Origin of the sequence: Pseudomonas sp. P129 (assembly GCF_020312195.1) — a bacterium.
Classification (GTDB): Bacteria; Pseudomonadota; Gammaproteobacteria; order Pseudomonadales; family Pseudomonadaceae; genus Aquipseudomonas; species Aquipseudomonas fragariae.
This window is the reverse complement of the sequence record NZ_JAGPYS010000006.1, coordinates 228,462-286,132: the sequence shown is the minus strand read 5'-3', so window position 1 is coordinate 286,132 and position 57,671 is coordinate 228,462. Positions and strand designations below refer to the sequence as shown.

Sequence of the window (57,671 nt, the reverse complement as noted above, 5' to 3'; positions counted from 1 at the left end):
CGTGCGTGTATTGCGGTGTGTCGGGACAGGATATTGCCGCGCAAGTCAATCAAGGTCCGGTGCTCAGGGCTGGGAGGATTGTCAAGGATCCACCCGGGCAGTTCCGTCAGGTTGTTGTGAGCCACCGACAGCTCACGAATGTTGTTCGGAATGATGTCGGTCAGCCAGGACGGCCAGCGGTTCATGCCAACCCGCTCCAGCACCAGCCGATCAAGGTGCAGCCAGCTCAGGTCCATGGGCAGCACACTGACCAGTCGATTGCCACTGAGGTTCAGCATCCTGAGGCCCGGCATGCTGCGCAGGTGGTCCATCTGCGCCTGATCCAGAAAAATCTCCTGGTTGATCAGCGCCAGTTCGGTCAGTTGGGGCAGCACACGGGACACTTGCTGAGGCAGGTTGAGAAAGACCGAGGTCTCGGGGGCCAGTCCGGCGGCTGGCTCACTGATCAGGTTCAGTGCGCGGGTATGCGGGAAACGTTGCAGGAAGGCTCCAAGTTCGGCGCTGTTGGTCGACTGCCGGGGCAGGTTTATGCCGGCAGGCGTCAGGTCAATTGCACCGGGGCGTGCTCTGGGCTCGACCGATATGTTTTCCAGGTGCAGCGCGGTAACGCGATTGAAGACGAAGTCCGGCAGATGGTGCGGAAAGTCACTCAGCGAGACATGTTGCAGGCTTAGCGGCTCAAGCGTCCGTCCTATCTCGGGCAGGTTGTTGAGGCGCCAGTGGCTCCAGATCGCTTCGTTGATGCGCACGCGACTGTCCATATGAGCCTGAGTCATGGGCGGCATTGACACGGATTCATAGGTCCAGGCGTCGAGACTTGCGCGCAACAGCATTTGCTCGTGCAGCAGGTCGTTGAGTCGCGCATCGATGGTTCTGTTGTCCCAGCCAGTGTGGCGCAGGCGGCCGAGGATCTCTTCGGGAAACGCGTCCTCCAGCTCAAGCATGCGGATCTTGTCCAGCAGGCTCTCGTCGGTCATGTGCCAGTCGACCCTGCCGCTACCGCTCAGGGGGTAGCCAAGGCGACCGTCAGCCAGGCGCATGGGGGATCTGCTGCCTGGCTTGATCGCCTGCATGTTCAGCAATGGCGCGAGGTGCTGGCGGGGCAGGGGGTTGTCCTGGATCAGCGTTGCCAGCGCCTGACCCTGCCCGGTGTGGGCAAAGCCCAACTGGTTGCGTTCGGCATCGGGCAGGGCGTGCAGCACGGACGAGTACAGATCGTCCAGCCCGTGCAGGTGCTGGTCGTCAGCATCACGGGTCTCGTAACGATTGCCGTCCTTGATCAGTACTTTGCGTACAGGCGCATCCTCGGGACCGATGCTGTCGATCAGCCGGCCACCGAAATACCGGTCATGGACCTCCAGCCTGACCTGTGCAGGCCATTGCGGCAGGGCTTCAAGGCTGTGCAACGCAAGACAGTCGGTATCGGCGCTGGAGACCGAGGTCAGATAAAGCCCTTCATAGGCCCGCGCCAGTCTCACCTGCTGTAAATAGGCGCTGGCCTCTTCGGCAACGGGCAGCGGCACCCGGCGCTCCGTCGTCAGTTGCAGCCGCTCTGCCGGCAAGGCGTGGCTGGCCAGTTCCTCGGCAACCAACGGTGGCAGGCCGGGAAATGCCTTCTGCAGGGTCTGCACGCCGTCAGCCTCGGCGACGCTCAATGCGCGGTAACGGGATTCGAACAGCCAGCCTCGGGTGGCTCGGGCGCGTGCCGCCAATTGCGCCCGTAGTGTGATCAGTCGCGGTGACATGCCGAGCTGACCCGCGCCGAACTCTTCGTTGAGCAGGGTGCGTATTTCGTTGTTGCCGAGCTGTTCCAGCACCTGGCGCAGGGCATCCGGCTGGTCGGCACGCACCGTGATGTCGAGGCTGTCAGCCGCCACCGGATGAGAGGCCGGAGCGAATGTCTGAAGCGTATGGCCCTCGGCATCCACCAGGACCAGCGCGCGATTGCCCGGCCAGCCACGGTCCTGGCTCAACAGCTCCAGTTGAAGCGGTGCCGCCGCGTTTATATCGTTGGCTTCCAGTTGCTCGATGAACCGCTCGATCTCCTGGTCCAGCCTGAACCGGCGCGCCGTGTCCTCAAGCAATGCCGGAGGGCGACGCTGATCGGCCAGTGCCTCGCGCATTACCGATTCAGGCGTGTTGCTGACGTTGACGATGCGCCTGGCGGTGCTGTCGGAAAACGTATCGCTGGAATAGCCCAGCCGTCGAAACAAGGTCAGGCCTTCCATCTCCAGCGGCTGATCGAGCTCATGCAGCCATGCTCCGGCGCCGTTGTGTCGCAAGGCGGGCCGATAGCTGTCGGCGCGGGTCGGGTGCTCGATCAGGTAGCCGTCGCCGTTGGCGGCAGGGCTGACCGAATAGGTGCGTCCTTCAAGTGGCAGCCATTGTTTGCCCTGCCATGTGTACAGCCCTGTAGCATCGGGCTGCAGCCCCTTGGGCAGGACGATGTCATGGGCAAAGGGCGTCAGATCAGGCTTCCACAGGCGCGTCGTGCCGCCTGGTAAATCCACGGGCTTGAGGCGGTGGACGAACTCGGGCGCCTGTACTGCAGGGATGCCCGCTGCGCCCGTCGACGCAGCACCAAGGGCCGATATCAGCGCAACGTTCTCGATCACATCGAACAGGTAGGCGAACGCCTGTCGTTTCTCGTCCCTGGCCCAGCTCTCCATGCCCTCATACACTTCGTGAACCAGCTGAATGGCGGTGACGGCCATCATCACTTCGCCCAATACCGGAACCACGAAGCCTGCGATATTCAAGACGTCGAAGGCGGTGTCCATGAAGTACTGCACCCGCTCATCGAAGGTCTTCTGGTCCTGTGCCGCAGTCGGCACACCATGAAACAGTGCGTCGTCGCGCAACGCCGCGCATTTGCGCTCATGCAGGTTGTCCAGCAGCGGGCCTTGCAGCACGGTTTCTCTCAGGTCGAGCCGGGCGTTTCGGTCCGCTTCACGCTCCAGCCACTGACGTTCGAAAATGCCGCCTTTCTTGACTTTGGGGTACAGGCGTTCGGACAACTTTTCAAATACGGTACTTCGATGGCGTGCAGGTACGAAACGCATGAAGAAGTTCAGGTAGCCGTTGATGAACATCCGCTCACGCAACGCATTTATGAAGACTTCGACCGAGTCGTATTCCTTCAGCGGCGCAACGGGGTCATCCGGGATATACACCACAATCCTTTCTGCCTGAGTGGCAATATCCCGGTCTTTGCCAATCACCAGAAGACCGGTTAGTTCGATATCGCCCAGGCACAGTACGCTGCAGTTGACCGGCCTGTTATCAAGTCGGACATGTTGCTTGCCGTCGAGAAACTCCAGTAATGCGCTTTGCAAATCCGGGCCGATCTGCTGTTGCAGGGAGGCCATCTGCAACTGCAGCCGGATCGACGATGCCTCCAGTTGCATGAAGCTCTGGCGCAGTCTGGATGCCGCAGCGTCTGCAGTTTCGTCGGGGCTCGAAGGCCTGCTGAAGACGGCCTGGATATGCGCCTGATATTGGCCGCCCAGGTCCAGCTCACGGCACAGCGCCGCAAAGCCGGTCGGGGAGAGCGGCAGGGACTTTCCGCTGATCTGTGGGCCGATGATTTCAAACGAAGAAAACACCTGGGCCTTGAGGCCGGTGCTGGAATCCATTGCGCCCGGAACTGTTTCCCAGGCTTCGAAGTTCTGCAACGCGGCCTTGAGCAGGCTCTGGGTCGCGGCCTTCAGGGCAATGTTTGCCTGCGTTAGCGGGTCTCTGGATGCCGTATTGAATGATTGGTCGACCCGCGCACGACTGGCATGGAACAGCCAGGTGTCGGCGACGTCCACCTGCAGTCCGAAGCGATCCTTGATGGCGGCTGTCAGCAGGGGCCTTGCGAAGTCCTCCAGCGTCGACAGGCGATCCAGCGTCGGACGAACCTGTTGCTCGTACTCGCGGTGCTCGGCGTACAGGCGCTGCAGCTCGGCGAGCTGATCAGGGTTGGACTTGCGTGCGCTCGCCAGCCATTGCACGGGGCGCCGCGAAGCCTTGCGCAAGGCTGCATGGGTCGCCGGCTCGGCCTGAAGCAGCCACTCGGGGGATTTGTCTTTTATCAGTTGCAGATGCGGGAGTGCAGGAGCCTTGCCCGACGGAGATAGATCCAGCATTTAAGTGCCTTGTCGTGAATGAACAGGCGACAAAGCTTACGGCCGCGACTTGCCGTGCAAGTGCTAACTATCTATGTACTCCCGCTGTTTCTGAAGACCGTTGCTCAAGTAGTGGTGGCGATGGCCGACAAGACATGAAGCGGGACGAAAGAGTGGCGATCGATAGCGGCCGTGACTTCGTTCTGTATTACCCATGTAACGTTTTACGGCTGGGCTATACTCACGCCGTTTGGGCCGTCCGTCGGTCCGCTTCTTGAACACGGCCCGACGCCGTCGTTGAACTCTTGAGGGCTGACTGTGAAGAACTGGACCTTGCGCCAACGGATTCTGGCGAGTTTCGCCGTCATCATCGCAATCATGCTACTGATGGTCGTTGTATCTTATTCACGGTTGTTGTCCATCGAGTCCAGCGAGGAAGATGTGCGTCTCGATGCGTTGCCCGGCGTCTACTACAGCACCCTGGTGCGCAGTGCCTGGGGCGAGAGTTACATCCGCACGCTGGAGCTGATTGCCGAAGGGCAGGGGCGGCCGCTGACCAAGCAGGAAAAGGATCAGTTCAAGGGGTTTGAAGACGCCCTTCAGTCGCAGATGGACGGCTACAAGAAATCCATCTTCGATGACACGGACAGGGCCAGCTTCGCGGTGTTCGAAAAGCGCCGCGAGGTCTATTCGCGCATGCTTGCCGACGTTCACGCCAAGTACGAACGCGGTGATTATGCGGGCGCTCGCGATGAGTTTTACAACGAGCTCAATCCGGTCTGGAGCGAGGGCCGTCTGCAGCTCAGAGACCTGATCGTTGCCAACAAGCAACTGGCTGACCAGTCCACCACCAATATCGTCAACGCTGTGCTGGGTGCCAAGATCAGCATGGTGCTCTCTCTGCTGATCGCGGTCATGGCGGCGGCGGCCTGCGGGCTGCTGCTGATGCGCTCGATCACCTCTCCGATGCAGATGATCGTGAGTATTCTGGACGTCATGCGCAAGGGCGATCTGAGTACCCGGCTGAACCTGTCGCGCAAGGACGAGTTCAATGCGGTCGAGACCGGCTTCAACGACATGGTCTCCGAGCTCACCGCGCTGGTAGCGCAGGCGCAGCGCTCTTCGGTACAGGTCACGACCTCGGTCACCGAGATCGCTGCAACGTCCCGCCAGCAGCAGGCTACCGCCACCGAGACCGCGGCAACCACCACCGAGATCGGCGCGACGTCGCGGGAAATCGCCGCCACTTCGCGGGACCTGGTGCGGACCATGACCGAAGTCACTTCGGCGGCAGACCAGGCTTCGGTGCTCGCCGGTTCCGGCCAGCAGGGCCTGGCACGCATGGAAGACACCATGCATCAGGTGATGGGCGCTGCCAATCTGGTCAACGCCAAGCTGGCGATCCTCAACGAGAAGGCCGGCAACATCAATCAGGTCGTCGTCACCATCGTCAAGGTCGCCGACCAGACCAACCTGCTGTCGCTCAATGCCGCCATCGAGGCCGAAAAGGCCGGTGAATACGGTCGCGGGTTTGCAGTGGTGGCCACCGAGGTGCGTCGCCTGGCCGACCAGACTGCCGTCGCCACGTATGACATCGAGCAGATGGTGCGGGAAATCCAGTCGGCGGTGTCTGCTGGCGTGATGGGTATGGACAAGTTTTCCGAAGAGGTGCGCCGCGGCATGTTCGAGGTCACTCAGGTCGGCGAGCAATTGTCGCAGATCATCCATCAGGTTCAGGCGTTGGCACCCCGTGTGCTGATGGTCAACGAAGGCATGCAGGCTCAGGCCACCGGCGCCGAACAGATCAACCAGGCGCTGGTGCAACTGGCGGATGCCAGCAGCCAGACCGTCGAATCACTGCGTCAAGCCAGTTTCGCCATCGACGAGTTGAGTCAGGTCGCGGTCGGGCTGCGCAGTGGCGTTTCGCGTTTCAAGGTCTGAACGATCAATGAGCGATCACTCGCCGAGGCGCAATGGCCCGCCACTGACCGCCAGCAAACTCTTTCTGCTGTTTTGCATCGGCGAAGACCGCTATGCGCTGGACGCGACCGAGATCGCCGAAATCCTGCCGCTTGTGAAGCTCAAGACTATTGCCCGGGCACCTCACTGGGTGGCGGGAATCTTCGCCCATCGTGGCGAGATCGTTCCGGTGATCGACATCAGTGCGCTGAATTCCGGGCAGCCGGCGCGCTCGCGTACCAGTACGCGCATGGTGCTGGTGCATTATCGCTACGACGACGCGCACCCGGCGCAGTTGCTCGGACTGATTCTGGAACAGGCGACCGAGACGCTGCGCTGCCCTGTTGCGCAGTTCAAGGCCTATGGGCTGGACAATCGCCTGTCGCCTTATCTGGGGCCGGTGCGTGAGGATGAGCAGGGCCTGTTGCAGTGGATTCATGTTCACGAGCTGTTGAGCGAGCCGGTGCGCGAGTTGTTGTACCCGGTGCCGCCGATTGACCTCGAACTGCTCGAGGACGCGCAATGAAGGTGGATGATTCGCGCTTCTTCAGCTTTCTCAAGGAGCGTATCGGCCTGGATGTGACGTCCGTCGGCGAAGCGATCATCGAGCGCGCCTTGCGTCAGCGCGCAACGGCCGCCCACTGCGCTGACAGCGATGCCTACTGGCATCTTCTGGTCTCGTCGGCGCAGGAGCAGCAGGCGCTGATCGAAGCGGTGATCGTTCCCGAGACCTGGTTCTTTCGTTATCCCGAATCGTTTGTCACCCTGGGCATGCTGGCCCGTGAGCGTATCGCCAGCCTTGCCGGTGCGCGCCCCTTGCGCATACTCAGCCTGCCGTGCTCGACCGGTGAGGAGCCATATTCCATCGCCATGGCGCTATTCGACGCCGGGGTCGATGCCAGGCAATTCAAGGTCGATGCCATCGATATCAGCCCTGTTTCGATTGCCAAGGCCGAGCACGGTATTTACGGCAAAAACTCGTTTCGTGGCAGCGACATCAGTTATCGCGAGCGGTATTTCAATCCGATCGCTGACGGCTTTGAAATCGCTGACAGTGTTCGCGCCTGTGTGAGTTTTCAGCCGGGCAACCTGCTCGACCCCAAACTCGTTTCGCAAGCGGCCTATGACATCGTCTTCTGCCGCAATCTGGTGATCTATTTCGATCGGCAGACCCAGCAACATGTGTTCAAGGTGCTCAAACAACTGACCCGTGAAGACGGCCTGCTGTTTATCGGCCCGGCGGAGGGCAACCTGCTGGCCGCTATCGGCATGCGCTCGACGGGGATCGCCCAGTCGTTCGCCTTCCGGCACGCACCTGTCGATGCGGCGGTGCCAGCTCCGACGCCTCGGCAGGTCCCTGCACCCGTTGCGTCCCGTCCGGTCGTCGATGCCCCTGCCAGAGTTGTCGCGCCACGGCCTGCGCCGCGCCCCTCTGCGACATTCGCGCCCATTGCAAAACCCGTCGCTGCGGCGGGTAACACCGAGGTATCGGCAGTGCTCGACAGGATTGCGGGGCTGGCCAACGAAGGCAAAAGTGCCGAGGCGCGGGCTGAATGCGAGCGTTACCTGCAGCAGCATGAGCCGGTCGCGCAAGTGTTTTACTGGCTGGGTCTGCTCAGCGAAGTGGAGGGCCGTGTGCCACAGGCGCAGGGCTTCTATCGCAAGGCGCTGTATCTGCAACCGCAGCACTCAGAATCGCTGGCCCAACTGGCGGCATTGCTGGCTGCGCAGGGTGACACTGCCGGCGCGCGCCGCTTGCAGGACCGCGCTGCGCGTGGCGCGAATAAACAAGGAAACCACTGATGGCGGGCGTGTCCGGTTTTTCCAGTCTGACCCATGATCAGGCCCTGGATATCGATGATTGCTGGAACCGCATCGGCATTCATGGCGATCGCTCCTGCCCGTTGCTTGCAGAGCACATCCACTGCCGCAACTGCGCGGTTTATTCGGCCGCCGCCACCCGTCTGCTGGACCGCTATTCGCTGGCCCAGGAGTCGCCCGAGCATTTTCAGGGCTCGGTGTTGCTGCGCGACCTCGAGACCCGCTCGATTCTGGTATTTCGTCTTGGCGAAGAGTGGCTGGGGCTGGCGTCGCGCTGCCTCTCGGAAGTCGCCCCCAGCCAGACCATCCATTCACTGCCACACCAGCGCTCGCGTGCGTTGCTGGGTGTCGCCAATGTACGCGGCGCTCTTGTAGCGTGCATCTCACTGGTCGAGCTGCTCGGGTTGGACAGTACCGCGGTGAGTAACCCGTCGACGCGGGTGGTACCGCGCATGCTGATCGTGAGTGTCGAAGGCGGCCCGGTGGTGGTGCCGGTCGACGAGGTGGACGGCATTCATGCCATCGACGAGCGGGAGCTGGAAGCCGCTTCGGCATCCGGCACGCACGCCAATGCCCGTTTCACCCGTGGCGTCCTGCAATGGAAGGGCCGCAGCCTGCGCTGGCTGGATGAAGATGAGTTGTTGTCGGCGGTGTATCGGAGCCTCACATGACGCCAGATCAAATGCGTGACGCCTCGCTGTTCGAACTGTTCACGCTGGAAGCCGACGCGCAGACCCAGGTATTGAGTGCCGGCCTGCTGGCACTCGAACGTAACCCGACCCAGGCGGATCAGCTGGAAGCCTGCATGCGTGCCGCTCATTCGCTCAAGGGCGCAGCGCGGATTGTCGGCGTCGATTTCGGTGTGAGCGTCGCGCATGTGATGGAAGATTGTCTGGTCAGCGCGCAGGAAGGGCGTCTGCTGCTTCAGGCCGAGCATATCGATGCGCTGCTGTCGGGGACCGACCTGTTGATGCGTATCGCCACGCCTGGCGGCGACAGCGTTGGTCAGCCTGATATCGACAGTTATGTCGAAAGGCTCAATACGTTGCTGGCTTCCGGTGCTGGCGCGGCGCGAACGGTCAGTACGCCACTGCCGGACCCGGCCTCGGACGCTTTACTCGCCAGCGCGATGCTGCAGTTCGAGACGCCCAGCGCGGCAGTTGTGCCGGAGTCTGTGCCCGAGCCCGAGCCCGAGCCCGAGCCCTTGGCCGCAGACTTGCCTGCGTCGGCCAATCCAGCCGCCATGCCGGCTGCGGAACCTGAAGCACCGTTCACGCCATTGCGTGAACGGCGTGTGGCCGAAGGTGGCGAGCGCGTGTTGCGAGTCACCGCCGAGCGCCTCAACGGGCTGCTGGACATGTCCAGCAAATCGCTGGTCGAGACTCAGCGACTCAAGCCGCTGCTGGCCGGTATGCAGCGGCTCAAGCGTCTGCAAAGCAGCAGTGATCGTGCGCTTGAAGTGCTGGGCGCCAGCTTCGGCGAGGAAGGTCCTTCGGCTGATGTGCAAAAAGCCCTGGAAGACGCGCGTAGCCTCTTGTCCCAGGCGCAGCAGGTGTTGGTCCGGCACACTGCCGAGCTGGATGAATTCGGCTGGCAGTCGGCGCAACGTGCGCAGCTGTTATACGACACGGCACTGGCCTGCCGGATGCGACCTTTCGCCGACGTGCTGAACGGCCAGGCGCGCATGGTTCGCGACCTGGGGCGTGAACTGGGCAAACAGGTCCGCTTGCAGATCGAAGGCGAGAAGACGCAGGTCGATCGCGATGTGCTGGAAAAGCTCGATGCGCCACTGACTCACCTGCTGCGCAACGCCGTGGACCACGGCATCGAATCGCCCGAGAAGCGCGTGGCGTCCGGCAAGGACCCTGAAGGTCTGATTCGTCTGCAGGCCTCGCATCAGGCCGGCTTGCTGGTCGTCGAGTTGAGCGATGACGGTGGCGGCGTGGACCTTGAACGTGTGCGCCAGAGCATCATCGACCGCAAGCTCTCGCCCGCCGAGACCGCTGCGCAGTTGAGCGAGGAGGAACTGCTGAGTTTTCTGTTCCTGCCGGGCTTCAGCATGCGCGACAAGGTCACGCAGATTTCCGGCCGTGGTGTCGGCCTTGATGCCGTGCAGCATATGGTTCGCCAGATGCACGGCAGCGTCGAGCTGCAGCAATGGGCGGGCGAGGGCAGTCGCTTCAGGATAGAAATGCCGCTGACGCTTTCAGTGGTACGCAGCCTGGTCGTGGAAGTGGGCGGTGAAGCCTATGCCTTTCCGCTGGCGCATATCGAGCGCATGCGCGACCTGCAGCCTGACGATATTCTGCAACTGGAAGGGCGTCAGCACTTCTGGGATGAAGAGCGGCATGTCGGTCTGGTTTCGGCCAGCCAGCTGTTGAACCGGCCACCCGCGCAGAAGGCCGGAGAAACGCTCAAGGTCGTGGTGATTCGCGAGCGCGATGCGGTTTATGGCGTGGCCGTCGAACGCTTCATCGGTGAGCGTACGCTGGTGGTGATGCCGCTCGATGCGCGCCTTGGCAAGGTCCAGGACGTGTCGGCAGGGGCCTTGCTCGACGACGGTTCAGTGGTATTGATCATCGATGTCGAAGATATGCTGCGCTCGGTGGAAAAACTCCTGAATACCGGCCGTCTGGAGCGCATCGACCGGCGCACTCGTCAGGCAGATCAGGTGTCACGCAAACGCGTGCTGGTCGTCGATGATTCTTTGACCGTCCGCGAGCTGGAACGCAAGCTGCTGGTCAGTCGCGGTTACGAAGTATCGGTGGCCGTGGACGGAATGGATGGCTGGAATGCCCTGCGCGCCGAGGACTTCGACCTGCTGATCACCGACATCGACATGCCGCGTATGGACGGTATCGAACTGGTGACCCTGTTGCGCCGCGATACCCGCTTGCAGTCCTTGCCGGTCATGGTCGTGTCCTACAAGGACCGCGAAGAGGACCGGCGTCGCGGCCTGGACGCCGGCGCCGATTATTACCTGGCCAAGGCCAGTTTCCACGATGATGCCTTGCTCGACGCTGTCGTCGAATTGATAGGAGACGCGCAAGGATGAAGATTGCCATCGTCAACGATATGCCCATGGCCATCGAAGCCCTGCGCCGTGCGCTGGCCTTCGAGCCGGCGCATCAGATCATCTGGGTGGCGTCTAATGGTGCCGACGCCGTGCAGCGTTGCGTCGAGCAGACCCCGGACCTGATCCTGATGGACCTGATCATGCCGGTGATGGATGGCGTGGAAGCCACGCGCCGGATCATGGCCGAAACACCCTGCGCCATCGTCATCGTGACCGTCGACCACGAGCAGAACATGCGCCGCGTGTTCGAAGCGATGGGGCACGGCGCGCTGGATGTGGTGGACACGCCGGCCATTGGTGGTCCCAATCCAAAAGAGGCGGCGGCGCCCCTGCTGCGCAAGATCCTCAATATCGACTGGCTGATCGGCCAGCGTGTCGGCCTCGAACGGGTCGCGGCTACACCGCGCGCCGCGCCGTCGAGACGTGATCGGCTCGTGGCGATCGGCTCCTCGGCAGGCGGGCCTGCCGCGCTGGAGATTCTGCTCAAGGCGCTTCCGGTGAGCTTCCCGGCGGCGATCGTCCTTGTGCAGCACGTCGATCAGGTCTTCGCCGCCGGTATGGCCGACTGGTTGAGTTCCGCCTCCGGCCTGCCGGTACGTCTGGCAAGGGAAGGCGAAACGCCACAGCCGGGTGTGGTGTTGCTGGCAGGCACCAATCATCATATCCGCTTGCTCAAGGACGGCACGCTGGCGTACACGGCGGAGCCGGTGAATGAAGTTTACAGGCCCTCGATTGATGTGTTTTTCGAGAGCGTAACCCGTTATTGGAGTGGCGAGGCGATCGGCGTTCTGCTGACCGGGATGGGGCGCGACGGTGCACAGGGACTCAAGGCCATGCGTGAACGGGGGTTTCTGACCATCGCTCAGGATCAGGCCAGTTCTGCTGTGTATGGCATGCCCAAGGCCGCCGCAGCCATCGATGCTGCCGTGGAAATCCGTCCGTTGCCCGCCATAGCACCTCGCTTGATCGAGGTATTTACTCAATGACTGCTCTGCTGAACCCAGCGGTAGTCGGCGATCAGGAGAAAGATCATGAATGACCTGCAAACGGATGAGCTCAAGACACCGGATGAAAACAGCGCAATGGTGCTTCTGGTGGATGATCAGGCCATGATTGGTGAAGCCGTACGGCGCGGCCTGGCCGGCCATGAGTCTATCGACTTTCATTTTTGTGCCGACCCGCATCAGGCGATTGCCCAGGCCGTGCAGATCAAGCCGACGGTGATTCTGCAGGACCTGGTGATGCCGGGCCTCGACGGGCTGACGCTGGTTCGCGAGTACCGCAGCAACCCGCTGACCCGCGATATCCCGATCATCGTGCTGTCCACCAAGGAAGACCCGCTGATCAAGAGCGCGGCGTTCACGGCCGGGGCCAACGACTATCTGGTCAAGCTGCCGGACAACATCGAGCTGGTGGCGCGCATTCGCTATCACTCGCGCTCGTACATGACCCTGCTGCAGCGCGATGAAGCCTACCGCGCGCTGCGCGTCAGCCAGCAGCAACTGCTCGACACCAATCTGGTGCTGCAGCGCCTGATGAATTCCGATGGCCTCACGGGGCTGTCGAATCGCCGCCATTTCGACGAGTATCTGGAACTGGAGTGGCGCCGGGCAATTCGCGAGCAGTCCCAGTTGTCGTTGCTGATGATCGATGTCGACTACTTCAAGCCCTACAACGATAATTTCGGGCATCTGGAGGGCGACGAGGCCCTGCGTCAGGTCGCCAAGGCCATTCGTAACAGTTGCAGTCGCCCGTCGGACTTGCCGGCTCGCTACGGCGGCGAGGAGTTCGCCATGGTCCTGCCCAACACCTCACCGGGCGGGGCGCGTCTGCTGGCTGAAAAACTGCGCCAGAGCGTTTCAGGCATGAATATTCCGCACATTGCGCCAGCGCCGGGCTCCAGCCTGACCGTGAGTATCGGTGTGGCGACCATGACGCCACAGCTCGGAATGCCCAGCCGTCAGCTGATTCTGGATGCCGACAAGGGGCTTTATCAGGCCAAGAACAACGGTCGCAATCAGGTCGCAGCGGGCTGACGCCGGCTGCGATCGGTAAAATAGGCCTCACAACGCCTGCCCGACGGGCTGCTTTCGTGGCCTTGCCTGGGGTATACTCGTCGGCTTTGAAAATTTCGCCTGCGAGTGCTGCCTACCATGGAAATCAACCCGATCCTAAACAGCATCAAGGATTTGTCCGAGCGCTCCGAAACCATTCGGGGGTATCTTTGACTACGATCACAAACATGATCGTCTGACCGAAGTCAACCGCGAGCTCGAAGATCCAAACGTCTGGAACAACCCGGCCTACGCTCAGGAACTGGGGCGCGAGCGCTCCCTGCTGGCGCAGATCGTCGAAACCCTGGACGAAATGTCCTCGGGTCTGGCCGATGCCAAAGACCTGTTGCTGATGTCTGCCGAAGAAGAAGACCAGGCTGCCGTCGATGACGTCGCTGCCGAAGTCGAGCGCCTGCGCGAATCGCTGGAAAAGCTCGAATTCCGCCGCATGTTCAGCGGCGACATGGACCCCAACAACGCCTACCTGGACATCCAGGCCGGCTCCGGCGGTACCGAAGCGCAGGACTGGGCGAACATCCTGCTGCGCATGTACCTGCGCTGGGCCGACAAGCGCGGTTTCGACGCCACCATCATGGAACTGTCCGCCGGTGAAGTCGCCGGTATCAAGGGCGCTACCGTGCACATCAAGGGCGAGTACGCCTTCGGCTGGCTGCGTACCGAGATCGGCGTTCACCGTCTGGTGCGCAAGAGCCCGTTCGACTCCGGCAACCGTCGCCACACCTCGTTCTCGGCCGTGTTCGTTTCGCCGGAAATCGATGACAACATCGAAATCGACATCAACCCGGCGGACCTGCGCATCGACACCTACCGCTCCTCCGGTGCCGGTGGTCAGCACGTAAACACCACTGACTCGGCGGTGCGTATCACCCACGTTCCGACCAATACCGTGGTCAGTTGCCAGAACGAGCGTTCCCAGCATGCGAACAAGGACACCGCCATGAAAATGCTGCGGGCCCGTTTGTATGAGCAGGAAGTGCAGAAGCGCAACGCGGCGTCCCAGGCGCTCGAAGACACCAAGTCCGATATCGGCTGGGGTCACCAGATTCGCTCCTACGTACTGGACGCCTCGCGTATCAAGGACCTGCGGACCAACATCGAACGCAGCGACTGCGACAAGGTGCTTGATGGCGATATCGACGAATACCTGATCGCGAGCCTCAAGCAAGGGCTGTAAACCGTCAGCCGACACCTCAAGTCCCTCGTCGCCAGGCGAGGGCGAACCTGTGATGGAATATTTAAAGACATGAGCGACCAACAACTCGACCCGCAAGCCCTGCAACAGGAAGAAAACACCCTGATCGCCTTGCGCAAGGAAAAGCTTGCTGCAGGCCGTGCCAAGGGTCAGGCCTTCCCCAATGACTTCCGCCGCGACAGCTACTGCAATGACCTGCAGAAACAGTACGTCGACAAGACCAAGGAAGAACTGGCAGAGGCAGCGATTCCGGTCAAGGTTGCCGGTCGCATCATGCTCAACCGTGGCTCGTTCATGGTGATCCAGGACATGACCGGGCGCATCCAGGTCTACGTCAACCGCAAGACCCTGCCCGAAGAAACCCTGGCCGAGGTGAAAACCTGGGACCTGGGCGACATCATCGCCGCCGAAGGTACCCTGGCACGCTCCGGCAAGGGCGACCTGTACGTCGAGATGACCAGCGTTCGCCTGCTGACCAAGTCCTTGCGTCCGCTGCCCGACAAGCACCACGGCCTGACCGACACCGAACAGCGTTACCGTCAGCGTTACGTCGACCTGATCGTCAACGAGGAAGTGCGTGAGACCTTCCGCGTGCGTTCGCAGGTCATCGCTCACATCCGCAGCTTCCTGATGAAGCGCGACTTTCTCGAAGTCGAAACACCGATGCTGCAGACCATTCCGGGCGGCGCGGCGGCCAAGCCGTTCGAAACCCACCACAACGCGCTGGACATGGAAATGTTCCTGCGTATCGCCCCGGAGCTGTACCTCAAGCGTCTGGTGGTCGGTGGTTTCGAGAAGGTCTTCGAGATCAATCGCAACTTCCGTAACGAAGGTGTTTCGACCCGGCACAACCCCGAGTTCACCATGCTCGAGTTCTACCAGGCCTACGCCGATTACGAAGACAACATGGACCTCACCGAGGAACTGTTCCGCGAACTGGCGCAACTGGTTCTGGGCAGCACCGATGTGCCTTATGGCGACAAGGTATTCCACTTCGGTGAACCGTTCGTGCGCCTGTCGGTGTTCGACTCGATCCTCAAGTACAACCCTGAGCTGACCGCTGCCGACCTGCAGGACATCGACAAGGCGCGCGCCATTGCGAAAAAGGCCGGTGCCAAGGTGCTGGGCTTCGAAGGCCTGGGCAAATTGCAGGTGATGATTTTCGAAGAGCTGGTCGAGCACAAGCTGGAACAGCCGCACTTCATCACCCAGTACCCGTTCGAAGTGTCGCCGCTGGCGCGTCGCAACGACGAAAACCCGAACGTCACCGACCGTTTCGAGCTGTTCATCGGTGGTCGCGAAATCGCCAATGCCTACTCCGAGCTCAACGACGCCGAAGATCAGGCCGAACGCTTCCAGGCTCAGGTGGCCGACAAGGATGCCGGTGACGACGAAGCCATGCACTACGACGCCGACTTCGTCCGTGCGCTGGAGTACGGCATGCCGCCGACGGCAGGCGAGGGGATCGGTATCGACCGGTTGGTGATGTTGCTCACCGACTCGCCGTCGATTCGCGACGTGATCCTCTTCCCGCACATGCGCCCGCAAGCGTAACCAGTGGAAAAACAGCCGCCTTCAATGGGCGGCTTTTTTTTAAGTGTTTTTCAGATCGACTCATTTCAGAGCGACTTATAAGGAAGCTGTCGTGACGATTGCCAGAGAAGGGGCCGCCGGAGTAGCCAGCGCGGTGGCCAAAAGTGTCAAGTATCAGGGCCGCAAGGCTGCGCGTGAGGGCAGTGAGCAACGCAGGCAGGTCATTCTCGATGCCGCCATGCGTATCGTGGTGCGTGACGGCGTACGCGCCGTGCGCCATCGCGCAGTAGCCGCCGAAGCCAGTGTGCCGCTGTCGGCAACCACCTATTACTTCAAGGACATCGATGATCTGTTGACCGATGCCTTCGCCCAGTATGTACAGCGCAGCGCTGATTATCTGGCGCGGCTGTGGCAAAACACCGAAGGTATTCTGCGCGAGATGATGAACCGCAGTTCCGGGAGTCCGACCGACCGTTTTCGTCTGGCGGACGACATTGCGCGTATGGTGATGGAGCATATCCGTCATCAGTTGCTGACCCGGCGTGACTATCTGATTGCCGAGCAGGCGTTCTACCATGAAGCACTGATCAACCCGCGCCTGACGCCATTGGTCATGGCCCATCAGGAAATTTTGCTGCAGGGCAGTTGTCAGTTCTTCCAGGTAATCGGTTCCCTGCATCCCTATCAGGATGCTCAGGTGTTGACGGGGCTTATCCGGCGCATTGAGTATCAAGGCCTGCTGCATGGGCCGCAGCGTCAGGCGGACGAAGAAATGCTCTGTATCCTGACACGGCAGATGCGTCTGGTCCTGGGCACCCCGCAGCCGCTTCGAGGGTGACTATACTGCTGCGCGGGTGTCGCGGATCGGCCATTCAGACGGCTTGACGATCCTGCCAGTTTCGATATTTACCAGCGATGGCGTGTTGTTCCGCGCCGCCAAGCAGTAGCGTGACAACCAGCCAAGGAGTACCGGTGGACGAGTATCAACAGACTATTCGTGCTTTATCGGATCGGATCGTCGTTGCACAGACGCCGATTCGCATTCTGGATGCAGTTAAATGGGATGAGAACGTCCGCAAGGAGTTTCTGGCCGCCAAGGGCAAGGCGCTGCCTGCCGTGGACCGCGCCTATTACGAAAACCGTCCGCTGGGTTTCGACTCTTCGGCCTTGAAGCAAGAGTTTCAGAACATCGAGCGGGACGTGACGCGTCAACTGGGTCAGTTCAACCCGGTCGGGCAGATCATGCGCCGCATGTGCCGTGAGTACCGCATGGTGGTGCGTATGCTTGAAGCGCGCGGCACGTCCGACTTCGGGCTGATTTCTCAGGAACTGTACGGCGCGGCATCCGATGCCTTTCATGCGGGTGATCCGACGCTGGCCGATCTTGGCTTGATGCTCTCTGATTACCTGAACAACATTGCCGGGCGCGGCGACCTGAAGGACGAGCCGAAAACGCTCACCGCCAAGGACGCCGTTTCGCTGCTGCAATCGCGTTTGAACCGCGTGTTCGGTGAGGCCGAGGAGACCATCCGGGTTTTCGAATCCGACGGGATCGTCGCCGATGCGGCTGCCGGTGCCGACTACATCAAGATCCGCACTGACGCGATGTTCAACGAGCGCGATGTACGCGCGCTCGAAGTTCACGAAGGGCTGGTGCACGTGGGCACCACACTGAACGGGCAAAACCAGCCGATCTGTACCTTCCTGTCCAAAGGCCCGCCATCCTCGACGGTGACGCAGGAAGGCCTGGCGATTCTCATGGAAGTCATCGCCTTTGCATCCTATCCCAGCCGCCTGCGCAAGCTGACCAATCGCACACGGGCCATTCACATGGCCGAGCAGGGTGCCGATTTTCTGCAGGTGTTCGAGTTTTACCAGGAGCAGGGCTTCGGCATGTCCGAGAGCTACGGCAATGCCAGTCGCGTTTTCCGCGGCTCGGTGCCCAACGGCCTGCCGTTCACCAAGGACCTGTCCTACCTGAAGGGCTTCATCATGGTCTACAACTACATTCAGCTCGCCGTGCGCAAGGGCAAGCTCGAACAAGTGCCGCTGCTGTTCTGCGGCAAGACCACCCTGGAAGACATGCGTACCCTGCGTCAACTGGTGGACGAAGGGCTGGTGGTTGCACCCAAGTACCTGCCCGAGCAGTTCCGTGACATGAACGCCTTGTCGGCCTGGATGTGCTTCTCCAACTTCCTCAACCACCTGAGCCTGGACCGCATCGAAGCGGACTACTCGAATATTTTGTAGGCAGCGATCTTCGCTGTACGCCAGCCTGTTTTTGACTCTGGCCGAAGGCCGTAGGAGCGAACTTGTTCGCGAAGGAGAGGTACATTCTCCGAAAGCTCATGATTATGCCTATCGGCCAATGCTCGCAGAACATGGGAACGAGAATCTGAGTCTCGCGCCAGCACGGCAGTGATGTGGCGCTGAAAACAACAAGGAACCCTCATTTGAAACTGCTCGGCATCTTCACCCTGGTCCTTGCGCTCACCGGCTGCAGTTCGATGTTGTTCTACCCCGAGCAAGGGGTTCCGTTCACGCCCGACAAGGCGCGCCTGCAGTATCAGGACGTGAACCTCACGGCTGCCGACGGTACGCGCCTGCACGGCTGGTGGTTGCCAGCGAAAGAAGGCGTGCCGGTCAAGGGTACGGTGCTGCATCTGCACGGCAACGGTGGCAACCTGTCCTGGCATCTTGGCGGCGTCTGGTGGCTGCCCGAGCAGGGTTATCAGGTGTTGATGCTGGATTACCGTGGCTATGGCGAGTCGCAGGGCGAGCCGAGCCTGCCGGCGGTCTATGAGGATGTTCAGGCCGCTTTCGACTGGTTGAACACTGCACCGCAGGTGCAAGGCAAACCGCTTGTGGTCCTGGGGCAAAGCATTGGCGGGGCGCTGGCGGTGCATTATCTTTCCGAACACCCGCAAGAGCGTTCGCGTCTCAAGGCGCTGGTGCTGGACAGTGTGCCGGCCAGCTACCGCAGCGTCGCGCGAAACTCGCTGAGCAAATCGTGGCTGACCTGGCCATTGAAAACGCCCTTGTCCTGGCTGATCCCGGAAGCCGACAGCGCGGTCAACGGCCTGCCACGACTGGCCGGCACACCGATGCTGATCTTTCACAGCATGGACGACACGCTGGTGCCGCTCGCCAACGGCATCGAGCTGTACAAGGCCGCGCCTCCGCCGCGCGTATTGCAATTGACCCGTGGTGAACACGTGCAGACGTTCGCAGACCCTCTCTGGCGTCAGGTGATGCTGCGCTATCTGGACGACCCGACGCATTTCAACGGTCTGCGTCGCCTTGCGGAAGTGCCCAATTACCCGACCCCCGCAACACTTCCAGCGCAATGAGCCGCGATCGTAACCTCAACGGCATGATCCTCAGCGCTGTTGGTGCGGTTATCGGCACAGTGGGCTGTCTGTGGTTTTACGGCTACCTGCACTTCGCCAAGCCAGAGGATGCACTGTTGCTCGGTGAATTCACCCTGCTCAAAACCGTGCCCGGCGAGGATTACAAGGTCGCTGCCACGCCAGCCGCCGAGGTCGCGCAGTGCGTTGATGGCGTACTGGTGTTGTTCGATACGTCGCGAAAAGGTCTGTCAGGCGTGTTGATCGATGATCACAGGCAGGCCGTGCGCTGCCTTGGCCAGCAAACGCCTCGGCCATAAGACACCGGTAAAAAACAGCGCCCATGAAAAAGCCCCGCCTGTATGCGCAGGCGGGGCTTCGGTGCAGCAGCTCAGTCGCTTATTTCATCGAAGAGCGTGGTGCAACGGGCTGGTTGTCGTTGGAGATAGTCACTTCCACACGACGGTTCATGGCGCGGCCCGAGTTGCTGGTGTTGTCAGCAACCGGGTATTCCTTGCCATAACCCATGGTCACAACGCGCGCTGGGTCTACACCCATGCGTACCAGAGCCATACGCACCGAGTTGGCGCGACGCTCGGACAGCGACTGGTTGTAGGAAGCCGAACCGGTGCTGTCGGTGTAGCCTTCGACAATCACTTTGCGATCAGGGTTTTCCTGCAGGAAGGCAGCCAGCTTGCCAATGTCGCCCTGGGCGGTTGGCTTCAGTTCGGCCTTGTTGTAGTCGAACAGCACGTCACCGAAGGTCACCAGCGTACCGCGTTCGGTCTGCTTGGCGTTCAGGCTGTTTTTCAGTGCAGCGATCTGCGCGTCACGTGCTTCCAGACGGGCCTTGGCGCGGTCGGCAGAAGCATTTTGCAGCGCTGCTTCAGAAGTGCGCAGGGCGATGGTCTGCTTGGCCAGCTCGACGCGCTGGTTGGTCAGATACGACAGTTGGTCGACTTTCTGCACGTCCTCATCGTTGCGGAAGGCCTGTTCTGCCTTGGTCAGCCATTCGCTGGCGTCCTTGGTTTCAAGGGCTGCGACTTGAGTGGCCTGAGGGTTGGTCTGCAGCGCGGTGAAGTTGCTGCGAGCCTGTTCCAGGTTAGGGTTCGGCTTGGTTGCACAGGCTGCCAGGGCAACGCTCATGGCCAGCAGAGCAGGGATCATCAATTGTTTACGCATAATAGGGTCGTCCTTTAATCAGTTACGAATTCATGAAAACAGAAGGGTGTACAGGACAATCACTGCACCTGACGCAGGCCTTCTTCACGGAGTTCGTTGACGCCTTGACGAGCGTCCTGCACGGCCTTGGCAGCTTTGGCGGCCTGAGATTTGCGTTCTGCTACGCGAGCGTCCCACTCGGCCTGTTCAGCCAGACGGCGTGCTTCATCGTATTTGTGATCCTGCATGGCCAGATCAGCAGCCTTGAGCTTGTCCTGAGCCGACTTCATTTCTACCGCCGCGAACTCGGTACCGCCAGCGCTGACAGCGCTGTTGACTGCCGATTGCGAAACCGCGTACTGCTCGGAGGGCGGGTTACCGGCACAGCCGGCCAGGATAAAGGTGCTACCGAGTGCCAGCGCAGCCAGCTTGAGACCGCGCAGGCCTTTGAATTTGGTTTTGGCAGTTAGGGTGTTCATGTTGATCAACTCCAATGTCTGACTCCAACGTGGTTATCCATGACAGTCGTTGCATCAAGTCCGGGCATCAGGTTCTACAACCGCCTACTGCCTTTCGGGCTTTCCTGTAATGGTTAATGGTTCCGACCTTCGCGGTTTTTGAATAGTTCAGATAAATATCTACTGACCGGTCAGGAATTTTCAGAGGCATTCAGACGAGTGCCAATATGTTGATCATCATATGAAGGCGCGTCGAACCCCGTTCAATAACCCTGATCGCGTTCAGGTTTTTGCTGAAGCATTTGTCCAACTGCAGACTTTTGGTGCACTGTTGGCATAGCGGATTCGAATTCACGTACGCCCGTGCTACCGAGCGGGTACGCAACTGAGCCCAGATAAAAAACGGGAGAGGAACGATGGCCGATATCGATGCGCGTCTGCGCGAAGACGTTCACCTGTTGGGTGAGCTGTTGGGGAATACGATTCGCGAGCAGCGAGGTGCGGAATTTCTCGACAAGATCGAGCGTATTCGCAAAGGTGCCAAAGCGGGCAGGCGCGGTTCCGCAGAAGGGGCCGAGCAACTCAGCTCCAGCGTCGACGGGCTGGGTGATGATGAGCTGCTGCCGGTGGCGCGTGCGTTCAACCAGTTTCTCAACCTGGCCAATATTGCCGAGCAATATCAGCTCATGCACCGCCGCGATGATAAACAGCCGCTGCCATTCGAGTCGCGAGTACTGCCCGAACTGCTTGATCGCCTCAAGGCCGAAGGCCACTCACCTGATGCCCTGGCACGCCAGCTCAGCAAGCTGGAAATCGACCTGGTGCTGACTGCGCACCCGACCGAAGTGGCACGTCGCACGCTGATTCAGAAATACGACGCCATCGCAGCGCAGCTGGCTGCACTTGATCATCGCGATCTCAATAGCATCGAGCGCACACAGATTACTTCGCGCCTGCAGCGGCTGATTGCCGAGGCCTGGCATACCGAAGAGATCCGGCGCATCCGACCCACCCCTGTCGATGAAGCCAAATGGGGTTTCGCGGTCATCGAACATTCCCTCTGGCACGCCATTCCAAACTACCTGCGCAAGGCAGACCATGCGCTGCATGCGGCCACCGGTCTGCATCTGCCCCTGGAAGCCGCGCCGATCCGTTTTGCCTCCTGGATGGGCGGCGACCGCGACGGCAACCCGAATGTCACCGCCGCTGTCACCCGCGAAGTGCTGTTGCTGGCGCGCTGGATGGCCGCTGACCTGTACCTGCGTGACGTGGACAATCTCGCCGCAGAACTGTCGATGCAGCAGGCTAGCGATGCTCTGCGTGCCAGCGTGGGTGACAGCGCCGAACCCTATCGGGCAGAACTCAAACGCCTGCGCGAGCGCTTGCGCGCGACGCGCAACTGGGCCAATGCCTCACTGAGCGAAACCCTGCCTGCGCCGGAAGCGGTGCTGCGAGACAACCGTGAACTGCTCGACCCGCTGCTGCTGTGCTTCCAGTCGCTGCACGAATGCGGCATGGGTGTCATCGCCGACGGCCCGCTTCTGGATTGCCTGCGTCGTGCGGTCACATTCGGCCTGTTCCTGGTGCGTCTGGATGTTCGCCAGGATTCCAGCCGTCACTGCGCAGCGATGACCGAAATCACCGATTATCTGGGGCTGGGTCGCTACGAAGAGTGGGACGAGCAGACCCGCATCGATTTTCTGTTGCGTGAATTGAATAACCGCAGGCCGCTGCTGCCGAGCTACTTCAAACCGGCCGCCGATACCGCAGAGGTTCTCGCAACCTGCCGCGAGGTGGCGGCCGCCCCGGCCGCGTCGCTGGGGTCCTATGTCATCTCGATGGCCGGCTCGGCTTCGGATGTGTTGGCCGTGCAACTGCTGCTCAAGGAATCCGGGCTGCAGCGGCCCATGCGCGTGGTGCCGTTGTTCGAGACCCTGGCCGACCTGGATAACGCCGGGCCGGTGATCGAGACGCTGCTCGGGCTGCCGGGCTATCGCTCGCGTCTGCACGGCCCGCAAGAGGTGATGATCGGCTATTCCGACTCGGCCAAGGATGCCGGCACCACTGCGGCGGCCTGGGCGCAGTACCGCGCCCAGGAAAGGCTGGTGGAGATCTGCCGCGAGCAGCAGGTCGAATTGCTGCTGTTCCACGGTCGCGGCGGTACAGTCGGTCGTGGCGGCGGTCCCGCGCACGCGGCGATTCTGTCGCAGCCGCCGGGTTCTGTGGCCGGGCGTTTCCGGACCACCGAGCAAGGGGAAATGATTCGTTTCAAATTCGGTCTGCCGGACATCGCCGAGCAGAACCTCAATCTGTATCTGGCTGCCGTGCTGGAAGCGACCGTGTTGCCACCGCCACCTCCGCAGCCTGCGTGGCGGACGATGATGGACCAGATGGCCGACGACGGGGTCAGTGCCTACCGAGCGGTGGTGCGCGAGAATCCCGAATTCGTCGAGTATTTCCGTCAGGCGACGCCCGAGCAGGAGCTGGGGCGCTTGCCACTTGGCAGTCGTCCGGCCAAGCGCCGCGAGGGCGGTGTAGAAAGTCTTCGTGCCATTCCGTGGATCTTCGCCTGGACGCAGACGCGTCTGATGCTGCCCGCCTGGCTGGGTTGGGAGGCTGCGCTGAGCAAGGCGCTGGAGCGCGGCGAAGGCGAGGTGCTGGCGCAGATGCGTGAGCAGTGGCCGTTCTTCAGAACGCGCATCGACATGCTGGAAATGGTCCTTGCCAAAGCCGATGCGGACATCGCCCGACTCTACGACGAACGTCTGGTCAGTGCTGAGCTGCAACATTTGGGTGCACATTTACGCGACCTATTGTCGCAGGCGTGCAATGTGGTTCTGGGGCTGACCGGGCAGACGCAACTGCTGGCCCACAGCCCTGAAACGCTGGAATTCATCAGTCTGCGCAACACTTACCTTGACCCGTTGCATTTGCTTCAGGCGGAGCTGCTGTCGCGCTCGCGTAATCGTGAAGCCAGTCTGGACAGTCCTCTGGAACTGGCGCTGCTGGTGTCTGTAGCGGGGATTGCTGCCGGTCTGCGCAACACGGGCTGATGGATCCGGCCAATGTCATCGTCGGGCCTTTTCGGTCCGGCGATAGCCAGCGCGGGTTTTCCAGGCGGGTCTGCCTGAAACGTTGATATAGGTCATGTCACTCTGAAATCAAGGCCGGCAAGCCGGTACGCCTGCGGTTACTGCGACTTTCGGCGGCTTGTGCGGCCTCGGTCTGCTGTGTATCTTGATCAGCCTTTCGGCCTATTGGCCTGATTCATTTTTTAGATTGGCCCCCGAGGCGAATCCGATGATTTCACTATAAAAAATTTGAGGAGCATGACGATGCGCGTGATTCTGCTGGGAGCTCCCGGGGCCGGTAAAGGTACTCAGGCAAAATTCATCACTGAAAAGTTCGGCATCCCGCAGGTTTCGACAGGCGACATGCTGCGCGCTGCAGTCAAGGCTGAAACCGAGCTGGGCCTGAAGGCCAAGAGCGTCATGGACTCGGGCGGTCTGGTTTCCGATGACCTGATCATCGGCCTGATCAAGGACCGTCTGGCCGAGCCGGACTGCGCGAACGGCGTGCTGTTCGATGGCTTCCCGCGCACCATTCCACAGGCCGAAGCCCTGTTGAACGCCGGTCTGGAAATCGACCATGTGCTGGAAATCGCGGTCGATGACGAAGAAATCGTCAAGCGCATGTCCGGCCGCCGGGTTCACGAAGGTTCCGGGCGCATCTACCACACTATCTTCAATCCGCCGAAGGTCGAAGGTATCGATGATGTGACCGGCGAACCGCTGTTGCAGCGCAAGGACGACGTCGAAGAGACCGTGCGTCATCGCCTGTCCGTGTACCACGCGCAGACCAAGCCGCTGGTCGAGTTCTACAGCCAGCTGGAAGCGAAGAACGGCAAGCCCAAGTGCAGCCATATCCCGGGCGTCGGCTCGGTTGAGGACATCACTGCAAAAGTACTGAAAGCCTTGAGCTGAGGCTCGCAGGCTGAACAATAAATGGCCCGCTTGCGGGCCATTTGTCATTTATACTGCTGCACTTTTTCACATTGACCACGACGGAAACACCGATGACCACCTTGCTGGCCCTGGACACCGCCACTGAAGCCTGCTCGGTCGCTTTGCTGCATGACGGCAAAGTACTGAGCCACTACGAGGTGATCCCGCGCCTGCACGCCCAGCGGCTGCTGCCCATGATCAAAAGCCTGATGGCCGAGGCGGGCATTGCCATGTCGGCGCTGGACGCCATCGCTTTCGGACGTGGTCCCGGTGCGTTCACCGGTGTACGTATTGCCATCGGCGTCGTGCAAGGCCTGGCATTCGCCCTTGAGCGTCCGGTGCTGCCCGTGTCGAACCTCGCCGTGCTGGCGCAGCGCGCCTTGCGCGAGCACGGCGTGTCGCAAGTGGCCTCGGCCATCGATGCACGCATGGACGAGGTGTACTGGGGCTGCTATCACGAGAGCGCCGGCGAGATGCGTCTGTTGGGCGACGAAGCTGTGATGGCGCCCGAACTGGCCACGCTGCCTGCGCACGCCAGCGGGCAATGGTTTGGTGCCGGTACGGGCTGGGGCTACGCAGAGCGTATTCCGCTCAGCCTGGCAGGCCATGATGCGGCCATGCTGCCGCACGCGCAGGATCTGTTGACACTGGCGACCTTCGCCTGGCACCGCGGCGAAGCCCTGCCTGCGGATGACGCTCAGCCGGTCTACCTGCGCGACAAGGTCGCTACACCTAAAGCACGTTGATGGAATGAGTTCAGGACCCGCGCAATCGTCTGATTCGTCATGAACACGTCTTTCAATACTCGCCAGCATCAGCCAATGCTGGAAAAATATCAGTTTGCCATCTACCGTTTATCGTCTGAATGGTCTTTAATCTCATTTGGCGATAACAAGTTGCAAGATATGTGGTCTAGTTATCGTTACGCAATTTGCGAACTACAAGGCAGTAACGCTAAATTGCCACTATCGACGCCGAGTACATAATCGATGCGCATAGACGGAACCTCATCACGCTCGTACCCCATCAAGCGAAAGCCGCAGAAAACACCTTCGACGGTCGAAGGTTCTTTTGAGGAAGTCGTGGTTGATGCCGAGCTGCCGCCGCCACCAGCGCGCGCTCGCCGTGAAACGGGTGATCCAACGATTGGCAGCACTGCCAACGTACCTGCGCGTCCGCAAGACATCATTTTCCCGCGCTCCATGAGCTCTCGTGTCGCCCATGCGCTGGCCAGTTATATGGCCACTGCCAGTTTTGTCGATTGGGACCTTGAAGTATCGGGGCTCGATCTGCACGTCTGATTGTGTCTCGTCTGCCTTACTACCTCGGTTGTCCGTCATGGAGTGAAAACGCCTGGCGCGATTCGCTGTACCCCGAAAATGCCCGCCCCAATGATTTCCTGAACCTCTACACTCAGGTGTTCAACGCTGTCGAAGGCAACACCACGTTCTATGCCCGTCCCGCCGCCACTACGGTGCAGCGCTGGGCAGAAATAATGCCCGACGATTTTCGCTTCACCGCCAAATTCCATAAAGACATCAGTCACAACGGCGACCTTCGTGAGCAGGTGGGCGCCGCTGGGGAATTCATTCGCCTGCTTGCGCCTCTGGGCAGACGGGTCGCGCCGTTCTGGCTGCAGTTGCACGCCAGCTTCACACCGCAGCGCCTGGCCGAACTGGCCGGTTTTCTTGACGAGCTCAAGGTGTCTGTAGCAGTGGAAGTGCGCAACATGGCTTTCTTCATGAAAGGTGACGAAGAGCGCATGCTCAATCGCCTGTTGCTGGACCGAGGCGTCGAGCGCATCTGCCTCGATTCGCGGGCATTGTTCAGCTGTGTCTCGAGTGATCCTGCAGTCCTGCACGCCCAATCGAAAAAGCCCAAGGTGCCGCCTCGTCCGGCTGCGCTGACGCTGTTTCCCCAAGTGCGCTTCATCGGCGGTCCGGACCTGGAGGCCAACGATCAGTTTCTGCTGCAGTGGGTGGAAAAGGTCGCCGTGTGGATTGAAGAGGGGCGCACGCCGTATGTCTTCCTGCACACTCCGGACAACATCAGGGCTGCCGAGCAGGCCATGCGCTTTCACCAGCAACTGATGGCGCGATTGCCGGGCTTGCCGGCATTGTTCGAACTGGATCGCGGGCCTCAGGTGGAACAGTTGGGCTTGCTCTGAGGTCTTCCAGGTGTGGGCTGAAAAAGCCTGGCCTTGCGGAGAGCACGCTTATGGATGCGCAACTGCGCTGTGTTGCCCCTGTTTACAAACGCCTCTTGCGGTTCGCCTCTGTTGCCCTGGTCAAGGGTTGAGCATGCGCGTGCTTCTGGTATTCCTGTTGCTCTGTGCAATGGCTGCGTTGGCAGTCTGGCGTGGCTGGGTCGATGTCCCCGAGCGCTGGAACCCATGGGCGCCACTGGATGTGCGGGCCGAGCCCAACTTTCTGACGGCTTACAAGCTATCGCGATTGCAGAACGATCCCGCACTGTGCGATCAGGTGCTGAGTTCGTCGGGGTTGCGTTTCAGTCGCCAGGCCGACAGTGATCCGTCTGCTCGTTGCCCTCTGCAAAATACCCTGCGTATCCAGGGTGGCGACGTGGCGCTGAGCAGCAGCTTTCTGGCCAGTTGCCCATTGGCGGTCGCCTATGCGCTATTTGATATCCACACGTTGCAGCCTGCCGCCCAGGCCGTTTTCGGCCAGCGGGTAGCGCGGATCGATCACTTGGGCAGCTTTGCCTGCCGCAATATCTATAACCGCACCAACGCTCGGCTCAGCCAGCATGCCACGGCCAATGCGCTGGACATGGCAGGTTTTCGCCTGGCAGACGGTCAGCGCATCGGTGTTCTAAAGGACTGGAACGATGATGGGGACAAGGGGCGTTTTCTGAGGCTGTTGCGTGACGGTGCCTGCAAAAATTTCAGTACGGTGCTCGGGCCGGAGTACAACGCAGCGCATCGCGATCATTTTCACGTCGACATGGGGCGCTGGTCGGTGTGCAGGTAAAGCCGCGGTAAGCTGCCGGCAGGAAGCGTTCGGGGCTTATGCCGCCATCCGCAGGTTTTGCAGGATCAGCGGGCGTGCCCAGCCGTTCTCGTAGTCGAACTGGCGTTGTTGGGCGGCGATGGTCTGCTCATCCAGGGGCAGGGCAGGCTTGTCGGCCAGTTCCCATTCGAATTCGGCAATCGGCAGATGCAGCGGGCGTGGCTGCGGGCCAGGGCCTGGTTTGACGCTATCGTCATAAGGATTCAGAACGGTAGGGCGTACCCAGTGGCTCTCGAACTCCAGATGGCGTTGCTGTTCGATCATTTCAGCCATGCTGAACGGTTCTTCAGGTGGAGGCAGAAGATCGAGGTCAAACTCGGCAATCGGCAGGAACAGCGGCTCTGGAGGCTTGACCTCGGTGTCGGTGACCGGGCAGGTACGTTGCTCGACGATCTTGCTCAGGGTTTTTGCGCCAGCGACCGGTTCGCCTGTTTCTACATCCACCTCAACGGCCGTCGGGTGCACGGGGACTGAAGCGCTTTCACTGACCTGATCCGCCATCGCCCGGGCAAATGCATCCGACCACAGCTGCGTCACACCACCCAGTGTGCGGCTGTTGCGTACGCTAAAGTCGCCTGAGTGCGACAAATAGCCGATGGATGATTGAACAATCTCTGACATAGCGATCAGTACTGGCCTTGGGTCTGGCAAAATGCCGGATACTTGGTTATCGGCAGGCTTTGCCGAACATTAACAATTTTTGAGTGTGTAAACGCAATGATTGAGCAGCAAGCAGGCAGTCGTATCCGGGTCGAAGCCCTGGCCGTTGGCGGACAGGAGCAGGCGGCGCAATGGGCGCAGCGCCTGGGCCTGCCGTTGACCGATGCGCACGCTGATTTTGCACTGCAGCTTACTGACGAAGGGCTGCAGTTGCAGCAATTGGGCGATGATGCGCCAGGCGCGGTACGTGTCGATTTTGTCGAGGGCGCAGTGGCTCATCGGCGACTGTTCGGTGGTGGGACCGGGCAGATGATTGCCAAGGCGGTTGGTATTCAGCCAGGCATTCGCCCCAGCGTGCTGGATGCAACGGCAGGGCTTGGCAAGGATGCGTTCGTGCTGGCAAGTCTCGGTTGCGACATGAGCCTGATCGAGCGTCAGCCGATCATCGCTGCATTGCTGGAGGATGGTCTGGCCCGCGGGCGCGGTGATCGTGACGTCGGTTCGATCATTGCCCGGATGCGCCTGTTGACCGGCAACTCGATCGACCTCATCCGCGCCTGGACAGGCGAGCCGCCCCAGGTGATCTACCTGGACCCGATGTTCCCGCATCGGGAAAAGACCGCCCTGGTGAAAAAGGAAATGCGTCTGTTCCGGCCACTGGTCGGTGATGACATGGATGCGCCTGCGTTGCTGGAAGCCGCGCTGGCGCTTGCCACCCACCGCGTGGTGGTCAAACGCCCGCGCAAGGCCCCCTGCATCGACGGCCTCAAGCCGGGCTATGCGCTGGACGGCAAATCCAGCCGCTACGACATCTACCCGAAGAAGGCCTTGAAGCCCAAGGCAACCTCAGACGAGAGCGGTGTATAGCGCCTGTATGGTCGACGGCCTGAGCCTGAATCAAACGCAGATGCGCCTGTGAATACAGGCGCGAATCCCGCACTCAAAGTGCGCCAAACACTTTCTTCGCCAGGCCCGTAGCGGCGGCAGCAGGGTTGGCGCGAATGCTTTCTTCCTGTTTGGCGATCATTTCGAACAGCCCGTTCAGCGCTTGCTCGGTCACGTAGCCTTCAAGGTTGGCATTTTTGCTGTCAAGCGCGCCAAGTGCTGCCGCTTTGCCGGCAAAGGCGTTGTACTTCTGGGCCAGGCCCACCTGATCGGTGGACTTCTTGACGATAGGCAGGAACTTGGCGCGGATCTGCTCGCGGCTGGTGCTGCTCAGGTACTGGGTGGCCGAGTCCTTGCCGCCGCCGAGAATGGCCTTGGCGTCGGTTACGCTCATCTTTTTCACTGCATCTACAAGCAGGGCCTGAGCTTGAGGCACGGCAGCTTCGGCGGCCTGGTTCATGCTGGTTTCCAGCTGATCGACCTGAGTGCCCATGCCGAGCATTTTCATTTTTTTCGCGATCTGGCCGAGTTTGCCCGGCAGCTCGATACGTACCTCTTCATTTTTGCTGAAACCGCCGGGCACGCCGAGCTGTTTGACGGCGACCTGTGCGCCTTGAGTCAGGGCATCCTTGAGTCCTCCGGTCGCGTCCGATTGCGAGAGGTCGCTCAGCGACAGGGCGAAGACGTTGGCCGACAGCAGAAGGCCAGCGCACAGGCCGGCCAGGGTGAAGGAAAAACGAGGCATGAGAGCTTCCTTGTTGAAGTGGGTTCTGACCTGAACCCGGGTCGATAGTGGTGCGGTGCGTGATCAAGCGTATCAGGAAGTCGCAACAGGCACTTGCGCCCGTGAGCGATGCACGTCAATCGATGTCGGGGGTGATGAAGCCTTGTGAAACGACAACGGCGCGTGAAGGCGCGCCGTTGAAGGGAGCAAGCAGTGTCGAACGGATTAGCCGGCTGCCTGAATGACCTTGATTTTCAGGCCGCTCTGGTCCTGGTTGGTCAGTTCAACAGGATGAACAGTGTCGTTGATCCAGATAAGTTTGCCGTCATGTTCGATGCGTGCCGACAGTGCATAGCTGCGACCCTGAATGGGGTAGCGATCTGCGGCATAGCCCAGTTCAAACCGCAGTGGCACCTGGCTGGTAATGTGTGTTTCGCTGACGTCGATGACAGGGGCCAGAACATCAGCAAGGCTGATGTCACTCAGGGTGACAGTCAGCTTGCAGTCCGCTGGCAGCAGGATGCGTGGCAGGTAATAAACTTCACCCTGAAGGCGTACTAGGGGTTCGCTGGACATTTCAATTTCCTTATTTGATTAAGTACCAGTCATTGGTACCCACCAAACCCTAGCAGGGGCCAGAGAGCAGAAAACAGCTGTCTAAAAATCCCTGCCAGGTTACGGAAAAGCCCTACGTTTTCTCTTGATCGCTTCCCATGTCCTGCTCCTCTTCATTGCTGTGCAAGGCTACTTGCCGTATCGAAAGACGGATTTCGGCAGGCAATACCCGCTTGGCCGCACCTTCTGCCAGTTCGCCCAGCATCGGGTGATAGCTCAGCTTGCCAGCACTGTCCTTGCGCAGTACGCCCAGGTCCAGCAGGGTCTGGATGAAGTGCCGGAACAGGCTCTTGTCGAAGAACTCCGGCGCATTGAGGCCATGCAGAATCGACAGGCGCTGGGCCATGACCGTGCACAGGTCCTCAAGCTGCTCGGGGCTCAGCGTGTTCTGCCCGCTGTTGAGCAGCAAGGCAATCGCCATGTAGAAGCGCTGCAGGGTCTGGGCGATGGCGCGCGACAACAGGGTCAGCAATACGAACTCGCGGGAACTGGGCTCCGGGCGCACGTAGGCGTCCTTTTTGAAGCGCAACAGACCTTGTTCCACGAACGCTGCCAGCCACTGATCGACCACGTCATCCAGTTCGTTCAGCGGCCAGCGAATGAACAATTCCGATTGCAGGAACGGATACAGCGCACGTGTGTAGCGCAGGATCTGTTCACGGGTCATGCGCGACGAGCTCTGAAAAAAGCTCGCCAGCAGCGAGGGCAGGGCGAAGATGTGCAGGACGTTGTTGCGGTAATAGGTCATCAGCACCGCATTCTGTTCGTTCAGGTACAGAATTTTGCCCAGCGCGTCTTTTTGCTCGGCGAGCAGGTCCATGCCTTTGACATGCTCGATCAATGAGCGGCCATCACCTTCCGGCAACGTCGTGTGCGGGGAGTACGGAACGGCGCGCAGCAGGGTCAGGTACAGGTCGAGAACCCGCTCCATGGCCTGATCGTCCAGCGCCAGTCTTTGCGTCGACAATAACGCCACGGCAACCAGGTTCATCGGGTTGACGGCAGCGGCTTCGTTCAGGTGCTGAGCCACACGCTCGCCCAGACGGTGCGTGGTCTCGCTCAGCCATTCGGGGCGAAATTGCGGGTCCAGTTGCTGTTCGCGCCAGTCCGGTTGTTCGCCATCGAGAAACTCGGCCAGTTTGATCGGCGCACCGAAGTTCACTGAGACCTGGCCGAAGCGCTGCTTCAGCGCGCCGATGACTTTGAAGATATCGAAGATCGACTCTTTCTTCTTGGTTGCTCCGCGCAGTTCGCCCAGATAAGTACGGCCTTCCAGTACGCGCTCGTAACCGATGTACACCGGGATGAAGACGATAGGCATCCGCGAGTTGCGCAGAAAGCTGCGCAGGGTAATGGCGAGCATGCCGGTTTTCGGTTGCAGCATGCGCCCGGTGCGCGAGCGACCGCCTTCGACAAAGTATTCGACCGGAAAGCCCTTGATGAACAGCGTGTGCAGGTATTCGGTGAACACCGCCGTATACAGCGGGTTGCCCTTGAACGTGCGGCGCATGAAAAATGCCCCGCCACGTCGCAGCAGGCCGCCGACCACAGGCATATTCAGGTTGATGCCGGCGGCGATGTGCGGCGGCGTGAGGCCGTTGCGAAACAGCAGGTAAGACAGCAGCAGATAATCGATATGGCTGCGGTGGCAGGGGACATAAATGACCTCATGTCCCGGCGCGACTTCCTGAACGCCTTCGATGTGGCTGACCTTGATGCCGTCGTAGATCTTGTTCCAGAACCAGCTGAGCACCACTTCCATGAAGCGGATCACTGAATAGGTGTAGTCCGAGGCGATCTCGTTGCCGTAGCTCAGCGCCCGTTCCCGCGCCTTTTCCTGGGTGATGTGTTCACGCTCGGCTTCTTCGATGATCGCCTGCTTGACCAGCGGCTCGTCCAGCAGACCTTTGACCACCGTGCGCCGGTGCGAAACGTCGGGACCGATCACGGCACTTTTCAGGTTGCGAAAGTGCACGCGCAGCAGACGTTGGGTCATGCGCAGGGTCAGTTCGTAACCTTTGTTTTCACCCACCAGTTCGCGCATGTGGATAGGCGCGGAAAACTGCACGCGGGTCTTGCGGCCCAGAATCAGAATGCTGACCAGGCGACGTAAGCGGCCGGTCACCGCCCAGCTGTCGGCAAACAGCAGCTTCCAGGCACTGGACTCGCGGTCAGGCGACTGGCCCCAGAACACGCTCACCGGGATGATCTGCGCGTCTTCGCCGGGGTTCTGGCTGACGGCTGCGACCACACGCTCCAGCGTCGGAGGCGCACCACGCTTGTCCTGGCGACCGAGCCAGTCGGGGGAGGGGGTCAGGTAAAAGAATGCGGCCGGCTCGATCAGGTTGCCGACCGCTACCGACAGCACCGGACGAGGCAGACCGGCCTTGCGGCATTCTGTGTCGATCACTGCCAGATCGCTGATCGACGGCGATTGCAGTGCATAGAACACCGGGCGGCTGCGGTCCAGATTCAGCGTAAAAGACGATTGATTGATGGTTTCCGAGCGAACCCAGAGATACAACAAACGGCGCAGGGTGCCGAACACAAGGCGACGGAATGGAGAGCGGGTCATACGGCTTCTGCTGAGTGAGGGGCGGGCGATTGCCCTGGATGGGCGCCAGTGTGACGTATCCCGAAGCGATCGGCAAAAGCGCCGGTGCGCGCGCTGAACGGATCACGTCTGAATGACCGCTTGCCGAGCCGGGCTCACCTGACGACGGCACGTATCAGGAACGTCGCGGCGAAAAATCCTACGCGGTTCGCCAGGTAATCTCTTCCTCACCGTCGGCACTCACGCGTATCCAGCGGTCGGCCGTCTCGTCGCTTTCTTCTTCAACCCAGGTGCCCGGGGCGCAACGTACTTCGACGTTCAATGCCTTGAATGCGGCGCGAGCACAGGCGATGTCGTCTTCCCACGGGGTCTGATCGCTGTCCAGGTGCAGGCTGTTCCATTTACCGACCGCTCTGGGCAGCCAGGTCACGGCGACAGTGCCCGCGGTGCATTTCCAGGTCTGGCCTTTCTGCTTCCAATCGCTGCAAAAGCCCAGCGCTTTGCCGAGCCACTGGGCGATTGCCTTGTGATCGACGTCTTCGTCTTTCAGGTAAATCTCGATATCGGGTTGGCGCATGGGGGCCTCTGTTGAATGCTTATTGCAGCACGAAATAATCGTAGCGCATGGAAACGGTGACCTTGAAAGGTCCTGGTTGCTCGATGACCGCTGCCCGACGTTCGGCGCTGGCGCGCCAGCCGTGCGGTGTCATGGCCAGCAGATCGGCGCGGGACTGGCCGTCGATCAGCTTCAGCGTGTAGCGCAGTGTTTCGCTGTGTTGCAACTGCATGCCTTGCGGCACCAGTGACAGGTGCTTGTCGTCTGCGTAATCGCGCACTTCATCATAGAGCCGCTGACGCAGCTCCATCAGATGCTCGCTGGTCGGGCCGACCCGCATCAGTCCGCCGCCAGGGGTCAGCAAACGCTTGGCTTCCTGCCAGTCCAGCGGGCTGAACACGCTGGCCAGAAACTGGCAGCTGGCATCCGCAAGTGGCACACGGGCCATGCTGGCGACCATCCAGGTCAGCGCCGGATCACGACGACAGGCGCGTTTGACCGCCTCGCGGGAGATGTCCAGCGCATAGCCATCGGCATGGGGCAAGGCTTCGGCAATCTGCGCGGTGTAATAACCTTCGCCACAGCCGATGTCCAGCCAGTGCGCAGGGGATCGCTCAGCGGCCAGTTCAGCCAGACGCCGGGCTACCGGAGCGTAGTGCCCGGCGTTGAGAAAATCGCGTCGCGCCTCGACCATGGCCTGATTGTCGCCCGGGTCGCGGCTGTTCTTGTGCTGCACCGGCAACAGGTTCAGATAACCCTGACGGGCTCGGTCGAAACGATGATTGGCCGGGCACACCACGCCGTTGTCGGCGGTGCTGAGCGGCGCTGAGCAGATCGGGCAGGTCAGCATCAGGCGAGCAACTTGACCAGAGTCTGGTAGTAGATCTCGGTCAGCACATCGAGGTCGCTGGCCAGAATACGTTCGTTAACCTGATGGATCGTTGCGTTGACCGGCCCCAGCTCGACCACTTGGGTACCGAGGGTGGCGATGAAGCGACCGTCGGAGGTTCCGCCGCTGGTCGAGGCTTTAGTCTCACGGCCGGTGACGCTTTTGATGCTGGAAGACACGGCGTCCAGCAACGCGCCCGGTTCGGTGAGGAACGGCAGGCCGGACAATGCCCAGTCCACGTGCCAGTCCAGTTCATGCCTGTCGAGGATATCGGCAACGCGCTGCTGCAGACCTTCGACGGTCGACTCGGTGGAAAAACGGAAATTGAAGACCGCCACCAGATCGCCGGGGATGACATTGGTGGCGCCGGTGCCAGCGTTCAGGTTGGAGATCTGGAAGCTGGTCGGCGGGAAGAAGTCGTTGCCGTGGTCCCAGTGCTCGGCGGCCAGTTCGGCCAGGGCCGGCGCAGCCAGGTGAATCGGATTCTTCGCCAGATGCGGGTAAGCCACATGGCCCTGCTTGCCGCGTACCGTCAGCGTGGCGCCCAGCGAACCGCGCCGACCGTTCTTGACCACATCGCCGACCAGCGTGGTGCTCGACGGCTCGCCGACGATGCACCAGTCCAGACGCTCGTTACGCGCTGCGAGGCGTTCGACCACGGCTTTGGTGCCGTGATGCGCCGGGCCTTCTTCGTCGCTGGTGATCAGAAATGCCACCGAGCCCCTGTGATCAGGGTGATCGGCGACAAAGCGTTCGGCCGCCACCAGCATGGCCGCCAGACTGCCTTTCATGTCTGCCGCGCCTCGTCCGCAAAGCATGCCGTGCTCGTCGATCAACGCATCGAACGGGTCGTTCTGCCAGTTCTGCAACGGCCCGGTCGGCACCACGTCGGTATGCCCGGCGAAACACAGTACCGGGCCGTCGGTGGTGCCGTGGGTGGCCCAGAAGTTGTCGACGTCTTCGATACGCATTGGCTCCAGCTTGAAGCCGGCATCGCCCAGGCGCTGCATCATCACGGTCTGGCAATCGGCATCGACCGGCGTCACTGACGGACGGCGGATCAGATCGCAGGCGAGTTGGAGGGTGGGCGAGAGGTCGGCTGGGGCCGTCATGTACAGAACTCCGGTAGCAAGACTTTGGGCGCGAAAAGGCGGATATCTTAAAGCAAAACGACGACCTGAGGCCGTCGTTTATCGTGCCCGGTGGATAGGTCAGGTTGTCGGCAGTGCCGGGCGGTTTGCGCGTGCCGACAAGATAGCCATGGTTATGGCTGCAAGATAAGGGAGTGATTGTGCGAACAGCATGGTTATCCAGAAACCGGAATTCGTATCGATGGATGCCCTGCCTGTGAGCAAAAGCACAATCGCGATCCAGGAGATCGCCAAGGTAGACAGTTCTTCCCTTACATCGAGCAGGTTTTGTCCGATCCGGTTTGCAGAGGTATGTTTGGGCGTTCTGTAGAAAGGCATCGCCGAGGTGAAAAGCCCCGCCAGCACTGCCTTGCCCAAGGTCGGATAAAGCGCCATGCCGGCCAGTATCGCCGCCAGTGCCTCTTTGATGTGTGTGCTGACCAACTGCCGGTAAAGCACAATCATCTTGAACGAGCGCAGGGCAAACATCAGTATCAACGACGTGGAAAATATCCATGGCAGCGGCCCGAAAGTCTCGGGCTTAAGGATCATTGCCATCGACCAGGCCAACGCAGCCAGCGTTAACAGATAATTCATTCCTTCTGCCACCCACGGCATCCACCCCGCGATGAAATGGTAGCGTTGCATCGCGCTCAGGGACGCGCAATTTCCTGCAATCAGGCTTCCGGCGTGCCGCTTGACTATCTGCATAGCTCCATATGCCCAGCGATATCGTTGTTTCTTGAAGTCCATGAACGTATCGGGAGTCAGCCCTTTGCCATAGCTGATAGCGGCGTAACCAGTGGAGAAACCACTTTCAAGCATACGCAGGCCAAGTTCGGCGTCTTCGCATATGCACCATTCCGCCCAGCCCAGTCGGTCCAGTGCTGATCGGCGGATCAGTGTCATGGTGCCGTGCTGGATAATTGCATCGTGATTGTTACGGATCACCATGCCGATGTTAAAAAAACCTCGGTACTCGGCCTGACAGCAACACTTGAACAGGCTTTCGTGACCGTCGCGATAATCCTGCGGCGATTGAATGACTGCAACCTTCGGGTCCGTGAAGTGGGGCACCATATGTTTGAGCCACTGTCGATGGACGCAGTAATCAGCGTCGATGACTGCCACTACCTCTGCGTCTTCAGCGGTATGTCTCAGGAGGTAGTTGAGCGCACCCGCTTTGAATCCGGGAAGTGGACTGACATGAAAAAACCGGAACCGAGGGCCGAGCTGCTGACAGTATCGCTCGATAGGCTTCCAGATGGCCGGGTCCTGAGTATTGTTGTCGATAACCAGCACCTCGAAGTCCGGGTAGTCCAGCGTTTGCAACGAGTCGAGAGTCCGTTTCACCATGTCCGGAGGTTCGTTGTAGCACGGAACATGCAGGGAAACTTTCGGGGCGGGACCAACAGGACGATGGACGGGGCTGAAAGAGCGTGGGGTGTCCGGTCCCCAGCAGGCTTCGAGGAATTCGTGCGTTTCGATACCCATGTAAGTCAGCACGCTGGCAGCCCAGATAAAGACGACAGGCAGCGCGAGCCAGGCGGGCAGTGGCTGTGAGTAGTGCATGCCGAACCCTGACAATGCGCAATAAGCCAGCACGATTATCAAGGCGCCTGCAGGCCACGACTCCGGTTTAAGGCGGGTGATAAGCCTGAGTATTTCCGAGAGCATGTTGACCGGCATTTTTACCGGGCCGTTGACGTGCAGTTTTAATCTGCGCTTTGCATCGAACAAACCCCAATTAGGCCCGGGCAGACCTTCTTCAGTCTTCCAGTGCTGGTCGAAGGCTTCTATCACGAAATAGTCATGGCCGTGCTGATCCAGTAATGGAATCTGGTTGCGCAGGTATATCGAGTGCTCTGCGTCAGAGGTCGTCATCCGCCTCTTGGCGATGGCCTTGCTCGGCCAGCCAATCTCGGAAAGTATGAGGGGGGTGTCGGGGAATCTCGTTCTCAGTTCGTTCGCGTGTGCCAGAGTGATCGCGGTCGCGTCCAGCGCTGAAACGCCTTCCCAGAAAGGCAAAATATGGGCGGCAATGAAGTCGACATGCCTGACGAGGTCCGGCGTCTCGTACCATTGTGTCCATATCTCGGAGGTCGAAACAGGCACATTGACGGCGCGTCGTGCGGTCTGCAGATAGTGAATAAGCAGATCGATGGGAACATCATCACGAAACAGGACTTCATTTCCCAAGACCAGGCGTTGCACGCTGGAGTAACGGTTGGCGAGTTCGATCCCTGCATTTATTTCCTCGATATTGTGCGTTTCATCCTCTGTTATCCACACGCCAAGCGTGACATTCATGCCCAGTGCTTCGGCGAGTTCGGGGATATGCATCAATGTCCCTTCCACCGAGTAAGTCCTTATATTCCGTGTAATGCTTCGAAGTAGCAGCAGGTCTTCTCTTATCTGATCACGCGTCGGAAAAATCTGTTTGTAGGGGCTTTGGCCCGGTCGAAAAGGGGCGTAGGCCACGCCAGAGATCATTGCAGGCCAGTTGGGCGGATAGTTGAGTCTGGTTTTAAAAAGGTTTGTCGGCCAGGTGCCTGTATTGTTTGAATTTTCATCCATGTTTGAAATGTGCTCCATGCTTGTTGCACTGGTGCCGCGAGTTCCCTTCGCGTTGGTTAACCTTAGTCGCCCTCGTTCATTGCCGTTTGCAATGCTTAGACTCTTTTCCTCGGGCGTTTCCAAAAACGGAATGGCGTTTAGGCAGTGGGCGTTGATCGCGTTCTAAAATCATTATTTTTTACTTCCCTTGAGTCTCTGGGTCAGTTCGTCAACGGACAAGGACCTTGCCTGCCGGGAACAAGTCAGGTGTCTTGCCGTCGACAAACCCCTATAATGCGCGCCGGTTTTTGAGGTATTGATCATGAGCGCAGAAGATCCGCGGTTCGCTGGTATCGCCCGTCTATATGGCATCGAAGGGCTGGCACGCCTGCGCGCGGCCCATGTGGCGGTGGTGGGTATCGGCGGGGTGGGCTCCTGGGCGGCGGAAGCCATGGCGCGCAGTGGTGTGGGCGAGATTTCGCTGTTCGACATGGACGATGTCTGTGTCAGTAACAGCAACCGTCAGTTGCATGCGCTCAGCAGTACGGTTGGCCAGTCGAAAGTCGAGGTGATGGCTGAGCGTATCCGTGCGATCAACCCCGATTGCATCGTGCACGCGGTGGCTGATTTCGTCACCCGCGACACCATGGCCGAGTGCATCACCCCGGACATGGACTTCGTCATCGACTGTATCGACAGCGTCAACGCCAAGGCTGCGCTGATTTCCTGGTGCAAACGACGCAAGATTCAGATGGTCACCACCGGCGGGGCGGGCGGGCAGATCGATCCGACCCTGATTCAGATCGCCGACCTGAACCGCACCTTCAATGACCCGCTGGCCTCCAAGGTGCGTTCGACCCTGCGTCGGGATTATGGCTTTTCACGCACGCCTAACCGTCACTACAGCGTGCCTTGCGTGTTTTCCACTGAACAACTGCGCTACCCCAAGCCGGATGGCAGTATTTGTCTGGAAAAGAAATTCGTCGGCGAGGGCGTAAAGCTCGATTGCGCCGGTGGTTTCGGTGCAGTGATGATGGTGACTGCGACCTTTGGCATGGTTGCCGCTACCCGTGCGGTAGACAAGCTGGTGGCGGGCACGCGACGGCCTTCGGAGCGGATCAAGCCAGCGCTTGTAACACCCGATCAGGCTTGAGTCAGCTGGCGCATCTTCTGCAGTACGGCATTCAGGCCGTTGCTGCGCGAGGGTGAGAGCTGGCGGGCGAGGCCCAACTGATTGAACCAGCCAGGTAAATCCACGGCTGCCAGCTCCCGGTCCGACAGGCCGTTGACCCGCGCCAGCAGCAGCGCCACCAGACCGCGAATCAGTCGCGCGTCACTGCCGGCCCGAAACAGCCAGGCATTGTCGCTGACTTCACCGGTCAGCCAGACCTTGCTTTCACAACCGTGTACCAGGTTGTCGTCGGTCCTTTCTTCGTCACTCAGCGGCGCAAGTTGATCACCCCATTGCATCAGCAGGCGTGCGCGCTGTTCCCAGCCTTGTGGCCGGGAAAAACTGTCGAGCGCAGTTTGCGCCAATGGCGGCAGACTCATCGAAGCAGCTCCAGTGCCTGATCCAGTGCGCTGAAGAACTGCAGCAGATCGTCCGAATCGTTGTACAGCGCCAGTGACACGCGAATCGCGCCGGGCAGGCCAAGGGTCTTGAACAGCGGCATCGCGCAATGATGACCGGCACGTACGGCAATGCCCTGTTCGGTCAGCAGGTGAGCCACATCAGCATTGTGAACATCGTCGACGACGAAGCTGACCAGTGCCAGATCCGGCGAGCCCAGAACCTGGATGCCATCACGCTGTTGCAGGCCCTCAAGCAGGCGACGGTGCAGTCTGGCTTCATGTTCTGCGACCGCCTGATGATCGAGGCTGTCCAGATAGGCCAGCGTAGCGCCCAGACCGATCACACTGGCGATGGGCGGGGTGCCGGCCTCGAAACCCAGGGGTGCCGGACGAAATTTCGCGTGCTGATAATCGGCTGTCAGCACCATCTCGCCGCCGAACTGCCAGTGCGCGAGGCTGGGCAGCGCCTCGTTGCACCCGTAAAGCACGCCGAGTCCTTCCGGGCCATACAGTTTGTGGCTGGAAAACACATAAAAATCGCAGCCCAGCGCCTGCACATCGTGGCGTCCGTGCACCACGCCCTGTGAGCCGTCCACGACGGTAATGGCGCCTTGGGTCTTGGCAAGTGCGATAAGACGAGCGAGCGGTTGCCAGGTGCCGAGCACGTTGGAGAGCTGGGTGACGGCGAGCAGACGTGTGCGCGGTCCGATCAGGTTGGCTGCCGCGTCGCAGTCGATCACGCCATCGATATCCAGCGGCAGAACCACCAGTTTCAGGCCGCGACGCTGAGCCAGTTGCTGCCATGGCAGCAGATTGGCGTGATGTTCCAGCGCGCTGATGGCGATTTCGTCGCCCGCCGCGAATTCATGTTCCAGCCCGTAGGCCAGCAGGTTCAGCGCAGACGTCGCGCCGTGAGTGAAGATGATCTGGCCGTTCTCGCCGGCATTCAGCCAGCGGGCGGCCTTGCCACGGCTGGCCTCGAACGCTTGAGTGGCGTGTGCGCCGGGCAGATGCTGGGCACGATGCACATTGGCGGCACCGTTGGCATAGTAATGAGTCAGGGCGTCGATCAGCGCCTGGGGCTTTTGCGTCGTGGCGGCGTTGTCCAGATAAGTCTGGCCTTGCCGTTGCAGGGCGGCGATGGCGGGGAAGTCGCCACGCCAGGGAGAGAAGAGGGGCATTGTTCGTCCAGCGTGTGGAGGCGGGTTCAAAGCCAGCAGCCTTGAACCCGCACACAGCATCAGTTATGAGCGTGCAGTGCTTCGTTCAGCTCGACGGCCGACTTGTGGGTTTTGCATTCCACCGCGCCGGTCTGAGAGTTGCGACGGAACAACAGGTCGGTCTGACCCGCCAGCTCGCGGGCCTTGACGATCTTGACCAGCTCATTGTTTTCGTCGAGCAGCGCGACTTTGGTACCTGCGGTCACGTACAGGCCCGACTCAACGGTGTTGCGATCACCCAGCGGGATGCCGATGCCGGCGTTGGCACCGATCAGGCAGCCTTCACCGACCTTGATGATGATGTTGCCACCACCGGACAGCGTACCCATGGTCGAGCAGCCGCCGCCCAGATCCGAGCCCTTGCCGACGAATACGCCAGCGGAAACGCGGCCTTCGATCATGCCCGGGCCTTCGGTGCCGCCATTGAAGTTGACGAAGCCTTCGTGCATGACCGTGGTGCCTTCGCCGATGTAGGCGCCCAGGCGCACGCGAGCGCTGTCAGCGATACGGACGCCGCTCGGCACGACGTAATCGGTCATTTTCGGGAATTTGTCGACCGAGAACACTTCCAGCAGCTCGCCCTTGAGGCGTGCTTCGAGCTGACGTTCGGCCAGTTCGGCCAGATCGACCGCGCCCTGGCTGGTCCAGGCCACGTTTGGCAGCAGGGGGAAGATACCTGCCAGGTTCAGACCGTGCGGCTTGACCAGACGGTGCGACAGCAGATGCAGCTTGAGGTACGCCTCGGGAGTCGACGTCAATGTGGCGTCTTCAGCCAGCAGGGTCGCGACCAGTGGCTTCTGGCTTTCGGCCAGACGAGTCAGCAGTGCGGCTTGAGTAGCGTCCACGGATTTGGCCGCTTCGGCCAGCTTGTAGGCCATGTCGACATTAAAGGTGATCGCCTGGTTGCCGCCGGTGTAACCCAGAACCGGTGCGATAGCCGCGACCAGTTCCGCAGAAGGATTGATCAGAGGCTGAGCATAAAATACTTCAAGCCATGCGCCTTGACGATTTTGGGTGCCGACGCCGAAGGCCAGGCTGAACAGGGTGGTGGACATGTAAATACCTCGTGGCTTTATCAAGGGGCTTTCAGTAGCGCTCTGGCTTACTGTAAAGCCGCTGCATACAGGTCAGGCTTGAAGCCGATCAGGGTTTTATCGCCCAGATCAAGCACCGGGCGCTTGATCATGGACGGCTGCGCGAGCATCAGTTCTATGGCTTTCGCCTGGTCGAGATCGGCCTTTTGTCCGTCTTCGAGCTTGCGAAAGGTCGTGCCTGCGCGGTTCAGCACAACCTGCCATCCGTGTTCATTGCACCACTGCTCGAGGTGCTCACGGTCGATGCCCTGGGTCTTGTAGTCGTGAAATTCGTAGCTCGCCGAATGCTCATCGAGCCAGGTACGAGCCTTTTTCATCGTGTCGCAGGCTTTGATGCCAAATAGAGTGTAAGTCATTGTTTAAGGTGGGGTGGCTGATCTTGCTCGATACTCCCCACGTCCTCTCCTCGCAATTTAGCCGGCTATTATGCCACGTCAGTCCGTTCAGTGTCGTGACAGCGCCGGTACGGTGACTGAACGAAAACTAGATAATAAGGCTAACCATCATTAAGAAAACTTCACCCGCTCATGCTTGAGTGGCTGGCCGCTGCGCGCAATTATTACCCTTCATTTGAAGTTTGGGTGCGTTATGTCTGAGCAAGAGAAGAAGCGTCAGGATGCGCTTGTCCGGCAACGTTATTACAGGGAGCGTCAACGTGCCGAGGGATTCAAGCAAAGTACCATCTGGATTCACGGTGAAGCCGAAGCTCAGGGCCGGCTGGCTGCCCGTGAAGGAAAGCCGTTGCTGCCCATGCAGTCTCATGACCCCGTCAGCTGGGCAGTCGGCTGGGTGGCTGAAAAGCTGCGGACCCGACAGTAGTCAGCACTTTTTCGGGCGGTCACGCCACACGTTGGGGACGTATGGCGCGCTGTTGATTGCCGCATGATCAACACGTGTCAGGACGCTCTCCGTCAGAGCGTTTCAAATTTCGAGTTGCCACGGTCCGCGTAGATAGCGCCCATCACGGCGATATCATTGCTGCTGAGCGTCTTGCCCACATTGATGATCTCGAAGTCGCCGAGGGTCAGGCCGTTGGGGATATCGAAATGCATGACCGAATCACGGTCGTAAGCCGAGTGGTGGAAGTCTGCGGCCTCGTACCTGTCGAAAAAATTGGTATTGATCTCTTCGTCACTCAACCCGGTTTGCGAAAGCAGTGAGCGCAAGAGCGGCTCGTTCCAGGGGATGTTTGCCTGCGGATGCTGATGCTCGTGAACCGCGCCCAAGGCGTGCCCGAATTCATGCAGTACGATGCGCGTCAATTCCGGCATCGGCTTCAGGTCCGCCGTGTACAGCTCTTTTAGGTTGAACTCCATCGTAGCCTCATCAGGTCCGGCCAGCAGGGTATCGGTGCCTATGGCGCTCCAGTTCAGATGTTCATTGAAGCCGATTCGGATATCACTCGCCCCGTCCGTCACGAACTCGAATTTCAGGTTTATGTGCGGCAGCCACTTGCGGGCGGCCTCGACGATGGGTGCTGTCAGGCTGGCAGGAGGATTCTTCAAAAAAAGAACTTTCAGGGTTCGCCCGCGAGCCCAGTATTTGCTGAACGAAACCAGCAGGCGCGCCTGGCGACCTGACTGACTGGTGTCGGCGCCGGTTTCCGATGGGTAAGCAGGGGTGATCGGCGCGTTGGCGGGGTTTTCGCGAATCGCTGCATCATACGAAGCCTGGTGATTTCCAGCGCTGCGCATGCAGCAGGATGCGGGCAGTTTTACGCCTTGGGTAACAGCGGGTGCGGTCATGGGAGTGGCCTTCATGGTAGTTCGCTTCGTGTCTCGAAGCATTAAAAATGAAGGGTGAGGGTACGTTCACGCAGGGGGCTGGAGGTGGTAACTAATTACCCCGCCGCACATTGCATGCGGCGGGACGATTTTTTTGGATTCGGCTTTTACTTGCTCAGGAATGCGCGGATACGTTCGGCCGCTTCGATGCATTCGGCCAACGGGGCCACGAGCGCAAGACGCACCCGGCCTGCGCCAGGGTTGACGCCATCCACTTCGCGGGAAAGGTACGAGCCCGGTACTGCAGTGACGTGCTGATCGACGAACAGATCGCGGCAAAATGCAGCGTCATCGGTACCGACGTTCGGCCACAGGTAAAAGCCGCCGTCCGGGCGTTGAACGTCGAGCACCGGGGTCAGGATGTCGAGCACCGCAGCGAACTTTTCCCGGTACAGATCACGGTTGGCGCGTACGTGCTCTTCATCATTCCAGGCGGCGATGCTGGCCAGTTGAGTCTGAACCGGCATGGCGCAGCCGTGATAGGTGCGATACAGCAGGAAGGCCTTGAGGATCTGGGCGTCACCCGCCACAAAACCTGAGCGCAGGCCCGGCAGATTGGAACGCTTGGACAGGCTGTGGAAGACCACGCAGCGTTTGAAATCCTCGCGGCCCAGCTCGACGCAGGCGCTGAGCAGGCCCGGTGGCGGAGTCTGCTCATCGAAGTACAGCTCGCTGTAGCACTCGTCCGCAGCAATGACAAAGTCATGTTCGTCGGCCAGGGCGATGAGCTTTTTCAGGGTTTCAACCGGAATCAGTGCCCCGGTCGGGTTGCCTGGTGAGCACAGAAAGAGGATCTGGCAACGCTTCCAGATGTCCGGGCTGACGGCATCGAAATCGGGATTGAACCCGTTATCGCTCAGGCATGGCAGGTAGTGCGGTTGGGCTCCGGCCAGAAACGCGGCGCCTTCATAGATCTGGTAAAACGGATTCGGGCTGATCACCAGGCCGTCATCACTGCGATTGACTACGGTCTGGGTGAAGGCGAACAGCGCTTCGCGCGTGCCGTTGACCGGTAATACATTGCGCGCCGGATCGAGCCAGCCCTGTGGCACGCCGAATCGGCGGCTGCACCAGCCGGCAATGGCTTCGCGCAGCGCAGGAATACCCAGCGTGGTCGGGTAAACCGCCATCTGATCGAGGTTGTCTGCCAGTGCTTTGGCAACGAAATCGGGAGAGCGGTGCTTCGGTTCGCCGATGGACAGTGCTACCGGACGCTTTTCCGGGTTGGGTGTCACGCCGGCCAGCAAGGCGCGCAGCTTCTCGAAAGGGTAAGGCTGAAGCAGTTGCATGGCGTTATTCATGGAACGTGTTCCTCAATGAGCTGCGTTGAGTCGATTCGTATGGCCGAGTATTCATATGCTGATCCGCAAATCGTTGCCCGGCTCTGAGTTGACGCTCAGTTGCTTGACGATCGCATCCTGCAACTGGCGGCACAGTTGTGGATCGGACAGCGGGTGATTGTCGGCGTCGGTGATGAAGAATACGTCTTCCACGCGTTCGCCCAGCGTTGCAATCTTGGCGTTCTGCAGGGACAGGTCGAACTCCAGGAAGATCTTGCCGATGCGCGCCAGCAGGCCTGGACGGTCCGGTGCCAGCAACTCGAGTACCGTCACCGGACGCTGGGCGTCGTTATGAATGGTGACTTGCGGTGCGAAGGCAAAGTGCTTGAGCTGACGTGGCACGCGGCGCTTGATGATTGTCGGGTAATCATCCGGGTTGCGCAGGGCTTCGGTCAGGCCTTCGCGGATGTCCTGAATGCGCTCCGGGTTGTTGCCGATCGAACCGCCCTCATGGTCGAGGACGATGTAGGTGTCGAGTGTGAATTTGCTGCTGGAAGTGATAATGCGTGCGTCGTGAATGTTCAGGTTCAGCTGGTCCATCGCCGCCACGGTAACCGCGAAGAAGTCATGCTGATCCGGGGCGTAAATGAAGATCTGCGTGCCGCCCTCGAATTCACGCTGCGTGGTTTCCTTGATCAGCACCAGCGGACCGCCGTCGGCTGGTTGCTGCAGAATCGCATCGCTATGCCAGGCCACGTCGCCGGCGGTGTGGCGCAGGAAGTAATCATCGCCCAGTGCTGACCAGAGTTGCTCGACGTCATCAGGATCGGTGCCGTTGCGTACCAGAATATCCAGTGCGGCAGTCTGTGTGCGGCGAATCTGTTCTTCGCGGTCGACCGGGTTTTCCAGGCCGCGGCGCAAGGCCCGCTTGGTCTCGGTGTACAGCTGACGCAACAGGCTGGCGCGCCATGAGTTCCAGAGCGTCGGATTGGTCGCGTTGATGTCGGCGACGGTCAGCACATACAGATAATCCAGATGCACTTCGTCGCCCACGAACTGGGCAAAGTCGTGGATGACCTGCGGATCGGAAAGGTCCTTGCGCTGGGCGGTGGTCGACATCACCAGGTGGTTGCTCACCAGCCAGACAATAAGCCGGGTGTCCCAGGCAGGCAGATGATGGCGCGCACCGAACGCCTGCGCATCGATGGCGCCCAGCTCCGAGTGATCACCGCCACGACCCTTCCCGATGTCGTGATAAAGCCCGGCCAGGTAGATCAGCTCCGGCTTGGGCAGGCGGCCCATGATCTTGCTGGCCAGCGGAAATTTCTCGGACACTTCGGTGTATTGCAGCTTGCGCAGGTGCTTGATCAGATTCAGCGTGTGCGCATCGACGGTATAAATGTGAAACAGGTCATGCTGCATCTGGCCGACGATATGGCCGAACTCCGGCAGGTACAGGCCGAGAATGCCGTAGCGGTTCATCCGCCGCAGGTTGCGGTGGATACCGATTTCGCACTTGAACAACTCGATGAACAGGCTGGTGTTACGAATATCGTTGCGGAACTCGTCGTTGATCAGGTGCCGATGTTCACGCAGCAAGCGAATGGTGTCGGCACGTACACCCTTTATTTCCGGATGCTGGGCCATGAGCACGAAGATTTCGATCATGGCAAACGGGGTGCGCTTGAAGACGTTCTGGTGGGTGGCTTCTATATAGCCATCGTGCAGCTGAAAGCGTGAATTGATCGGCTGTGGTGTGCCGCTGTCGTCGGAAAGAATCACTTCTTCGAAATGCTGGATGATCAGATCGCTGAGTTCGGCGATGCTCATGACCACCCGGTAGTACTTCTGCATGAAGCGCTCTATGGCCAGCTTGGCATCATTGTCTTCATAGCCCAGCAACCCGGCGATGCGTACCTGATAATCGAACAGAAGCCGGTCCTCGGAGCGTCCGGCCAGCATGTGCAGCGCGTAACGCACTTTCCACAAAAACTCTTGGGAGGACGCGAGCAGGGCGTTTTCGCTGCCCAGCAGGAAGCCTTCGCCTGCCAGTGCGTGCAGGTTCAGCGTGCCGTACTGACGCCGCGCGACCCAGAGGATGGTCTGAATATCGCGCAGGCCACCCGGAGAGCCCTTGACGTTGGGTTCCAGGTTGTATTCGGTGTCGTTGTACTTGTGGTGGCGTTTTTTCTGTTCCGCGTGTTTGGCGAGGAAAAACTCCTTGCTCGGCCACATATGCTCGGTGCTGGTGACCTCCAGCATGCGCTGGCGCAGGTGTTCGGGGCCGGCGATGGTGCGACTTTCCATCAGATTGGTGATCACGGTCAGGTCGGCGCGGCCTTCCTGTGCGCACTCGTTGACCGAGCGTACGCTTTGTCCGACTTCCAGGCCGATGTCCCACAGCAGGGTCAGAAACCGCTCGATAGGCTCGCGGAAAACTTCGTGGTCATCGCTGTCCAGCAGGATCAGCAGATCGATGTCCGAGTAAGGATGCAGCTCGCCGCGCCCGTAGCCACCCACTGCCAGAAGCGCGATATCGGCGTCTTCACTCCATTCGAACTGATCCCAGGCCTTTTGCAGGATGTTATCGACAAACCATGCCCGGTCCTCGATCAGTCGTCGAATGTCACGGCCCGACCTGAAGCGCTCATCAAGGACGTCTCTCGCTCGGCGGATGGCCTTCTTGAACGCAGCGATGGGGCTGGCTTTCAAGGCCAGTTCGGCCTGGAACTGGCCTCGATCGAACAAGTCTGGATCTACTTGCGGCATTGAGCAGTATTCCTCGTGTCGGGCTGTGCAGGTGACGGGCGGGCGTTCAGCCGGGCATGATCGGGTCAGGGAGCCTTTTGGGCAATGGTGTCATCGCTGCGCAAGGTGAAGATTTCGTAACCGTCAGCGGTCACCAGCAGCGTGTGCTCCCATTGCGCCGAGAGCTTGCGGTCCTTGGTGATCGCCGTCCAGCCATCGCCGAGAATCTTGGTTTCAGGGCGACCCTGGTTGATCATCGGTTCGATGGTGAAGGTCATGCCTTCCTGCAACTCGATACCGGTTCCGGCCTCGCCAAAGTGCATCACCTGCGGCTCTTCATGAAACACCTTGCCGATGCCATGGCCGCAGAACTCACGAACCACGGAGAAGCCGTTCTTTTCAGCGTGTTTCTGGATGACGGCACCGATGTCACCCAGGCGAGTGCCGGGTTTGACGATTTCGATGGCCTTGTACAGGCACTCCTGAGTTACCTTCGACAGGCGCTCGGCCCATACCGGAACGGTGCCGACATGGAACATCCTGCTGGTGTCGCCATGGTAGCCGTCCTTGATGACGGTAACGTCGATGTTCAGCGAGTCACCGTCCTTCAGCTTCTTGTCGCTCGGGATACCGTGGCAGACCACCTGGTTGATCGAGGTGCAGATCGATTTGGGAAAGCCCTTGTAGTTCAGCGGGGCCGGGATCGCCTTCTGTTCGTTGACAATATAGTCATGGCAAAGGCGGTCCAGCTCTTCGGTGGTCACACCGGGCTTGACGTGCGGCGCTATCATTTCCAGAACATCGGCGGCCAGGCGACCGGCGATGCGCATCTTCTCGATGTCTTCCGGGGTTTTGAGGGTGATGGTCATACGAATTCTCTCGGCGTGGCAGGCACGCGGTGGGTGCGCAAAGGCGCAATTCTATCAGACCACCGGTGCCGGGTAATCATCGCTTCCTTCTATAGGCCGTCCATGCAACTGCAAAGTCACCGCAAAACAAGCACTTGATGGGAGTTCCGTTCTCTTCCCTTTTATGATATAAAATGCGCCGCTTTCCAAGGTCCGTCCTTGAAGCACAAACCCACACACGTGTCGACACGATGACCTGGGTGCCCTTGGCAGATGCCATTGGTTGGTCATTGGGATACGTGGAGGCCTAACCCGACTTATCAAGGAACTATTTATGTCCCAAGTCAATATGCGCGATATGCTGAAGGCTGGTTGCCACTTCGGTCACCAGACCCGTTACTGGAATCCGAAAATGGGTAAATACATTTTCGGCGCGCGTAACAAGATTCACATCATCAACCTTGAAAAAACCCTGCCTATGTTCAACGAAGCGCTGACTTTCGTTGAGCGCCTGGCTTCGGGCAAAAACAAGATTCTGTTCGTCGGCACCAAGCGTTCCGCTGGCAAGATCGTTGCTGAAGAAGCAGCACGTTGCGGTTCGCCGTACGTCGACCATCGCTGGTTGGGCGGCATGCTGACCAACTTCAAGACCATCCGTCAGTCGATCAAGCGTCTGCGCGAGCTGGAAGTACAGGCTGAAGACGGTACTTTCGCCAAGCTGACCAAGAAAGAAGCCCTGATGCGTACCCGTGATCTGGAAAAACTGGATCGCAGCCTGGGTGGTATCAAGGACATGGGCGGTCTGCCGGACGCTCTGTTCGTTATCGACGTTGATCACGAGCGCATCGCGATCACCGAAGCCAACAAGCTGGGCATCCCGGTTATCGGCGTCGTCGATACCAACAGCAGCCCGGAAGGCGTTGACTACATCATCCCGGGCAACGATGACGCAATCCGCGCCATCCAGCTGTACATGGGTTCGATGGCTGATGCTGTTATCCGTGGTCGTAACAATGTTGCTGGCGGCACCGACGTCTTCGTCGAAGAAGCTCCAGCTGCAGCTGCTGTAGAAGGCTGAGTACAAACGCCTGGCGTTTACTCAGTACGCGAAAAGGGGGCTTAGCCCCCTTTTTGCCACCTAGGAAATGATTTGTCGGTCTGTAGCCATGACCTTGCTGTCATGTGTTGCTGCCACCCTGATTTTTCAAGAATTGCACGCCCGGCCTGTCGGGTGGAATGGTTGAAGACCTATCCAAGAGGATTTTGAAATGGCAGAGATTACTGCAGCGTTGGTCAAAGAACTGCGCGAGCGTACCGGCGAAGGCATGATGGATTGCAAAAAGGCCTTGACCAAGGCTGGCGGCGACATCGAAAAAGCAATCGACGACATGCGTGCTTCCGGCGCCATCAAGGCCGCCAAGAAAGCAGGCAACGTGGCTGCTGAAGGCGCTATCGCCATCAAGGACGACGGCAAGGCTGCTGTCATCATCGAAGTCAACTCGCAGACCGACTTCCTGGCCCTGCAGGACGACTTCAAGGCTTTCGTTGCTGCAAGCGTCGAAAAAGCCTTCGCTGACAAGCTGACTGATGTCGCTCCGTTGATCGAAGCACAGGAAGCTGCACGTCTGGTACTGGTCGGCAAGGTTGGCGAAAACGTCAACATCCGTCGCTTGAAGCGTATCGAAGGTGACGTCGTAGGTACTTACCTGCACGGCAACAAGATCGGCGTGGTAGTTACCCTCAAGGGTGGCGACGTCGAGCTGGCCAAGGATATCGCCATGCACGTCGCGGCAAGCAACCCCGAGTTCCTGTTCCCTTCGGAAGTTTCTGCCGAAGCGATCGAGCGCGAGAAGAATGTCTTCCTGCAACTGAACGAAGACAAGATCAAAGGCAAGCCAGCTGAAATCGTTGAAAAAATGGTTGGCGGTCGTATCACCAAGTTCCTGGCAGAAGCCAGTCTGGTCGAGCAAGCCTTCGTCAAGAACCCGGAAGTCAAGGTCGGTGATCTGGCCAAGAAAGCCGGCGCTGAAATCGTTTCCTTCACCTACTTCAAAGTAGGCGACGGCATCGAGAAGCCAGTTGATAACTTCGCTGACGAAGTGGCTGCTCAACTGGCTGCCGCCAAGCAGTAAGACGGTTTTTCAACTGTCGCCCCAAAGAGGCTGCCCGCTCACGCGTGCGGCCTCTTTGTCGAAAGGGAAAAGGAAATTTTCCTTGGAGATTGTGCTCACAAGGCTGCATTCTCCCGACGCGCGCAAAGCGTCAAGCTAAAGTAAGCGCAGGCTTGAAATAGCCCGCACAGATTTTTTTCAGAAAACGCCGCAGGAGAGATTCGCAATGGCTCAGCAGGGCAGTGGTTATCAGGCTCGCTATAAACGCATTCTACTCAAGCTTAGCGGTGAGGCCCTCATGGGCTCGGAAGAGTTCGGCATCGACCCGAAGGTGCTGGATCGCATGGCGCTGGAAGTCGGCCAGCTGGTCGGTATCGGCGTTCAGGTCGGTCTGGTGATTGGCGGCGGCAACCTGTTCCGTGGCGCGGCCTTGAGTGCTGCGGGCATGGATCGGGTGACAGGCGATCACATGGGCATGCTGGCCACTGTGATGAACGCCCTGGCAATGCGCGATGCGCTGGAGCGCGCTAATATCACTGCCATCGTGATGTCGGCCATTTCCATGGTGGGTGTGACCGATCATTATGATCGCCGTAAGGCCATGCGCCATCTCAGCGCCAAGGAAGTGGTGATTTTTGCCGCCGGCACCGGTAATCCGTTCTTTACCACCGATTCGGCTGCCTGCCTGCGCGCGATCGAGATCGACGCCGATGTAGTGCTCAAGGCCACCAAGGTGGATGGTGTGTACACCGCAGATCCGTTCAAGGACCCGAATGCCGAGAAGTTCGATCATCTGACCTACGATGAAGTGCTGGATCGCAAGCTGGGTGTGATGGATCTGACCGCAATCTGCCTGTGTCGCGATCACAAGATGCCATTGCGCGTCTTCAACATGAACAAGCCGGGTGCCCTTCTGAATATCGTCCATGGTGGCGCTGAAGGGACCCTGATCGAGGAAGCACAATAATGATCAACGAAATCAAGAAAGATGCTCAGACCCGTATGCAGAAGAGTCTGGAGTCGCTGACCCATGCCTTCACCCGTATCCGTACCGGCAAGGCGCATCCGAGCATCCTGGGTGGTGTGATGGTTCCTTACTACGGCGCCGATACCCCGCTGAGCCAGGTGGCCAACGTGACCGTCAAGGACTCGCGTACCCTTCAGGTCGTGGCGTTCGAGCGCAACATGCTGGCGGCTGTCGACAAGGCCATCCAGAGCTCCGGTCTGGGCTTCAATCCGACCAACCTGGGTGAGTTGCTGCTGATCTCCATGCCGGCGCTGACCGAAGAAACCCGCAAGGGCTTCACCAAGCAGGCGCGCGATGCTGCAGAAGATGCCCGTGTGGCCGTCCGTAACATCCGCCGTGACGCCTTGAGCCAGTTGAAAGACCTGGTCAAGGAGAAGGAAATCAGCGAAGACGAAGAGCGTCGTGCGGCTGACGACGTACAGAAGCTGACTGACAAGTTCGTGGCGGAAATCGAAGTTGCGGTCAAGCAGAAAGAAGCCGATCTGATGGCTGTTTAAGGTTTCGGACGCTTTCATGGAAAAGATAAAACCGGCCGTGCCGTCTTCGGTGCCGCGCCATGTTGCGATTATCATGGATGGTAATAATCGCTGGGCCAAGAAGCGCCTGCTGCCAGGCGTTGCAGGCCATAAGGCCGGCGTCGATGCCGTGCGGGCCGTTATCGAGGTCTGCGCCGAAGCGCGGGTCGAAGTGCTGACACTGTTCGCGTTCTCCAGTGAAAACTGGCAGCGCCCGGCCGAAGAGGTGGGTGCGTTGATGGAGCTGTTTTTCACGGCGCTGCGCCGTGAAACCAAGCGCCTGAACGAAAACGAGATCAGCCTGCGAATTATCGGCGACCGCTCACGCTTTCATCCTGAGCTTCAGGCTGCCATGCGCGAGGCGGAAGTGCGCACCTCCGGCAACAGCCGTTTCGTGCTGCAGATCGCTGCCAACTACGGTGGGCAGTGGGACATCGCGCAGGCTGCCCAGCGGCTGGCGCGTGAGGTTCAGGCCGGGCACTTGCAGCCGGAGGACATTACTCCTCAGTTGTTGCAGACCTGCCTGGCCACCGGCGACCTGCCGTTGCCGGATCTGTGCATCCGCACCGGCGGCGAACACCGCATCAGCAATTTTCTGCTTTGGCAGCTGGCCTACGCCGAGCTGTACTTCTCCGACCTGTTCTGGCCGGACTTCAAACACGATGCCATGCGCGCCGCGCTGGCAGATTTCGCTTCTCGCCAACGTCGCTTCGGTAAAACCAGCGAACAGGTAGAAGCTGGAGCCCGGGCTTAATGCTGAAACAACGGATCATCACGGCACTCATTCTGTTGCCGATCGCCTTGTGCGGGTTTTTCCTGCTGACCGGCATGTACTTCGCCCTGTTCATCGGGGTGGTCGTCGTTCTGGGTGCCTGGGAATGGGCGCGGCTCGCAGGTTTTGCCGCGCAGTCGATGCGTATCGGCTATGCGGCTGTGGTCGCTGTTCTGCTTTTCCTCATGTACCTGCTGCCAGGGCTGGAGCCCTGGGTGCTGGTTGCTGCCGTCATCTGGTGGGGTGTGGCGACCTTTCTGGTCCTTACCTATCCGGACTCCAGCAGTCACTGGGCAAGTGCAGCGTGCAAGCTGGTCATCGGCCTTCTGATTCTGCTGCCTGCATGGCAGGGTCTGGTCCTGATCAAGCAGTGGCCACTGGGTAACTGGCTGATTCTGTCGGTGATGGTGCTGGTCTGGGCCGCCGACATCGGCGCTTATTTTTCCGGCAAGGCTTTTGGCAAGCGCAAGCTGGCGCCCAAGGTGAGCCCTGGCAAGAGCTGGGAGGGCGTATATGGCGGTCTGGTGGTCAGTCTGGGCATCACCGCAGCAGTAGGTTTTTCCCGCGACTGGACGGTTGCGCAGTTCATCGCGGCGCTCTTTGGTGCGGCGGTGATCGTATTCATCTCGGTGATTGGCGACCTGACCGAAAGCATGTTCAAGCGCCAGTCCGGGGTCAAGGACAGCAGCAATCTGCTGCCTGGACACGGCGGAGTACTGGACCGCATCGACAGCCTGACGGCGGCCATTCCGGTATTTGCCGTTCTGCTCTGGGCCGCTGACTGGGGTGTCATGTGAGTGGTCCGCAACAAATCACCATTCTGGGCGCAACCGGTTCCATAGGGCTGAGCACTCTGGATGTGGTCGCCCGTCATCCAGCGCTTTATCAAGTGTTCGCGCTCACCGGTTACAGTCGTCTGGATGAATTGCTGGCCTTGTGCATCAGGCACACACCGCAGTACGCCGTAGTGCCGGATCAGGTGGTCGCTCGCAAACTGCAGGACGACCTGGCAGCGGCCGGGCTCGATACCCGGGTGCTGGTCGGCGAGGGCGGTCTGTGCGAAGTGGCCGCAGACCCTCGGGTCGATGCAGTCATGGCCGCCATTGTCGGGGCTGCCGGCTTGCGCCCGACCTTGGCTGCGGTAGAGGCGGGCAAGAAAGTATTGCTGGCCAACAAGGAAGCGCTGGTCATGTCCGGCGCCCTGTTCATGCAGGCTGTTCGGCAAAATGGCGCTGTGCTGTTGCCCATAGACAGCGAGCACAATGCGATCTTCCAGTGCCTGCCCGGCGATTTCGCTCGCGGGCTGGGTGCCGTTGGCGTCCGGCGGATCATGTTGACTGCCTCGGGCGGGCCGTTTCGCGAAACGCCGCTGGAGCAGTTGCAGAATGTCACGCCGGAGCAGGCCTGTGCCCATCCGGTCTGGTCGATGGGGCGCAAGATCTCCGTCGATTCGGCAACCATGATGAACAAGGGGCTTGAGCTGATCGAAGCCTGCTGGCTGTTCGATGCGCGGCCGGATCAGGTCGAGGTGGTCATTCACCCGCAAAGCGTGATTCACTCGCTGGTCGATTATGTCGATGGCTCGGTGCTGGCTCAATTGGGCAATCCCGACATGCGTACGCCCATCGCCAATGCATTGGCATGGCCTGCGCGTGTAGACTCTGGCGTTGCGCCACTGGACCTGTTTCGTATCGGTCAGCTTGATTTTCAGGCGCCGGACGAGGAGCGATTCCCTTGCCTGCGGCTGGCCCGACAGGCGGCAGAGGCTGGAGGCAGTGCACCTGCCATGCTCAACGCGGCCAATGAAGTGGCCGTCGCGGCATTCCTCGATGGGCGTATCCGCTACCTGGAAATCGCCGGTATTATCGAAGAGGTTCTGGATCATGAGCCTGTCACCGCGGTCGAAGGGCTCGAAGCGGTGTTCGCCGCCGATGCAAAAGCGCGTTTGCTGGCGGGCCAATGGCTTGAAAGACACGGGCGATAGCGATCTGACAACCCGTCAGGATGTGAGTGAAAGGGTTGATGTGGTGCGTCAACGGCGGGCCTGGAGGCCTGCAATGATTAACACACTGGCCGACCAGTCGGTACCCGGAGAAGGCTGATGAGCGCTTTATACATGATTCTCGGCACCCTGATTGCTCTGGGTGTGCTGGTGACCTTCCACGAATTCGGCCACTTCTGGGTGGCGCGCCGCTGTGGCGTCAAGGTGCTGCGTTTCTCGGTAGGCTTCGGCACGCCTCTGCTGCGCTGGCATGACCGGCAGGGCACCGAGTACGTCGTCGCTGCCATTCCTCTGGGCGGCTATGTGAAGATGCTCGACGAGCGCGAAGGCAATGTTCCGCCCGAACTCGCTGACCAGTCGTTCAACCGCAAGACAGTAGGACAGCGCATCGCGATCGTGATTGCCGGCCCGACTGCCAATTTCATCCTGGCCATCGCATTTTTCTGGGTGCTGGCGATGATGGGCAGCGAGCAGGTGCGCCCCGTTATCGGCGCAGTCGAGTCCGGAAGCATCGCCCAGCAGGCTGGCCTGACGGCCGGACAGGAAATCGTTGCTGTCGATGGCGAGCCTACTTCGGGTTGGGCCGGGGTCAATCTGCAACTGGTCCGCCGTCTGGGTGAAAGCGGTACCATCGCGTTGAAAGTCAGGGACCAGGGTTCTACGGTCGACACGTCTCGTCAGTTGGTACTGAGTGACTGGCTGAGAGGCGCAGAAGAGCCTGATCCGATCAAGTCGCTGGGTATTCGCCCGTGGCGTCCGGCGCTGTTGCCGGTGCTGGCGGAAATCGATCCGAAAGGTCCGGCGCAGAGCGCAGGGCTCAAAACGGGTGATCGTCTCGTTGCGATGGACGGTCAGCCGCTCGATGAGTGGCAACAGGTTGTCGATCGGGTCCGCGAGCGTCCCGAAGCGAAGATTTCGCTGCGCATCGAGCGCGACGGGGTGCAAATGGACGTGCCGGTGACCCTCGCGGCCAAGGGCGAGGGCAAGGCTGCCGCGGGTTACCTGGGGGCTGGTGTGAAAGCTGTCGATTGGCCACCGGAAATGCTGCGCGAGGTCAGCTACGGGCCTTTCGCGGCGATGGCCGAGGGTGTGAAGCGCACCTGGAACATGAGTGTGCTGACCCTGGACTCGCTGAAGAAAATGTTGTTCGGCGAGCTCTCGGTAAAAAACTTGAGTGGACCGATAACCATTGCTAAAGTGGCGGGCGCTTCGGCCCAGTCGGGCATCGGAGATTTTCTGAACTTCCTCGCTTATCTGAGTATTAGCCTGGGTGTTCTGAATCTGCTGCCCATTCCCGTCCTGGACGGGGGGCATTTGCTGTTTTATCTGATCGAGTGGGCGCGTGGTCGTCCCCTTTCGGAAAAGGTTCAAGGTTGGGGGGCGCAGATCGGTATCAGTCTGGTAGTGGGCGTAATGTTGCTCGCGCTGGTCAACGATCTGGGCCGACTGTAAAGCGTTGCCGAGTTGCGAATCTGCCGCATTTTGCGGCAGTTTGTTTATTGCCAGTTGGAATAAGAAAGGACTTCATGAAACGTCTGCTGCTAACTGCGGTTCTTTCCGCACTGATGATCGCTGAAGTTCACGCCGAGTCCTTCACCATCTCCGATATCCGTGTCAACGGCCTGCAGCGGGTTTCCGCCGGCAGTGTCTTTGGCGCACTGCCGCTGAACGTAGGCGAGCAGGCGGACGATGGTCGTTTGGTCGATGCTACCCGTTCGCTGTTTAAAACCGGTTTCTTTCAAGATATCCAGCTGGGTCGCGACGGCAACGTGCTCGTCATCAACGTCGTCGAGCGCCCTTCGGTTGCGAGTATCGAAATCGAGGGTAACAAGGCCATTTCCACCGAGGACCTGATGAAGGGGCTGAAACAGTCCGGTCTGGCCGAAGGTGAGATTTTCCAGCGTGCCACCCTCGAAGGCGTGCGTAACGAGCTGCAACGTCAATACGTTGCCCAGGGCCGTTACTCTGCCGAGGTTGACGCCGAGGTTGTTCCTCAGCCGCGCAACCGCGTAGGCCTGAAGATCAACATCAATGAAGGCACCGTAGCCTCCATTCAGCACATCAACGTGGTGGGTAACAAGGTCTTCTCCGACGAAGACCTGACCGACCTGTTCGAGCTCAAGACCAGCAACTGGCTGTCGTTCTTCAAGAATGACGACAAGTACGCCCGTGAAAAGCTGTCGGGTGACCTTGAGCGCCTGCGTTCGTACTACCTCGATCGCGGCTATATCAACATGGATATCGCCTCGACCCAGGTGTCGATCACGCCCGACAAGAAGAACGTGTACATCACCGTCAACATCAATGAAGGCGAGAAGTACAGCGTCAAGTCGGTCAAGCTCAGCGGTGACCTGAAGGTCCCTGA

50 protein-coding genes (2 of these 50 cut by a window edge) are annotated in these 57,671 nt (G+C 59.8%); 31 read left to right on the top strand and 19 right to left on the bottom strand.

The window, feature by feature from the left end:
- On the bottom strand, window positions 1–4,130 hold the 5' portion of the coding sequence (locus tag KBY02_RS16775) for an NEL domain-containing protein (protein ID WP_225650626.1). 1,843 nt of this gene lie to the left of the window's left edge; the window shows 4,130 of its 5,973 coding nt (coding positions 1–4,130); the start codon lies at window positions 4,128–4,130; the stop codon falls past the left edge of the window.
- A 297-nt stretch (window positions 4,131–4,427) separates the two neighbouring features.
- On the opposite strand from KBY02_RS16775, the gene KBY02_RS16770 reads away from it, so the two are divergent.
- The 13 genes from KBY02_RS16770 (at window position 4,428) to KBY02_RS16710 (ending at window position 19,432) form a co-directional block, all read left to right on the top strand.
- Window positions 4,428–6,050: a methyl-accepting chemotaxis protein gene (locus KBY02_RS16770; protein ID WP_003409235.1), complete on the top strand. Its 1,623-nt coding sequence runs from the start codon at window positions 4,428–4,430 to the stop codon at window positions 6,048–6,050.
- A gap of 7 nt (window positions 6,051–6,057) precedes the next feature.
- Window positions 6,058–6,594: a chemotaxis protein CheW gene (locus tag KBY02_RS16765; RefSeq protein WP_024661009.1), complete on the top strand. Its 537-nt coding sequence runs from the start codon at window positions 6,058–6,060 to the stop codon at window positions 6,592–6,594.
- The gene (locus tag KBY02_RS16760) at window positions 6,591–7,871 is read left to right on the top strand and encodes a CheR family methyltransferase (RefSeq protein WP_225650625.1); all 1,281 of its coding nucleotides are present in this window, start codon (window positions 6,591–6,593) and stop codon (window positions 7,869–7,871) included. The genes KBY02_RS16765 and KBY02_RS16760 overlap by 4 nt, the downstream gene beginning before the upstream one ends.
- Window positions 7,871–8,560 (top strand): chemotaxis protein CheW, encoded by a 690-nt coding sequence (locus KBY02_RS16755; protein ID WP_004406331.1) that lies wholly within the window; start codon window positions 7,871–7,873, stop codon window positions 8,558–8,560. Before KBY02_RS16760 ends, KBY02_RS16755 begins: the two co-directional genes overlap by 1 nt.
- Window positions 8,557–10,944 (top strand): hybrid sensor histidine kinase/response regulator, encoded by a 2,388-nt coding sequence (locus KBY02_RS16750; protein ID WP_225650624.1) that lies wholly within the window; start codon window positions 8,557–8,559, stop codon window positions 10,942–10,944. Before KBY02_RS16755 ends, KBY02_RS16750 begins: the two co-directional genes overlap by 4 nt.
- On the top strand, window positions 10,941–11,951 hold the full coding sequence (locus tag KBY02_RS16745; protein WP_011266950.1) for a chemotaxis response regulator protein-glutamate methylesterase: 1,011 nt from the start codon (window positions 10,941–10,943) through the stop codon (window positions 11,949–11,951). The genes KBY02_RS16750 and KBY02_RS16745 overlap by 4 nt, the downstream gene beginning before the upstream one ends.
- A gap of 45 nt (window positions 11,952–11,996) precedes the next feature.
- Window positions 11,997–13,001, top strand: a complete 1,005-nt coding sequence (locus KBY02_RS16740; RefSeq protein ID WP_004406328.1) for a response regulator — start codon at window positions 11,997–11,999, stop codon at window positions 12,999–13,001.
- Between the two features lie 117 nt (window positions 13,002–13,118).
- A protein-coding gene (gene prfB, locus KBY02_RS16735; RefSeq protein WP_096102164.1) for a peptide chain release factor 2 occupies window positions 13,119–14,214 on the top strand; the annotation gives its coding sequence in 2 pieces (ribosomal slippage) (window positions 13,119–13,190 and window positions 13,192–14,214; 1,095 coding nt in all).
- Window positions 14,215–14,283: 69 nt separating this feature from the next.
- A complete protein-coding gene (gene lysS, locus KBY02_RS16730; protein WP_024639883.1) occupies window positions 14,284–15,786 on the top strand; it encodes a lysine--tRNA ligase in 1,503 nt (500 codons plus the stop codon).
- A 91-nt stretch (window positions 15,787–15,877) separates the two neighbouring features.
- A complete protein-coding gene (locus KBY02_RS16725; protein ID WP_032607412.1) occupies window positions 15,878–16,603 on the top strand; it encodes a TetR/AcrR family transcriptional regulator in 726 nt (241 codons plus the stop codon).
- A gap of 134 nt (window positions 16,604–16,737) precedes the next feature.
- Window positions 16,738–18,015 carry a flavohemoglobin expression-modulating QEGLA motif protein gene (locus tag KBY02_RS16720; RefSeq protein ID WP_003339622.1) on the top strand — a complete coding sequence of 426 codons (1,278 nt, stop codon included), beginning with the start codon at window positions 16,738–16,740 and terminating at the stop codon, window positions 18,013–18,015.
- Between the two features lie 203 nt (window positions 18,016–18,218).
- Window positions 18,219–19,115 (top strand): alpha/beta hydrolase, encoded by an 897-nt coding sequence (locus tag KBY02_RS16715; protein ID WP_058398418.1) that lies wholly within the window; start codon window positions 18,219–18,221, stop codon window positions 19,113–19,115.
- Complete coding sequence (locus KBY02_RS16710; RefSeq protein WP_024641454.1) at window positions 19,112–19,432, top strand: hypothetical protein; 321 nt, start codon at window positions 19,112–19,114, stop codon at window positions 19,430–19,432. Before KBY02_RS16715 ends, KBY02_RS16710 begins: the two co-directional genes overlap by 4 nt.
- A 79-nt stretch (window positions 19,433–19,511) precedes the next feature.
- On the opposite strand, the gene KBY02_RS16705 is transcribed toward KBY02_RS16710, so the two are convergent.
- Entirely contained in the window at window positions 19,512–20,294 is a 783-nt protein-coding gene (locus KBY02_RS16705; RefSeq protein ID WP_011266956.1) for an OmpA family protein, read from the bottom strand.
- A gap of 59 nt (window positions 20,295–20,353) precedes the next feature.
- The gene (locus KBY02_RS16700) at window positions 20,354–20,767 is read right to left on the bottom strand and encodes a DUF4398 domain-containing protein (protein WP_003409265.1); all 414 of its coding nucleotides are present in this window, start codon (window positions 20,765–20,767) and stop codon (window positions 20,354–20,356) included.
- Window positions 20,768–21,147: 380 nt separating this feature from the next.
- Here KBY02_RS16700 and ppc point away from each other — a divergent pair, with 380 nt between their 5' ends.
- The 6 genes from ppc to KBY02_RS16670 all read left to right on the top strand — a co-directional run bounded on the left by ppc (window position 21,148) and on the right by KBY02_RS16670 (window position 27,725).
- Complete coding sequence (gene ppc / locus KBY02_RS16695) at window positions 21,148–23,784, top strand: phosphoenolpyruvate carboxylase (protein ID WP_096135109.1); 2,637 nt, start codon at window positions 21,148–21,150, stop codon at window positions 23,782–23,784.
- 282 nt (window positions 23,785–24,066) lie between these two features.
- Entirely contained in the window at window positions 24,067–24,714 is a 648-nt protein-coding gene (gene adk / locus KBY02_RS16690) for an adenylate kinase (RefSeq protein WP_024639887.1), read from the top strand.
- Between the two features lie 92 nt (window positions 24,715–24,806).
- On the top strand, window positions 24,807–25,481 hold the full coding sequence (tsaB, locus tag KBY02_RS16685) for a tRNA (adenosine(37)-N6)-threonylcarbamoyltransferase complex dimerization subunit type 1 TsaB (RefSeq protein ID WP_004406315.1): 675 nt from the start codon (window positions 24,807–24,809) through the stop codon (window positions 25,479–25,481).
- A gap of 243 nt (window positions 25,482–25,724) precedes the next feature.
- Window positions 25,725–26,036 (top strand): hypothetical protein, encoded by a 312-nt coding sequence (locus KBY02_RS16680; protein ID WP_011266960.1) that lies wholly within the window; start codon window positions 25,725–25,727, stop codon window positions 26,034–26,036.
- Window positions 26,037–26,038: 2 nt separating this feature from the next.
- Entirely contained in the window at window positions 26,039–26,902 is an 864-nt protein-coding gene (locus KBY02_RS16675; RefSeq protein WP_225650623.1) for a DUF72 domain-containing protein, read from the top strand.
- A gap of 133 nt (window positions 26,903–27,035) precedes the next feature.
- The gene (locus KBY02_RS16670; protein ID WP_004406300.1) at window positions 27,036–27,725 is read left to right on the top strand and encodes an extensin family protein; all 690 of its coding nucleotides are present in this window, start codon (window positions 27,036–27,038) and stop codon (window positions 27,723–27,725) included.
- A gap of 36 nt (window positions 27,726–27,761) precedes the next feature.
- On the opposite strand, the gene KBY02_RS16665 is transcribed toward KBY02_RS16670, so the two are convergent.
- Window positions 27,762–28,385: an energy transducer TonB gene (locus KBY02_RS16665; RefSeq protein WP_104683830.1), complete on the bottom strand. Its 624-nt coding sequence runs from the start codon at window positions 28,383–28,385 to the stop codon at window positions 27,762–27,764.
- Window positions 28,386–28,481: 96 nt separating this feature from the next.
- Between KBY02_RS16665 and KBY02_RS16660 the strand changes: the two genes are divergently transcribed.
- Window positions 28,482–29,291 (top strand): class I SAM-dependent methyltransferase, encoded by an 810-nt coding sequence (locus KBY02_RS16660; protein WP_004406298.1) that lies wholly within the window; start codon window positions 28,482–28,484, stop codon window positions 29,289–29,291.
- A gap of 73 nt (window positions 29,292–29,364) precedes the next feature.
- Here the strand turns inward: KBY02_RS16660 and KBY02_RS16655 are convergent, their stop codons facing one another.
- The 7 genes from KBY02_RS16655 to KBY02_RS16625 form a co-directional block, all read right to left on the bottom strand.
- Window positions 29,365–30,054, bottom strand: a complete 690-nt coding sequence (locus tag KBY02_RS16655; protein ID WP_024651763.1) for a DUF4197 domain-containing protein — start codon at window positions 30,052–30,054, stop codon at window positions 29,365–29,367.
- A gap of 204 nt (window positions 30,055–30,258) precedes the next feature.
- Window positions 30,259–30,609, bottom strand: a complete 351-nt coding sequence (locus tag KBY02_RS16650; protein WP_024639892.1) for a YbaY family lipoprotein — start codon at window positions 30,607–30,609, stop codon at window positions 30,259–30,261.
- Between the two features lie 112 nt (window positions 30,610–30,721).
- Window positions 30,722–33,223: a glycerol-3-phosphate 1-O-acyltransferase PlsB gene (plsB, locus tag KBY02_RS16645; protein WP_103754174.1), complete on the bottom strand. Its 2,502-nt coding sequence runs from the start codon at window positions 33,221–33,223 to the stop codon at window positions 30,722–30,724.
- 178 nt (window positions 33,224–33,401) lie between these two features.
- Window positions 33,402–33,779, bottom strand: a complete 378-nt coding sequence (locus KBY02_RS16640; RefSeq protein WP_004406289.1) for a hypothetical protein — start codon at window positions 33,777–33,779, stop codon at window positions 33,402–33,404.
- Window positions 33,780–33,798: 19 nt separating this feature from the next.
- The gene (locus KBY02_RS16635; protein WP_024639894.1) at window positions 33,799–34,608 is read right to left on the bottom strand and encodes a putative RNA methyltransferase; all 810 of its coding nucleotides are present in this window, start codon (window positions 34,606–34,608) and stop codon (window positions 33,799–33,801) included.
- Window positions 34,608–35,759: a succinyl-diaminopimelate desuccinylase gene (gene dapE, locus KBY02_RS16630; protein WP_060406050.1), complete on the bottom strand. Its 1,152-nt coding sequence runs from the start codon at window positions 35,757–35,759 to the stop codon at window positions 34,608–34,610. Before dapE ends, KBY02_RS16635 begins: the two co-directional genes overlap by 1 nt.
- A 99-nt stretch (window positions 35,760–35,858) precedes the next feature.
- Window positions 35,859–38,372, bottom strand: coding sequence for a glycosyltransferase family 2 protein (locus KBY02_RS16625; RefSeq protein WP_412548789.1), 2,514 nt, complete (start codon window positions 38,370–38,372; stop codon window positions 35,859–35,861).
- Between the two features lie 283 nt (window positions 38,373–38,655).
- On the opposite strand from KBY02_RS16625, the gene tcdA reads away from it, so the two are divergent.
- Complete coding sequence (gene tcdA / locus KBY02_RS16620; protein WP_004406281.1) at window positions 38,656–39,486, top strand: tRNA cyclic N6-threonylcarbamoyladenosine(37) synthase TcdA; 831 nt, start codon at window positions 38,656–38,658, stop codon at window positions 39,484–39,486.
- On the opposite strand, the gene KBY02_RS16615 is transcribed toward tcdA, so the two are convergent.
- The 4 genes from KBY02_RS16615 to KBY02_RS16600 are packed head-to-tail and all read right to left on the bottom strand — an operon-like array spanning window position 39,477 to window position 42,575.
- Complete coding sequence (locus tag KBY02_RS16615; protein ID WP_024639896.1) at window positions 39,477–39,884, bottom strand: SufE family protein; 408 nt, start codon at window positions 39,882–39,884, stop codon at window positions 39,477–39,479. The two genes, tcdA and KBY02_RS16615, sit on opposite strands and share 10 nt — an antisense overlap.
- Window positions 39,881–41,086, bottom strand: coding sequence for an aminotransferase class V-fold PLP-dependent enzyme (locus tag KBY02_RS16610; protein WP_024639897.1), 1,206 nt, complete (start codon window positions 41,084–41,086; stop codon window positions 39,881–39,883). Before KBY02_RS16610 ends, KBY02_RS16615 begins: the two co-directional genes overlap by 4 nt.
- 59 nt (window positions 41,087–41,145) lie before the next feature.
- The gene (gene dapD, locus KBY02_RS16605) at window positions 41,146–42,180 is read right to left on the bottom strand and encodes a 2,3,4,5-tetrahydropyridine-2,6-dicarboxylate N-succinyltransferase (protein WP_024639898.1); all 1,035 of its coding nucleotides are present in this window, start codon (window positions 42,178–42,180) and stop codon (window positions 41,146–41,148) included.
- A 47-nt stretch (window positions 42,181–42,227) separates the two neighbouring features.
- The gene (locus KBY02_RS16600) at window positions 42,228–42,575 is read right to left on the bottom strand and encodes an ArsC family reductase (RefSeq protein ID WP_003314287.1); all 348 of its coding nucleotides are present in this window, start codon (window positions 42,573–42,575) and stop codon (window positions 42,228–42,230) included.
- A 232-nt stretch (window positions 42,576–42,807) separates the two neighbouring features.
- Here KBY02_RS16600 and KBY02_RS16595 point away from each other — a divergent pair, with 232 nt between their 5' ends.
- Window positions 42,808–43,038 carry a hypothetical protein gene (locus KBY02_RS16595; RefSeq protein WP_024639899.1) on the top strand — a complete coding sequence of 77 codons (231 nt, stop codon included), beginning with the start codon at window positions 42,808–42,810 and terminating at the stop codon, window positions 43,036–43,038.
- 92 nt (window positions 43,039–43,130) lie between these two features.
- Here KBY02_RS16595 and KBY02_RS16590 read toward each other — a convergent pair whose 3' ends face one another.
- From KBY02_RS16590 to map, 4 genes are all read right to left on the bottom strand, one after another.
- Window positions 43,131–43,979: a matrixin family metalloprotease gene (locus KBY02_RS16590; protein WP_024661000.1), complete on the bottom strand. Its 849-nt coding sequence runs from the start codon at window positions 43,977–43,979 to the stop codon at window positions 43,131–43,133.
- Window positions 43,980–44,110: 131 nt separating this feature from the next.
- Window positions 44,111–45,304: a succinyldiaminopimelate transaminase gene (gene dapC / locus KBY02_RS16585; RefSeq protein WP_058822132.1), complete on the bottom strand. Its 1,194-nt coding sequence runs from the start codon at window positions 45,302–45,304 to the stop codon at window positions 44,111–44,113.
- Between the two features lie 51 nt (window positions 45,305–45,355).
- Window positions 45,356–48,052, bottom strand: a complete 2,697-nt coding sequence (locus KBY02_RS16580) for a [protein-PII] uridylyltransferase (protein ID WP_116828483.1) — start codon at window positions 48,050–48,052, stop codon at window positions 45,356–45,358.
- Window positions 48,053–48,117: 65 nt separating this feature from the next.
- Window positions 48,118–48,900, bottom strand: a complete 783-nt coding sequence (map, locus tag KBY02_RS16575) for a type I methionyl aminopeptidase (RefSeq protein WP_003391089.1) — start codon at window positions 48,898–48,900, stop codon at window positions 48,118–48,120.
- Between the two features lie 313 nt (window positions 48,901–49,213).
- Here map and rpsB point away from each other — a divergent pair, with 313 nt between their 5' ends.
- From rpsB to bamA, 9 genes are all read left to right on the top strand, one after another.
- The gene (gene rpsB / locus KBY02_RS16570) at window positions 49,214–49,957 is read left to right on the top strand and encodes a 30S ribosomal protein S2 (RefSeq protein ID WP_003314293.1); all 744 of its coding nucleotides are present in this window, start codon (window positions 49,214–49,216) and stop codon (window positions 49,955–49,957) included.
- 190 nt (window positions 49,958–50,147) lie between these two features.
- On the top strand, window positions 50,148–51,011 hold the full coding sequence (tsf, locus tag KBY02_RS16565; protein ID WP_003415531.1) for a translation elongation factor Ts: 864 nt from the start codon (window positions 50,148–50,150) through the stop codon (window positions 51,009–51,011).
- Between the two features lie 205 nt (window positions 51,012–51,216).
- Window positions 51,217–51,957, top strand: coding sequence for a UMP kinase (gene pyrH, locus KBY02_RS16560; protein WP_003339591.1), 741 nt, complete (start codon window positions 51,217–51,219; stop codon window positions 51,955–51,957).
- Complete coding sequence (gene frr / locus KBY02_RS16555) at window positions 51,957–52,514, top strand: ribosome recycling factor (protein WP_004657953.1); 558 nt, start codon at window positions 51,957–51,959, stop codon at window positions 52,512–52,514. Before pyrH ends, frr begins: the two co-directional genes overlap by 1 nt.
- 16 nt (window positions 52,515–52,530) lie before the next feature.
- Complete coding sequence (gene uppS / locus KBY02_RS16550) at window positions 52,531–53,286, top strand: polyprenyl diphosphate synthase (RefSeq protein ID WP_003314296.1); 756 nt, start codon at window positions 52,531–52,533, stop codon at window positions 53,284–53,286.
- Window positions 53,286–54,101, top strand: a complete 816-nt coding sequence (locus tag KBY02_RS16545; RefSeq protein WP_003415535.1) for a phosphatidate cytidylyltransferase — start codon at window positions 53,286–53,288, stop codon at window positions 54,099–54,101. Before uppS ends, KBY02_RS16545 begins: the two co-directional genes overlap by 1 nt.
- Window positions 54,098–55,288 carry a 1-deoxy-D-xylulose-5-phosphate reductoisomerase gene (gene ispC / locus KBY02_RS16540; protein WP_004406255.1) on the top strand — a complete coding sequence of 397 codons (1,191 nt, stop codon included), beginning with the start codon at window positions 54,098–54,100 and terminating at the stop codon, window positions 55,286–55,288. The genes KBY02_RS16545 and ispC overlap by 4 nt, the downstream gene beginning before the upstream one ends.
- Before the next feature lie 117 nt (window positions 55,289–55,405).
- Entirely contained in the window at window positions 55,406–56,758 is a 1,353-nt protein-coding gene (gene rseP / locus KBY02_RS16535; RefSeq protein WP_004406254.1) for a sigma E protease regulator RseP, read from the top strand.
- Between the two features lie 74 nt (window positions 56,759–56,832).
- A protein-coding gene (gene bamA, locus KBY02_RS16530; RefSeq protein WP_096135100.1) for an outer membrane protein assembly factor BamA crosses the window boundary here: on the top strand, window positions 56,833–57,671 show its 5' end (the start). 1,552 nt of this gene lie beyond the right edge of the window; 839 of the gene's 2,391 nt are visible here — the first part of the coding sequence; the start codon lies at window positions 56,833–56,835; the stop codon falls past the right edge of the window.

Coding starts and splice junctions, on each gene's coding strand:
- KBY02_RS16595 (WP_024639899.1), top strand. CDS start 42,808: ATGTCTGAGCAAGAGAAGAAGCGTCAGGATGCGCTTGTCCGGCAACGT.
- KBY02_RS16635 (WP_024639894.1), bottom strand. CDS start 34,608: ATGCTGACCTGCCCGATCTGCTCAGCGCCGCTCAGCACCGCCGACAAC.
- tsf (WP_003415531.1), top strand. CDS start 50,148: ATGGCAGAGATTACTGCAGCGTTGGTCAAAGAACTGCGCGAGCGTACC.
- KBY02_RS16590 (WP_024661000.1), bottom strand. CDS start 43,979: ATGAAGGCCACTCCCATGACCGCACCCGCTGTTACCCAAGGCGTAAAA.
- KBY02_RS16665 (WP_104683830.1), bottom strand. CDS start 28,385: ATGTCAGAGATTGTTCAATCATCCATCGGCTATTTGTCGCACTCAGGC.
- KBY02_RS16765 (WP_024661009.1), top strand. CDS start 6,058: ATGAGCGATCACTCGCCGAGGCGCAATGGCCCGCCACTGACCGCCAGC.
- KBY02_RS16655 (WP_024651763.1), bottom strand. CDS start 30,054: ATGCCTCGTTTTTCCTTCACCCTGGCCGGCCTGTGCGCTGGCCTTCTG.
- KBY02_RS16545 (WP_003415535.1), top strand. CDS start 53,286: ATGCTGAAACAACGGATCATCACGGCACTCATTCTGTTGCCGATCGCC.
- tsaB (WP_004406315.1), top strand. CDS start 24,807: ATGACCACCTTGCTGGCCCTGGACACCGCCACTGAAGCCTGCTCGGTC.
- KBY02_RS16680 (WP_011266960.1), top strand. CDS start 25,725: ATGCGCATAGACGGAACCTCATCACGCTCGTACCCCATCAAGCGAAAG.
- KBY02_RS16760 (WP_225650625.1), top strand. CDS start 6,591: ATGAAGGTGGATGATTCGCGCTTCTTCAGCTTTCTCAAGGAGCGTATC.
- KBY02_RS16740 (WP_004406328.1), top strand. CDS start 11,997: ATGAATGACCTGCAAACGGATGAGCTCAAGACACCGGATGAAAACAGC.
- KBY02_RS16610 (WP_024639897.1), bottom strand. CDS start 41,086: ATGCCCCTCTTCTCTCCCTGGCGTGGCGACTTCCCCGCCATCGCCGCC.
- rseP (WP_004406254.1), top strand. CDS start 55,406: ATGAGCGCTTTATACATGATTCTCGGCACCCTGATTGCTCTGGGTGTG.
- lysS (WP_024639883.1), top strand. CDS start 14,284: ATGAGCGACCAACAACTCGACCCGCAAGCCCTGCAACAGGAAGAAAAC.
- ppc (WP_096135109.1), top strand. CDS start 21,148: ATGGCCGATATCGATGCGCGTCTGCGCGAAGACGTTCACCTGTTGGGT.
- KBY02_RS16745 (WP_011266950.1), top strand. CDS start 10,941: ATGAAGATTGCCATCGTCAACGATATGCCCATGGCCATCGAAGCCCTG.
- tcdA (WP_004406281.1), top strand. CDS start 38,656: ATGAGCGCAGAAGATCCGCGGTTCGCTGGTATCGCCCGTCTATATGGC.
- map (WP_003391089.1), bottom strand. CDS start 48,900: ATGACCATCACCCTCAAAACCCCGGAAGACATCGAGAAGATGCGCATC.
- KBY02_RS16755 (WP_004406331.1), top strand. CDS start 7,871: ATGGCGGGCGTGTCCGGTTTTTCCAGTCTGACCCATGATCAGGCCCTG.
- KBY02_RS16600 (WP_003314287.1), bottom strand. CDS start 42,575: ATGACTTACACTCTATTTGGCATCAAAGCCTGCGACACGATGAAAAAG.
- KBY02_RS16660 (WP_004406298.1), top strand. CDS start 28,482: ATGATTGAGCAGCAAGCAGGCAGTCGTATCCGGGTCGAAGCCCTGGCC.
- KBY02_RS16650 (WP_024639892.1), bottom strand. CDS start 30,609: ATGTCCAGCGAACCCCTAGTACGCCTTCAGGGTGAAGTTTATTACCTG.
- dapD (WP_024639898.1), bottom strand. CDS start 42,180: ATGTCCACCACCCTGTTCAGCCTGGCCTTCGGCGTCGGCACCCAAAAT.
- adk (WP_024639887.1), top strand. CDS start 24,067: ATGCGCGTGATTCTGCTGGGAGCTCCCGGGGCCGGTAAAGGTACTCAG.
- pyrH (WP_003339591.1), top strand. CDS start 51,217: ATGGCTCAGCAGGGCAGTGGTTATCAGGCTCGCTATAAACGCATTCTA.
- KBY02_RS16615 (WP_024639896.1), bottom strand. CDS start 39,884: ATGAGTCTGCCGCCATTGGCGCAAACTGCGCTCGACAGTTTTTCCCGG.
- rpsB (WP_003314293.1), top strand. CDS start 49,214: ATGTCCCAAGTCAATATGCGCGATATGCTGAAGGCTGGTTGCCACTTC.
- dapC (WP_058822132.1), bottom strand. CDS start 45,304: ATGAATAACGCCATGCAACTGCTTCAGCCTTACCCTTTCGAGAAGCTG.
- frr (WP_004657953.1), top strand. CDS start 51,957: ATGATCAACGAAATCAAGAAAGATGCTCAGACCCGTATGCAGAAGAGT.
- KBY02_RS16710 (WP_024641454.1), top strand. CDS start 19,112: ATGAGCCGCGATCGTAACCTCAACGGCATGATCCTCAGCGCTGTTGGT.
- KBY02_RS16750 (WP_225650624.1), top strand. CDS start 8,557: ATGACGCCAGATCAAATGCGTGACGCCTCGCTGTTCGAACTGTTCACG.
- uppS (WP_003314296.1), top strand. CDS start 52,531: ATGGAAAAGATAAAACCGGCCGTGCCGTCTTCGGTGCCGCGCCATGTT.
- dapE (WP_060406050.1), bottom strand. CDS start 35,759: ATGACGGCCCCAGCCGACCTCTCGCCCACCCTCCAACTCGCCTGCGAT.
- plsB (WP_103754174.1), bottom strand. CDS start 33,223: ATGACCCGCTCTCCATTCCGTCGCCTTGTGTTCGGCACCCTGCGCCGT.
- KBY02_RS16625 (WP_412548789.1), bottom strand. CDS start 38,372: ATGGAGCACATTTCAAACATGGATGAAAATTCAAACAATACAGGCACC.
- KBY02_RS16670 (WP_004406300.1), top strand. CDS start 27,036: ATGCGCGTGCTTCTGGTATTCCTGTTGCTCTGTGCAATGGCTGCGTTG.
- KBY02_RS16705 (WP_011266956.1), bottom strand. CDS start 20,294: ATGCGTAAACAATTGATGATCCCTGCTCTGCTGGCCATGAGCGTTGCC.
- KBY02_RS16640 (WP_004406289.1), bottom strand. CDS start 33,779: ATGCGCCAACCCGATATCGAGATTTACCTGAAAGACGAAGACGTCGAT.
- KBY02_RS16580 (WP_116828483.1), bottom strand. CDS start 48,052: ATGCCGCAAGTAGATCCAGACTTGTTCGATCGAGGCCAGTTCCAGGCC.